This window comes from Polaromonas sp. P1_F2, assembly GCF_056405735.1.
On the sequence record NZ_JBFUBN010000017.1, the window covers coordinates 1 to 57671 of the forward strand.

A 57671-nucleotide genomic window follows, 5' to 3' on the forward strand; every position below is an offset into this window, starting at 1 on the left:
AGACGGGGTCTCGCTAAACTCGCCTTCGGCTCAAACAACGCGATCCCTGATCCGTCTGGCCCTGCGCTCCTCGGCGCATCCACAAGGGGTGGGAGCGGGGAGAAGAAATCCAAATACTGAATACCTGAAGAAACAAGGACTCGCCGTGGCGAGTCCTTGTTTGTCTTGGTTTGTTCTTTGGTATTTGTCTTCTGTCCCCGTTCCCGATTGCCCCGTCCTGGCTGGGCCGAGGAGCGCAGAGACAAGCGGATCAGGGCTGGCGTTGTTTGAGCGAAGCGCAGCGTAGCGAGTTTAGCCAGACCCCGCTTGGCTCGAGCACCGCAGGTTGCCCGCAGCGAAGCGTAGGGACCCAGACTGCGGGTCGCCTTTTCTTTGGTGACTTTCTTTTGGCGAAGCAAAAGAAAGTTACTTGCTGCCGGCAACCCCGGCCAGCAGAACCAAGAGAAGACCATCCCGTCGGAAACCCCTCAAGCCAATCCCAAGGACATCCCTCGCCGATGCCCCTGAGTAAACGCCTCCTCAAAAACCGAATACCCAGATAAATCACCATGCGCAAAATGCAGCCGCCGCCAAGGCAAAGGCAAAGCAGCTTGCAAGGCCCGCAGTGCCGAACTGCCGCGCACACCCGGCACGGGCGTACTCATCGCATGCCCGTACCGCATAACCTCCATGCGCGTGACCTTGCCGGGCAGGTCGGGATGCGGCACCGAGAGTTCGGCCAGCACGCTATCGCGCCAGTGCGTCCAGGGTTGCTCATACAGGGCCTTGCGACCAGCCGCCCCAATGCCGAAGGCGCGGTAGTAAGTCAGCACCGTCGCGCCGGGTACGGCCTGCAGGCTCTGATGCGTGGCGTCGACGTACCCCAGGCCGGGGTTGTCGCCGTAGACCACGTTGTCCCAGCTGGGCGCGGCGCCGGGCCGGTCGTGCAGGGCTGAATCAATGTGCAGGTTGGCGACCAGCCAGGGGGCGTAACGCAGCTGGCCGGCGGCTTCGCGCAGCGCGGGCGGGGGGCTTTCCACGACGCGGGCGGCGATGAACAAGGGCAGGGCGACGATGCAGTGCTCGGCCTGCCAGCGTTCCACGGCCTGTGTGGCCGCGTTGAAGGCATCGATCTCCACGCCGTGCCGGCCCGCGGCGACGCGGACGACCACACGGCCGGTATGCAGGCGCTCGCCCAGCGGCGCGGCCAGTTGCCGCGTGAGCCAGCCGTTGCCTTCGGGCCAGGTCAGCACGCCGGCGTCGCGCTCGGCCGAAGGCGGCTCGCCGGGCGCCTGGAAGCCGTGGCGGCTCGCGAAATAATGGATGCCTGCCCAGGCCGAGACCGTGTCCAGGCCGGCGCCGTAGTCGTCGCGGCAGCAGTAGTCGAGGTACCAGCGCAGCGGCGCGCGCGTGAGCTGCTGCTGGTCCAGCCAGGCTTCAAAGCTCAGGCTGTCCAGCACACGATGCGGCGGCGGTGCGACGCCGGAAAGCGGAATCGAAAAGGGCGCGGCTTCCGCGGCCTGCCGCACCAGCCGCGCAAAGCGCTGGTAGTCGGCCAGCAGCGCGGCGTCCATGTCCTGCTGGGGCAGCAGGCCCTCCTGCCACTGGCCGTTCATGAAGAGGCGCTCCTGCGGGCTGTGGCACAGGTGGCGCTCGTCATATTCCCAGCGGCCGGCCACGCGCCGGCGCAGCGACAGCTCTTCGAGAAAATCCTGCACCTCGCGTGCACCGTCGCCGGGTACCGGCAGGTAGTGCGCGCCCAGCGGACAAGGCAGGCCGCCGACCACGCCGCCGCGGCTGTTGCCGCCGGCGCTGTCCTCAAGTTCCAGCATCGCGAAATCATTCATGCCGCGCAGACGCAGCGCGCGCGCCGCCGCCAGGCCGGCGACACCGCCGCCGGCAATCAACACGCGGGTGCGACGGGTGACGGACGGGGCGGGCCATGAGCGCGTTTCGCCGGCGGCGGACGGGCGCAGCGTGTGGCCGCGTTCGTGGTTCACGCCGATAAAGCCGCCGTCGATGTGCCGAGCCTCTTTGCAGCCGGCCAGCGCCAATGGCAACGCGGACGCTGCCAAAAAATCACGCCGCTTCATGCTCTTGCTCCTTCCCCCGCTGGGGGAAGGTTGGGATGGGGGCCTGCGGCGATGGTGACGCCGTCGGCCCTGTCTTGCAGACCGCAGCCCCGGCTGAGCCTGGGCCTCTTCGCGCTGTCCAGATGCGCGCAGGCGCATCTGGAGCCGCAGCGCTCAGCCCCTGCCCTCTCCCAGGGGGAGAGGGAGTTAAACCCGAAACACCGCGCCGTTCCTCCGGCTCCTTCCCCCGCTGGGGGAAGGCTGGGATGGGGGCTGCGTGCACCAACACGGCCGCCAGCCCCCACCCCTGCCCTCCCCCAGAGGGGGAGGGAGTGAAACCCAGAATACGGATTCACCGCAGCACCTTGCCCCATTCCTGCTCGTAGCTGTGCACCAGCTCCTGGTTGGAGAGCCGGTTGACGGGCGCCGGCACGCGCGCCATGTCGACCGGGAAATCGAACAGCAGCGGCAGGGTTTGAGGATCCAGAAAACGCAGGCCGGAGGGCAGGGCGCCGGCTTGTGTCGCGGGGCTGAAAGGCCGGCGGCTGGCGACCACAAAACCCCATTCGCCGAAGCTGGGCACATTGGCATGGTAAGGCGCGGTCTTCAGGCCCACGGCTTCCAGCGTGCTCACCACCGTCCAGAAGCTGCGGCGCGCCACCAGCGGCGAGGTGGTCTGGATCACCGCATAGCCGCTGGCCGAAAGGTGGCTGTCGAGCAGCGCGTAGAACGAGTTGGTGTAAAGCTTGCCGATCGAAAAATTGGTGGGGTCGGGGAAGTCGACCACGATGATGTCGAACATATCCGCGCTCTTGTCCAGCCACTGGAAGGCGTCGGCATTCACCACCTTCACCTTGGGCGACAGCAGTGCGTCGCCGTTGAGGCGCTTCAAGGCCGGCTGCTGGCTGAAGAGATCGGTCATGGCCGGGTCCAGCTCGACCAGCGTGATGCTTTCCACGCCGGGGTACTTGAGGATCTCGCGCACCGCCATGCCGTCGCCGCCGCCCAGCACGGCGATTTTTTTGGGGGCGCCGTGCGCGCTCATCACCGGGTGCACCAGCGCTTCGTGGTAACGGTATTCGTCGCGCTCGGCGAACTGCAGGTTGCCGTTGAGGAACAGCCGGTGGCCGCCGCGGCCGTTGGTCACCACGATGCGCTGGTAAGGCGTGGTGGCGGTGAAGACCACGCGGTCCTGGTAAAAATGGTCTTCGGCCAGCGTGGTGATCTGGTTCGCGCCCACAAAGCCGGCGCCCAGTGCGCACAACACCGCCAGGCAGGCCATGGCGTGCGCCCTGACGTGCCGCAGCTCATGGCGGAACAGCCACAGCGCCCACAGTGCGACGGCCGCGTTCATGAGGCCAAACAGCATGCCGGTGCGAATCAGGCCCAGCTGCGGCACCAGCACCAGGGGAAACGCCAGCGACACGGCCAACGCGCCCAGGTAGTCGAAGGTCAGCACCTGCGAGACCAGTTCCTTGAGCGCGACGTTGCGCCGCAGGATGCGCATCACCAGCGGAATCTCCAGCCCCACCAGCGTGCCGACCAGCAGCACCATGGCATACAGCAGAAAGCGGAACGCGCCGGGGACATAAGCATTCGCCAGGAACAGCACGGCCGGCAAGGCCCCACCGACCAGCGCCACCATCAACTCAATGCGCAAAAAATGGGCCGGCAGCTGCCGCTCGAAAAACCGCGACAGCCAGGACCCGATGCCCATGGCGAACAGGTAGCTGCCGATGATGGTGGAAAACTGCAACACCGAATCACCGAGCAGGTAAGAAGCCAGAGCCCCCGCCGCCAGCTCATACACCAGCCCGCACGCAGCCACGACAAAGACGCTGGCCAGCAGCGCGACTTCGAGAGGGCGCGGGGTCGGGATGGTGGAGGATTCAGTGTTCAAAACAGAAATGCCGATGGAGATGACGAGAGAAACGCGATGCGAAGCGAGCTAGCAATACGGCAGCGCCCAGGGCGTAGCGAGCGGGCCGCGGGCAAGGCGGACGGAGCACAGGAACCGGAGCGTACTTCAGGTACGTGAGGATTCCGAGCACCGGACCAACGCCGCCCCCGGTCCGCGCAGTAGCCCCGAAAGAACTAGCCGTGGATGGCGGCGGCTACGATGATGCAAATGCCCAGCGCCATCGCAGCGACGACCAGCGCCAGCGCCACATTCTGCTTCTCGACAATTTCCAGCCACAAGTCGTAAGGCGTGATCTTGTCGATGATGACAAAACTCAGCCAGAAGATGATCACGCCGATCAGCGCGAACAGGATAGAGCCGAGGAAAGCGGCGGGTTTAAGCCATTCAAGTCCCATGATGGTCTCCAGAAAAAGTCTGCCAGGTTGAACAGAAGAAACAAAAAGAGGCGGCGGTCATTTGTGGCCGCCCCCGCCGGAAAAACCGCCGAACGAGCCGCCTGAACTGCGCGAGCTGCTGGAGGAGGAACAATTTTCAATCTTCGGGTCGCAGCTTGAGCAGCGGCCTATCAGAAAGAGGAACAGCAAAATCAGCAGCACCACCACGATGATGGTGCCGCAGCCCATGCCGGCGGCGCCGCTCAGCGGCTTGGCGTCTTCGCGCTTGAACAAATCCTTCTTGCCGTCGAGCTTGAAGGCCTTGGCGACCAGTTCGCCGTCCAGCTTGCTGCCGCTGGACCAGGTGATTTCATGGGGCGCTTCTTCCTGCGACAGCAAGGCGCTGCCGCTGCGGAAGTCCCGGTTATACGTCTTTTGCCCGCGCTGGACCTGCCAGTAGAACTCGCCGGCGACATAGCTGGTTTCGGCCTGGTAGCTGCTTTGCAGCGGGTAGTTCGTCTTGAGGTAAACGGCGCTGTTTTCGCCGGGCTTGAAAATGGGCGCGCCGGTGATCGGCTTGACCAGGCTCCAGCCGTCTTCGGCGTCGACCAGAAACGTAAACCCGCGCTTCTGGTTGTAGAGCAGGTATTCGTCCCAGCCGAAATGCTCGTCCGGGTCGTCGGCCTCGTAGCCCATGCGGTGCTGGAAACCCACGACCTGCCATTGCGCGCCCGACAGCTGGCCGACAGTCCCCAGCGCGATCAGCGGGCTGACGGGTTCGTCCTGGATCGCATGTTTGAGCGCGGCGCCCGTCCCCTGCGTGAGGTCGATGATGCTGTTGCAGGAGCGGCAGGTGATGCTTTTGCTGCCGGCCAGCGTGACCTCGACCGGCGCGCCGCAGTTGGGGCAGCTGAACTGCTTGCCTTTTTCGTCCTTGGCGGATTCGTCTTTCAGGCCGCTGAGCTTGAGCTCGTCCAGCAGCACGGCACGGCCCAGCGACAGCGCGGGCGCCCCGCCGCCGGCCACCGTGCCGTAGTCGATGCTGAGCACATCGCCGTCGGCGCTGCGCAGTTCCACCATGACAAAAGGCGCGCCCAGTGCCGGCAGGCGCGGCAGCTCGCCCTGGGCCGACAGCAGCGACACGCCCTCGTTCGAGGCCACGCTGAAGGGCTTGGCGTTGATGGCGGTGGTGGCGCCGACGCGGAAGCTCTGGGCCGGCGGCACCTCGCGCTTCAGGCTGGTGGGCAGGCTGAAAACGTAAGCGCCGTTGTCTTCGCTCAGGAAGGCCGGCTTGCCGTCGTCCAGCACGGCGTACCACTCGGTCCAGGTGCCTTGCGCGTACCGGTATTGCAGGCGGCCGACCAGCGTGAAGTTACGGCCCTGCCAGACCCCCGAGGCCTGCAATTGCAGCGGGCTGAAGTCATTGAACAGCTCGGCCATCTTGCCGATGCGCGACAGCGTGTCGCCGTCGCGCACGACCGTGCTCTGGCAATAGCCGCAAACCGCGTGCGTGGACTGCGCGCTGCGAAATTCAACGGGCGCGCCGCAGCCGGGACACGGCGCGCGGTAGGCGCGTTGCTGGGGCTCGGATGCCAAGGTGGGCGGTCAGTGAACGATGCGCGGCGGGGCCGGCATCAGACCAGCTTCTTGAGCAGCTCGGCCTTCTTGGCGTCGAACTCTTCCTGCGTGAGGATGCCCTTGGCCTTGAGTTCGCCGAGCTTCTCAAGCGTGGCCATCACGTCGTCGGGCTTGACGGCGGCGGCAGCCGCCGCGGCGGCCTGCGCAGGATTGCCCTGCAGGCCTTGCTGCAGGTTTTGCGCCAGCACCTGGCCCAGCGCCACGCCGGCGCCCAGGCCCATGGCGTCGCCGGCAATGCCGCCGCCACCGCCTACGCCCTCGGCGAACTTTGGAATCGCCTGCGCCGTCTGGTACTGCATGAACTTGCCCATGTCGTTGCCGACCATGCCCATGCCGATTTTCTGGTCCAGGATTTTCTGCAGCTCTTCGGGCAGTGAGACGTTCTGCACCGTCATGCCCTCGAGCTTGAGGCCTATCTTGGCGAACTCGGGGGTGAGCTGCGTGACCAGCGCCTGCGCGAAGGCCAGCTGGTTGGCGGCCAGGTCCAGGAAGGCGATTTCACTGGAGGCGATGGCGTTGGAAATATTCTGCAGCACCAGGCCGCGCAGCTGGCCGTCGAGGTCGGCCGTGCTGTAGCGCTCGCGCGTGCCCGAGATTTCGGTGTGGAAAAGCTTGGGGTCGGCGATGCGGAAGTTGTAGTTACCGAAGGCGCGCAGGCGAACGGCGCCGAAGTCTTTGTCGCGAATGGTGATGGGCTGGGGCGTGCCCCACTTCTGGTCGATCTGCTGGCGCGTGCTGAAGAAGTAAACGTCGCTCTTGAAGGGCGATTCGAACAGCTTGTCCCAGTTCTTGAGGTAGGTCAGGACCGGGATGGTCTGCGTGGTCAGCTTGTGCATGCCGGGGCCGAAGACGTCGGCGACCTTGCCCTCGTTGACGAACACCGCCATCTGCGACTCGCGCACGGTGAGCGAGGCGCCGTACTGGATCTCCATGTCGGCCATCGGGAAACGCCAGGCCAATGTGCCGTCGCCGTCCTCGGTCCACTGGATGATGTCGATGAACTGTTTCTTGATGAAGTCCATTAGTGCCATGGCGCGCTCCCCTATGCTATGAAGTGAGTTGTCGGCCACATGATACCCGGCGAAAACGTCACCAGGTCGGCTAAATGTCGTCCGCAAACACAGACAGGCGGGGGCCGCCGCTTACTGCCCCTGGCCCGCCTGCGGCACGCCAGCCAGGCAATTCACGATGCCGGCCCCGACGGTGCAGTCGCCCTGCGCCGGATTGGCGGCGTCGGGCGTCTCAGGAAAGCCCGCCAGGCGGAAAGGCGGTGCCTCCGTCGTCTCGGCCAGTTCCTGCGTGCTCCGTATGCCGGCCGCACGGCGGAAGGCCTGTTCACGCCGGTCGTCGGCTTCCAGCACCGGCAGCGCGGTGCCGTTGACAACACGCAAATCCCCGGTCCGCTCGGCCATATTGGCCGGCGCCGGCGTGATGTTGGCCGTGGTGGCGGCCGTGGTGTTGAGCAGCACGTAATTGCCGGCGTCCGCACCCGACAGCGTGATGCCGGTGATGCTGACGGGCTTGCCGGTGCCGACGGCGGGTGTGTCGAAGTTGCCGGTCGCGGCGCCCACCGTCAGCGCGTCCGCGCCTATGCGGCCGGTAAAGGCCGCGGCGCCGGTCGCCAGCGTGGCGGCCGTGGTGGCGTCCTGCACCTTGTCGGCGGCGGTGATGCCGCTGACATTGGCGATGGAGGCCGGCGTGATGGTCGCCGTGGTGGTGGTCGTGGTGTTGACGCTGTAATTACCGGCGTCGGTGCCCGTGATGGCGATGCCGCCGACGTTGACCGTCTTGCCGATGCCGGCATTCTTGTCGGTGAAGGCCGCCGACGTGTTGCTGGCGGCGAGCACGTCGCCGGCAACCCGGTTGTCGTTGAGCGTCACCGTCGCGGCCGTGCCGCCGTCGTACACCTTGTTTTGTGCCGCGGCGCCAACGGTGAGGGCGCGCTGCGTGATGTCGGCGGTGGTCGCCGCCGTGGTGTTGGCGCTGTAGTTGCCGGCATCGGTGCCGGTGATGGCGATGCCGGCCACGCTCACAGCCTTGCCGATGCCCACATTCTTGTCGGCGAAGCTGGCAGCGGTATTGCTGGCGCTGAGCACGTCGCCCGCGACGCGGTTGTCCGTCAGGGTCACGCCGGCGGCGGTGCCGCCGTCGTAGACCTTGTTGTTTCCCGTGGCATTGACCGTGAGCGCGCGCTGCGTGATGTTGGCCGTGGTGGCCGCCGTGGTGTTGACGCTGTAGTTGCCGGCGTCGGTGCCGCTGATGCCGATGCCGCTGACGCTGACGGCCTTGCCGGTACCGACGTTCTTGTCGGCGAAGTTCGCGGCCGTGTTGCTGGCGGTGAGCACATCGCCGGCGACCCGGTTGTCCGCCAGGGTCACGCCGGCCGTCGTACCGCCGTCGTAGACCTTGTTGCTTCCCGTGGCACTGACCGTGAGGGCGCGCTGTGTGATGTTGGCGGTGGTGGCCGCCGTGGTGTTCACGCTGTAGTTGCCGGCATCGGTGCCGGTGATGCCGATGCCGCTGACGCTGACGGCCTTGCCGGTACCCACGTTCTTGTCGGCAAAGCTGGCAGCGGTGTTGCTGGCGCTGAGCACATCACCCGCAACACGGTTGTCGGACAAGGTGACGGTGGCAACGGTGCCGCCGTCGTAAACCCGGTTCTGGCCGGCGGCGCTGACCGTGAGGGCGCGCTGCGTGATGTCGGCCGTGGTGGCGGCGGTGGTGTTGACGCTGTAGTTGCCGGCGTCAGTGCCGGTGAGGGCGATGCCGCTGACGCTGACGGCCTTGCCGGTGCCCACGTTCTTGTCGCCAAAGCTGGCCGCCGTGTTGCTGGCCGTCAGCACATCGCCCGCGACGCGGTTGTCGGCCAGGGTCACGCCGGCGGTGGTGCCGCCGTCGTAGACCTTGTTGCTTCCCGTGGCGCTGACCGTGAGGGCGCGCTGGGTAATGTTGGCCGTGGTGGCCGCCGTGCTGTTGACCGAGTAATTGCCGGCGTCAGTGCCGGCAATGCCGATGCCGCTGACGTTTACTGTCTTACCGGTACCAACGTTTTTGTCAGCGAAGCTGGCGGCCGTGTTGCTGGCGGTGAGCACATCACCGGCGACCCGGTTGTCGGCCAGGGTCACGCCGGCCGTCGTACCGCCGTCGTAGACCTTGTTGCTCCCGGCAGCGCTGACCGTGAGGGCGCGCTGTGTGATGTTGGCGGTAGTGGCTGCCGTGCTGTTGACCGTGTAGTTGCCGGCGTCGGTGCCGCTGATACCAATGCCGCTGACGCTGACGGCCTTGCCGGTACCGACGTTCTTGTCGCCAAAGCTGGCCGCCGTGTTGCTGGCGGTGAGCACGTCACCGGCAACCCGGTTATCGAGGAGCGTCACTGTGGCGATGGTGCCGCCGTCATACACCCGGTTCTGGCCGGTGGCGCTGACGGTGAGGGCGCGTTGCGTGATGTCGGCCGTGGTGGCCGCCGTGGTGTTGACCGAGTAATTGCCGGCGTCAGTGCCGGTAATGCCGATGCCGCTGACGTTCACTGTCTTGCCGGTGCCGACGTTTTTGTCGCCAAAGCTGGCCGCCGTGTTGGTGGCCGTCAGCACATCGCCGGCGACGCGGTTGTCCGCCAGGGTCACACCGGCGGTGGTGTTGCCGTCGTAGACCTTGTTGCTTCCCGTGGCGCTGACCGTGAGGGCCCGCTGCGTGATGTCGGCCGTGGTGGCCGCCGTGGTGTTGACCGAGTAATTGCCGGCGTCAGTGCCGGCGACGGCGATGCCGCTGACGTTCACGGTCTTGCCGGTGCCGGCGTTCTTGTCGATGAAGCTGGCGGCCGTGTTGCTGGCGGTCAGCACGTCGCCCGCGACGCGGTTGTCGGCCAAGGTCACGCCGGCGGTGGTGTTGCCGTCGTAAACCTTGTTGGTCCCGGTGGCGCTGACCGTGAGGGCCCGCTGCGTGATGTCGGCCGTGGTGGCCGCCGTGGTGTTGACCGAGTAATTGCCGGCGTCGGTGCCGGCAATGCCGATGCCGCTGACGTTCACTGTCTTGCCGGTGCCGGCATTCTTGTCGATGAAGCTGGCGGCCGTGTTGCTGGCGGTCAGCACGTCGCCCGCGACGCGGTTGTCGGCCAAGGTCACGCCGGCGGTGGTGTTGCCGTCGTAAACTTTGTTGGTCCCGGTGGCGCTGACCGTGAGGGCACGCTGGGTGATGTTGGCCGTGGTGGCCGCCGTGGTGTTGACCGAGTAATTGCCGGCGTCGGTGCCGGTAATGGCGATGCCGCTGACGTTCACCGTCTTGCCCGTGCCGGCGTTCTTGTCGATGAAGCTGGCGGCCGTGTTGCTGGCGGTCAGCACGTCGCCCGCGACGCGGTTGTCTGCCAAGGTCACGCCGGCGGTGGCGTTGCCGTCGTAAACCTTGTTGGTCCCGGCGGCACTGACCGTCAGGCTGCGTGCCGTGACGGTGCCGATGTTGCCGGTGAGGGTACCGCCGCCCGACACCTGGTAGCCGTACACCGTGGTGGCGCCATTGGAAGCGGTGGTGGTAACGCCGGATACGCTGACCGTCTTGCCTGTGCCGGCGTTCTTGTTGTCGTAGCTGCCGGCAGCCGGGTTGTTAAGGGTGATCACGTCGCCGTCGATGGCCCCGGAACTGGTGAAGTTGCCGGCCGCCAGCGTGGCGCTTGCGGTCCCGTCATACACCTTGCTCACCGTTCCGGTGAGTCCGGCGGAAATGGTTGGCGCCACGGAATGGACAAAGCCGTTGCCGGTGCCCAGGAGGGCGCTGCCATACGTTGCGTTGTACTGCTTGAACGCGGCGGTCAGCCCACCTTTGACATCCGAGACGGGACTGGTCGAATAGACCAGCCAGCGCCCGGACGGCGTCGCCAGCGCCCCGGCGCCCACGTTGTTGATGAAGTTGCCGCTCGTCGTCAGCACAATGGCGTCGCCGCTGCCGCTTGTGCTGATGAAGTTGTTGAGCGTGAGATTGCCACCGAGCGCCCGCGCGCTCAGGCTGTCTGCAGACACCTGACCAAGGGCCAGGGCGCCGGCGTTGACGACACTGGCCGCCCCGGCCGTCAGGATGGTAAGGTTGCCGGTAAAGTTGTTCGATGTGTTGCTGGCGGTGATCGCCCCGCCGCCGTTGCTGGCCAGCTTGACGTTGTTTCCGGTCACCTGGCCGGTGTAGATCTGCGCGCCGCTGGTGGTCAGCGTGTTGCCTGTACCAAAGGCGACCAGGCCCGCGCTCGACACCGAGGCGACGGTATCGCTGAAGCTGTTGAAGTCGAGCGTGGCACCGGACAGGACGTTGACGGCCGACGCGGCGCCGATCGCATTGGCAACGCCGAGCCTCAGTGTGCCGGCGTTGACGGCGGTGGCTCCCGTATAGGTGTTCACGCCGGACAGCGTCAGCTGCGAGGTGGCGCTGTTTTGCACCACGCCGGTCACGCCGGTGCCTATCACCTTGCTGATGGTGCTGCCGCCCGTGCCCGTGCCGCTATTGGTCACGGTCCCGACGTTGTTCAATGCCCCGGCGCCCGACAGCGTGATGGTTCCGGCTCCCGTCGTGTTGAGTGCCAGGTTGCCGGCGCCTGCGACGGCACCGCTCAAGGTGAGGTTGCCGGCCACCGGAGCAAGCCTCAGATCATGGTTGTTGAGTGTGACGGCGCCGCTGAAGGTGCTTGCCGCGCTGGCGGTGATGCTGGCCACGCCGGTGTTACCGGCGGCCACGTTGACCGCGTTGGTGTGCGCAGCGCCGCCGCTGAGCGTGGTGTTGGCGCTGCCGCTGATGTCGCCCAGCGTGATCGCGCCCGTGCCGAAGGCGGCCGCCACGGTTCCTGACACCGTGCCGGCCTTGATCGTCGTACCGCCACTGTAGGTGTTGGCGCCCGACAGGGTCAGCTGTGAGGTGGCGCTGTTTTGCACCACGCCAGTGACGTTGCTGCCTATTACCGCACTGATGGCGGTGGCGCCCGTGCCGGTGCCTGTGTTGCTGATCGTGCCAACGTTATTGACGCCGGCGGTCGATAGCGTGACCGCGCCGGTACCGGTTGAATTCAGCGCAAGGTTGCCGGTGCCGGTGATGCCGCCGCTCAGGGTGAGGTTGCTGCCCGCCGGGGCCAGCCGCAAGGCGTGGTTGTTGAGCGTGACCGCGCCACTGAAGGTGCTTGCCGCGCTGGAGGTGATGCTGGCCACGCCGGTGTTGCCGGAGGCCACATTGATCGCGTTGGTGTGCGCAGCGCCGCCGCTGAGCGTGGTGTTGGCGCTGCCGCTGCTGTCGCCGAGCGTGATGGCGCCGGTGCTGAAGGCGGCCGCCACGGTTCCCGACACCGTGCCGGCCTTGATCGCCGTTCCGCCGCTGTAGGTGTTCGCACCGGAAAGCGTCAGCTGCGAGGTGCCGCTGTTCTGCACCACGCCCGTGACGTTGCTGCCTATCACTTTGCTGATGGTACTGCCGCCCGTGCCCGTGCCGCTGTTGGTCAGCGTGCCGGTGTTGTTCAATGTTCCGGCACCCGACAGCGTGATGGCGCCGGCGCCCGTGGTGTTGAGTGCCAGGTTGCCGGTGCCCGTAACCGCACCGGTCAAAGTGAGGGTACTGGCCGCCGGCGCGAGCATCAGGTCATGGTTGTTGAGCGTGACGGCGCCGCTGAAGGTGCTGTTGGCGCTGGAGGTGATGCTGGCCACGCCGGTGTTGCCCGCCGCCACGTTGATCGCGTTGGCGTGCGTCACGGCGCCGCCGCCGTTGAGCGTGGCGTTGGCGCTGCCGCTGCTGTCGCCCAGCGTGATCACACCGGTGCCGAAGGCGGCCGCCACGAGGCCTGATACCGTGCCGGCCTTGATCGTCGTGCCGCCGCTGTAGGTGTTCGCACCGTTCAGGGTCAGCAGCGAAGTGGCGCTGTTCTGCACGACGCCCGTGACGTTGGTGCCAATCACCTTGTTGATGACGGTGCCGCCCGTTCCCGTGCCGCTGTTGGTCACCGTGCCGGTAATGTTCAATGTTCCGGCGCCCGACAGGTTGACGGTTCCGCCCCCCGAGGTGTTCAGGTTGCCGGTGCCCGTAATCGCACCGGTCAAGGTGAGGGGGCTGGCCGCCGGCGCGAGCATCAGGTCATGGTTGTTGAGGGTGATGGCGCCGTTGAAGATGCTGTTGGCGCTGGAGGTGATGCTGGCTATGCCGGTATTGCCGGCCGCCACGTTGATCGCGTTGGTGTGCGTCACGGCGCCGCCGCCGTTGAGCGTCGCGTTGGCGCTTCCGCTGCTGTCGCCCAGCGTGATTGCGCCCGTGCCGAAAGCGGCAGCCACGGTGCCCGATACCGTGCCGGCTTTGATGGTCGTGCCGCTGCTGTAGGTGTTGATGCCCGACAACGTCAGCTGCGAGCTGGCGCTGTTCTGCACCACGCCTGTGACGTTGGTGCCGATGACGTTGCTGATCAGCGTTGCACCGGCGCCGGTTCCGCCGTTGGTAATCGTGCCGGCGTTGTTGGCCGCCGTACCCGACAGCATGATGCCGTTGGCAATCGCGCTGTTGTTGTTGAGCACCAGGTTGCCGGTGCCGTTCACGCCCCCGGAGACCGTGAGCAGCCTGGTACCGCTGGCGTTGCTGTTGGTCAGGGTCGTGCCAGCGCCATTGACGGTAAGTGCGCCGCTGACGGTGAGTGCCGAGGTGGCACTGTTTTCGGTAATGGCCGTGACGTTGGAACCCACCGCCGCGCTGATCGTCGTTGCACCGGCACCCGTTCCGGTGTTGCTGATGGTGCCGCTGTTGTTCACCGCACTGGCGCCCGAGAGCGTGATTGTCCCGGCTCCGGTTGTGCTGAGTGCCAGGTTGCCCGTACCCGTGACGCCGCCGCTCAGGGTGAGGGTGCTGGTTGCCGACGCGAGCTGCAGGTCGTGGTTGTTGAGCGTGACCGCGCCGCTGAAGACGCTGTTCGCGCTGGAGGTGATGCTGGCCACGCCGGTGTTGCCCGCCGCCACGTTGACCGCGTTGCTGTGCGTCACGGCACCGCCGCCGTTGAGCATCGCGTTGGCGCTGCCCGCGCTGTCGCCCAGCGTGATTGCGCCCGTGCCGAAGGCTGCCGCCACGGTGCCCGATGTCGTGCCGGCCTTGATCACCGTGCCGCTGGTGTAGGTATTCGCGCCGGAAAGCGTCAGCTGTGAAGTGGCGCTGTTTTGCACTACGCCGGTCACGCCGGTGCTGATGACCTTGCTGATGACGGTCGTGCCGGTGCCGATTCCGGTGTTGCTGACCGTGCCCGTGTTGTTCAATATCGCGGCGCCCGACAGCGTGATGCCGTTGGCAATCGCGCTGTTGTTGTTGAGCACCAGGTTGCCGGTGCCGCCCACCGCGCCTGTGACGGCGAGCACCGAGGTGCCGCTGGCGTTGCTGTTGGTCAGCGTTGTGCCCGCGCCGTTGACGGTAAGTGCGCCGCTGACGGTGAGTGCCGAGGTGGCACTGTTTTCGGTAATGGCCGTGACGTTGGAACCCACCGCCGCGCTGATCGTCGTTGCACCGGCGCCCGTTCCGCTGTTGGTCACGGTACCGGTGTTGTTCAGCGCCCCGGCGCTCGACAGCGTGATGGTTCCGGCTCCCGTCGTGTTGAGTGCCAGGTTGCCGGTGCCTGTGACCGCACCGGTCAAGATGAGGTTGCTGGCGGCCGGCGCGAGCCTCAGGTCATGGTTGTTGAGCGTGACGGCGCCGTTGAAGGTGCTGTTGCCGCTGCTGGCGCTGGAGGTGACGCTGGCCACGCCGGTATTGCCGGCCGCCACGTTGATGGCGTTGGAGTACGCAACGGCAGCGCCGACGTTAAGCGTGGCGTCGGCGCTGCCGGTGCTGTCGCCCAGCGTGATCGCGCCGGTGCCGAACGAGGCCCCCGTGACGGCGGTGGCCGTGCCCGCCTTGATGCTTGTACCGCTGCTGTAGGTGTTTGAGCCCGCGAGCGTGAGCTGCGAGGTGGCGCTGTTCTGCACGACGCCGGTCACGTTGGTGCCGATCGCCCTGCTGATGCTCGTTGCGCCTGCACCCGTGCCGGCATTGGTGACCGTGCCGGTGTTGTTCAAGGTTCCGCCGGCTGACAGCGTAATGCCGTTGGCGATCGCGCTGTTGTTGTTGAGCACCAGGTTGCCGGTTCCGCTCACCGCGCCCCCGACCGTGAGCAGCGCGCTACCGCTGGCATTGTTGTTCGTGAATGTCGTGCCCGCGCCATTGACGGTGACCGCGCCGTTGACGAACAAGGCCGAAGTGGCGCTGTTTTCGGTGATGGCCGTGACGTTGGCGCCCACCGCCGCACTGATAAAGACAGTGCCTGTACCTGTGCCGCTATTGGTGATCGTGCCGCTGTTGTTGACGGCGGCGCTCGACAACATGATGGCGCCGCCTGTGCTGTTGTTGTTAAGCACCAGGTCGCCTGCACCACTTACGCCGCCCGAAACCGTGAGCGCCGGGCCGCCTGTATTGCTGTTGGTCAGGGTCGTGCCGCCGCTATTGACGGTGAGTGCGCCGCTGACGGTGAGTGCCGAAGTGGCGCTGGCCTCTGTAATGGCTGTGACGTTGGCGCCCACGGCTGCGCTGATGGCCGCCGCACCGCTGCCGGTGCCGGTGTTGCTGATCGTGCCAATGTTGTTCACCCCACTGGCACCCGACAGCGTGATCGTTCCGCTTCCCGTGGTATTGAGTGCCAGGTTGCCGGTACCCGTGACACCTCCGCTCAAGGTGAGGGTATTACCGCCGGCCGGGGCCAGCCTGAGGTCGTGGCTGCTGAGTGTGACCGCGCCGCTGAAGGTGCTGTTGGCGCTGGAGGTGATGCTGGCCGTGCCGGTGTTACCCGCCGCCACGTTGATCGCATTGGTATGCGTGCCGGCAAAGCCGCCATTGAGCGTGGTGTTGGCGCTGCCGCTGCTGTCGCCCAGCGTGATCGCGCCCGTGCCGAAGGCGGACGCCACGGTGCCGGACACTGTTCCCGCCTTGACCGTCGTACCGCTGCTGTAGGTGTTCGCACCCGATAGGGTCAATTGCGAGGTGGCGCTGTTCTGCACGATGCCTGTGACATTGGTGCCGATGACCCTGTTGATGATGCCGCCGCCCGCACCCGTGCCGCTGTTGGTCACAGTGCCGGTGTTGTTCAATGTTCCCGCGCCTGCCAGCCCGACGGCTCCGGCTCCCGTGGTGTTGAGTGCCAGGTTGCCCGTGCCCGTGACCGAACCGAGCAAGGTGAGGTTGCTGGCCGCCGACGCGAGCCGCAAGTCGTGGCTGTTGAGTGTGACCACGCCGCTAAAGGTACTGACGGCGCTGGAGGTGATGCTGGCCACACCGGTGTTGCCGGCCGCCACGCTGATCGCGTTGCTGTGCGTGCCGGCAAAGCCGCCGTTGAGTGTTGTATTGGCGCTGCCGCTGCTGTCGCCCAGCGTGATCGCGCCGGTGCCGAAGGCGGTGGCGCTGGTCGTGCCCGACAGGGTTCCCGCCTTGACCGTCGTGCCGCCGCTGTAGGTGTTCGCGCCCGACAGGGTCAAGGTGCCCGCGCCATTTTTCACGACCGCTGTTGTCCCCTGGACAAGCCCCGATTGTGTGACGTTGCCGGCGGCGTTGTAATTCAGCGTGCCCCCATTGAGGCTGAAATTTGCTGGCGAAGTGATCGCGCCGGCCGCGTTGAGCGTGACGCCAAGGGCGCCAACGGTGGAGGTGACATTCGCACCCACGCCGAAGGTGATGTTGTTGGAGGCATTGAGGGTCAAGGTCGCTGCACCGCCGGCCGTCTTGGCGATGGCATTGTTGACGCTGATGTCACCGGCCTGGCCGTTGGTGCCGGCGCTTGCGGTCGTGACGTTGACGGAGGTCCCGCCGTTCAAGGCCGTCTGGATGCTCGCCGTGGTCACGATGGCGGCGTCGTTCGTGCTGGTGAAATTGGGCGTTGCCGAGACGTTGGTGTTGGGCCCCGTGGTTTGAATCGTGATGTTGTTCGGATCGAGCAGCCATTGCCCCGCCGCCCCGTTCTGCGCCGAGGCGTCGACGCTGCCCAGCGCCTGCAGAACCGCCTTGCCGCTGGTTTCAACAAAGCCGCCGTCACCGCCTTGCGCTCCGCCCCTGGCCGTGATGCTGCCGTGGAACTGTGTGACGTCATCCGCCCAGACGATGACCTTGCCGCCGTTGCCGCTGCCGAGGGCATCGGCCTTGATGCTGGCGTCGGCGCCTATGTAGCTGCGGTTGGCGTTCTGCACGGCCGCATTGAGGCCCTGGTAGTCACCGCCAATCAGCGCCGTGCCTCCGCCGGCTTCACCGGAAACGTCGATCAACGCGCCGCCGGTCAGCGCGACCTTGTCGCCCAGCACCTTGACCGTGCCGCCCGTCTGCCCCGCCGCGGTGCCGGCCGCGCTCAACTCCCCGCTGACGTTCACGATGCCCGTGGCGCCACCGCTCAGCACGATGGTGCCGTTGCGCTCCACCGCCGAGTTGGCGCGGATGATGCCCGACTGGTTGATGACGGTCGCCATCGCGTCGCCCATGGCGCTGGCCAGCACGGCGACCTGGCCGCCCGAAGCCGTGATGCTGCCGCTGTTGTCGATCGCTGCCTGCGCGGCCGCGGCGTCCACCGAGAAACTCACCAGGCCCACACCCGAGGTGTCGACCGACACACGCGAGCCCGCGAGCAGGCCGACCGAGCCGGCTTCGGCGCTGATGGCGCCGGTGTTGCTGACCTGGGGCGCGGCCAGCAGCACGTAGCCGCCCCGCGCGACGGTGATGCTGCCGTGGTTGCTGACGGCGCCCGTGCCGCTGCCGCTGAAGTTGTAGCGGCCGGCCATGAAGTCGCCGTTGCTGATGTCCAGGCTGGAGGCGACCAGGCCGCCCACATTGACCTGGGCGCCGGGCGCGAACATCACGCCCGAGGGATTGACCAGGAAGACCTGGCCGTTGGCGCTCAGCGAGCCGAAGATGGACGAGGCACCGTTGCCGATGACGCGGTTCAGCGCGACGGAGGCGGCGCCGGGCTGCACGAACTGCATGGACTGGCCGGCGCCGATGTTGAAGCTTTGCCAGTTGAGCACGGCCTTGTCGCTGGCCTGGTTGACCACCATGGCATTGGCCGAGGGTGTGCTGACGCTGGCCTGGCCGGCCACCACCTGCGCGCCTTCGGGCAGGGCGGTGGCCCAGGGCGACACCGCCGCCAGCAGCGTCGCAAGCAACTGCGAAAGGCGGCGGCCGCTGCGGATGCGGTAGGTGGCCGAGAGCTTGCGCGAGAGGCGGACCACCACCGTGCGCACGGACCAGGGGCGGTAAGCGGCGTGGGAATTGGAGGTGGTGGTCATGGTGGGCATTCGGAGCTAAGGGCTAACTAGAACCAGGTCTGGGCCGACAGCCAGGCGCGCGGCGCGCGGTCGGGGTCACCGGTGGAGGGCTGTGCCGGCGTGGTGCGCCAGGCCAGGTAGGTTTTGATGAGGAACTTGCCGGGCCGGCCCAGCGTGGCGCCCACGCCGAAGGAGCCCAGGCTCAAGGTGTTGCTATTGCCGGGCACGGTGGCGCCGTTCTGGTTGAAGCGCACGCGGCCGAAGTCGTAAAAGGCCAGCAAGGTCAGCGGCTCGCCCCAGGGCGCCTGCGGGAACTGGTAACGCGACTCCAGGTTCAGCAGGAAACCGGCGTCGCCCACGCCTTCGCCCACCGGATAGCCGCGCACGCCGTTGGGCCCGCCGAGCACCATTTTTTCGGCCGAACTGAGGTTTTTGGATGCAAGCTGGGCCTGCGCCGCGAGGTGAAAGCTGTAGGGCGCGTCAAAGAGCTGGGAGCGCTGGAATTCCAGGTTCAGCTTGCTGAAGCCGCCGGCGGTGCGCAGGCCGCCCAGGCCGTCGTCGAACGCCAGGTCGGCCGCGGAGAGCGCCAGGCGGCCGAAGGTGAGGTTGACGGCGTAGCTGTTCAGGCCGCTGCCGCCCGCCGCATCGTCAATGAAGTTGCCGGCCAGACCGAGCCTGAGCGCGCTGATGTCGCGCTTGCTGGCGAGCGCCGGCGTGCGGGTCTCGTCGACCAGCTTTTTTTGCTCTGCGCTGACGAAGCCGTAGAGGTTGGTGCCGCGCCCGCGCAGCAGGGGCTGGGAAACGCTGATGCCGGCGATGTCCGCCCGGCCGCTGGCGCCCAGCGCCTGGAACTGCTTGCCCAGCGCGTAATCCAGCCGCGCCAGGCTCAGGCCCAGCCGCGTGCCCTGCGCGCCCACCGGCACGGTGTAGCCGATGCGGTACAGGGCCGAGCCGGCCTGGTCGTTTTGCTGCGCGCTCAGGGCGAGCACGTCGCCGCGTCCCAGCAGGTTGTTGACATTGGCGTTGAGTGCGGCGCGTACGGCGCCGGCGGCGCGCGCGCCGTGGTTGTCGACGCTCACGGAGCCATCGAAGCGCGGGCCCTTGGCCTGCACGGTGACCAGCACGTCGGCCTGGCCCGGGTTCGCGCCGGGCTGGACGGTCGCGGCGGCATCGTAGCCGGCCAGGTCGCGCAGCAGCAGCACGGGCTTGTCGAGCGCGTAATCGGTGACGGCATCGCCCGGCTTCAGCTGGCCGGCCACCAGGGCTTCGGCAAAGGACTGTGAAATGCCCGTGCCGTCGACCCGCACCGTGACACGGCCTACCCGCGCTTCCAGCACGGCGATGGTGACGGTGCCGCCCTCAACGGGGAAAGCCTGCTCGGGCAGGTAGGCCTGTGTGAGCAGGTAGCCTTTTTGCCGATAGTAGGCGCTGATGGTGTTGGCCGCGTCGGTCAGGCCGGCGAGGTTGGTGGGTTGCTGCAGGCGGGACGCGAGCAGCGCTGCCAGCAGTTCGCCGGAAAACACCGTGTTGCCGGTAAAGCTGAAGGCGGCCGGTGTGATGCGGGCGGTGCCGGCAGCGGGCGCCGCCGGCTGGGGTTGGCGCAGTTCCACCGGCGGGCCGCCGCGGGGCGGCAGCAGGGGCAGCGGGCCTGGCGACTCCAGCAAGGTGCCGGCATCCGGCCGCACCTGGGCGAACGCAGGCGCGCTCCCGGCGGCGACGGCAGCCAGTACAGCCCAGGCCAGAGGCCGGAGCACCAGAACAGGAGGACGGAGCAAGGACAGACCTTTCAAGCCAGAATGCAACAAAGTGTTGCAATCCGGTTGTAGCCTTTTGCATTCATTCTGTCCAACGCTTTCCCCGTTCGGGACGCAGGTTTAGCTCGTATCTGTTTGTTTTTTCACACTTTTTTGATGCCAAGCGCTACAAGCGTAAGAGGCCTCCCTTAAATGTTGCAATTTGTAAAAAAGCGGCCGTGTGCGCTATTTACGGCTCGCGGCCCTATGGATCGCTTAGGCCGAATCAATTGGCCTGAAGCTTAGGCAATCCCTACCATTGGATAGGAATCAATCGCTTTTAGCTATTTGAAGGAGAAGCTGATGAGCAAATTGGTACGCGCCAACCTGCCCACCTTGAAGAAAACCGCCAGCTATTACGTGGTGCACGTGACGGTGGCGGCGCTGGTGGCCTATGCGGTGACCGGCAACTTCCTGCTGGCGATCACGCTGAGCCTGCTCGAGCCGACCGTGCAGGCTTTTGCCTTTTTCTTCCACGAAAAAGCCTGGCAGCGCTGGGGCGGCCAGCGCGCGGCCACGCCTGCGAAGGCGCAGGCGGGCTTGTCCACGGCCCGCGCCTAGCGCCTAAGAGCTGAGCCGCTCACAAAGCCCAGCGAAGCGATCCTGGCTAGGCGCGACGCCGCAGACAGTGCTAAGGGCCTGTGAGCCCTGTGTTTGCAAGATGCGTTGCGAGTCAAAAAGGCCTTGAGCAAGGCGCAAAACGCAGGCGGGGTAGACCCCGTCAAGGCTTTGCAACGCCGCGCAAGGCCTTTTTGATCGCAACCCGGAGGGAATGGGGTGAAAACGACGCCACTCAGCGTTGCGCTCCTCACCCAGACTCCCGGTCTGGGATTCGTCGCGCGCCTTGATTGGCGCCGTTTTCACCCCATTCGCATTTGCAAACACAGGGCTCACAGGCCCTGGCACGGCAAGGCGGCGCAACAACGCCAGGAGGGGTTTGTGGGCGGCTCAGGAGCCCCAGACTTCGCGGGCGGTCTCTACCACCAGGCGCAGCTTGTTGCGCTGCGCTTCGACGGCAATGTTGTTGCCGTGCACCGTGCTGCTGAAGCCGCACTGCGGTGACAGCGCGAGCTGCTCCAGCGGCGCGTATTTCGCGGCATCTTCGATGCGGCGCTTCAGGTCGTCCTTGCTTTCCATCTCGCCGAACTTGGTGGTGACCAGGCCCAGCACCACGGTCTTGCCCTTGGGCAGGTAGCGCAGCGGTTTGAAGTCACCGCTGCGGCTGTCGTCGTATTCGAGGAAGTAGGCGTCCAGGTCCATTTCCTTGAGCAGCGCCTCGGCCACCGGCTCGTAATTGCCGGCCGCGGCGTGGGTGCTCTTGAAGTTGCCGCGGCACAGGTGCATGGCCAGGGTCATGCCGGCGGGCTTTTGCGCCACCACCTTGTTGATGAACTTGGCGTAGCGGTGCGGCAGCTCGTTGGGGTCGTCGCCGCGCTGGCGCGCCGCTTCGCGCATTTTTTCGTCGCAGAGGTAGGCCAGGTTGGTGTCGTCCATCTGCACATAGGTGCAGCCGGCCGCGGCCAGGCTGCGCAACTCGTCGCCGTAAGCCTTGGCCACGTCGTCGTAAAAGGCCGGGTCGAGCTCGGGATAGGCCTCCTTGCTGATGCCGGCGCGGCCGCCGCGAAAGTGCAGCATGGTGGGCGAGGGGATCGTGACCTTGGGCGTGTTGCCGGCACTGACCTGGCTTTTGAGGTACTGGAAGTCGGCGAGCTGGATGTCCTTGACGTGGCGCACCTTGTCGATGACGCGCATCACGGGTGGCGCCAGTTCCATGCTGCCGTCGGGCCGCTGGATGGTGACCGGGATGTCGGTCTTCACGCCGCCGATCTGTTCGAGGAAATCGATGTGGAAATAAGTGCGGCGGAATTCGCCGTCGGTGATGCTTTTAAGGCCCACGTCTTCCTGGAACTTCACGATCTCGGTGATGGCCTGGTCTTCGACCTTGCGCAGTTGTTCAGGCGTGATCTGGCCCTTGGCTTTTTGCTCGCGGGCCTCGAGCAGGTACTGGGGACGCAGAAAGCTGCCGACGTGGTCGTAGCGGGCGGGTAGTTTGGCGCTCATGGGAAAGTCTCCATAGTTTGCAGATACAGGGCCTCATGGTATTCCAGCTAAAAAGCCCCTCATTGAATACAATGATTCGGTATTTACCCTGAATTTCCCTATTTTTCTTGGATTTTTGGCGGTTTATGTATACATTGCGTATCCATGGAAGCCAAAAAACCCACTTTTCCGCTCAACGCCTGGTATGCCGCCGCCTATGACGTCGAGCTCGGCCGCAAGCTGCTGGCGCGCACGGTGTGCAAGCAGAAGCTGGTAATGTTCCGCCGCACCGACGGCCAGGTCGCCGTGCTGGAGGACGCCTGCTGGCACCGGCTGCTGCCGCTGTCCATGGGCACGCTGGACGGCGACGAAGTGACCTGCGGCTACCACGGCCTGGTCTACAACGCGCAGGGCCGCTGCACCCATATGCCCAGCCAGGAAACGTTGAATCCCTCGGCCTGCGTGCGCGCCTTCCCGGTGGTCGAAAAGCACCGCTTCATCTGGGTCTGGCCCGGCGACCCGGCCAAGGCGGACCCGGCGCTGGTGCCCGACATGCACTGGAACGACGACGCCGAATGGGCCGGCGACGGCAAGCTGATCACCGTGAAGTGCGACTACCGCCTCGTGGTGGACAACCTGATGGACCTGACCCACGAGACCTTTGTGCACGGCTCAAGCATAGGCCAGCGCGCCGTGGCCGAGGCGCCCTTTGTGGCAACGCATGGCGACCGCACGGCCACCGTGACGCGCTGGATGGAAAACATAGACGCACCGCCTTTCTGGGCCGGGCAGATCGAACATGCGCGCGGCTACACCGGCAAGGTGGACCGCTGGCAGATCATCAAATTCGAAGCACCCTGCACCGTGAACATCGACGTCGGCGTGGCCGAGGCCGGATCGGGCGCGCCGCCCAACGACGGCGCACCGGGCGACCGCAGCAAGGGCGTCAACGGTTTTGTGCTGAACACGGTGACACCCGAGACCGACGGCAGCTGCCACTACTTCTGGGCCTTTGCGCGCAACTATTGCCTGGGTGAGCAGCGCCTGACGCATCAACTGCGCGAGGGCGTGGCCGGCATCTTCCGCGAAGACGAACTTGTGCTCGAGGCCCAGCAAATCGCCATCGATGAACATCCGGACCACCAGTTCTACAACCTCAACATCGACGCCGGCTCCATGTGGGCGCGGCGCCTGATAGACCGGCTGATCGCGCAGGAAGCGCCGACTGCGACCGTAATTCCGATACGCCTCGCAGCCTGAACCCCCATGACAAAAATTATCCCCATGGCCACGACAAACCCTTCAGCCGCCCCCAACAGCCTGGAGAGCGCGCAGGTGAGGGCGCAGCTGCAGCTGCGCGAAATGATCCTGGCCGGCGAGCTGCCCGGCGGCGCGCGCATCGCCGAGCTGTCCATCGTTGAAAAGCTGGGCGTCTCGCGCACGCCGATACGCGCGGCGCTGATGCGGCTGGAGCAGGAGGGCCTGCTCGAATCGCTACCCAACGGCGGCTTCGCGGTGCGCACGTTTTCGGAGCGCGACGTGTCCGAGGCGATCGAGCTGCGCGGCACCATTGAAGGACTGTCGGCGCGGCTGGCGGCCGAGCGCGGCGCGCCCACCGTGGTACTCGGCGAAGCGCGCGAATGCCTGAACCGCATCGACGAAGTGCTGAGCCAGCCGGCCCTCAACGACGAGGCGTTCTCAAGCTATGTGGCGCTCAACGAGCGCTTTCACGCGCTGCTCAGCGAAATGGCGGGCAGCGAGGTGATCGCCAAAGAGCTGGACCGCGTGTCCAGCCTGCCCTTTGCCTCGGCCTCGGGATTCGTGGTGGTGCAGGCCAACTCGCCGCGCGCGCGCGACATGCTGATCGTGGCGCAGGACCAGCACCGCCAGGTGCTGGACGCCATCGAGCAGCGCGAGGGCTCACGCGCCGAGGCCATCATGCGCGAGCATTCGCGCCTGGCCCAGCGCAACCTGCGCGCCGCCGTGGCCAGCCACAACCTGGACCAGATGCCGGGCGTGCGTTTAATACGGAAAAAATAATGAAAGCCAATGCCAGCTGGACCGATGCGGTCATTGAATCTTTTGAGGACCTCACGCCCACCGTGCGCGAGTTCCGCATCCGGCCCGCGGGTGACGCGGTCGCTGTGCAGCGCCACGAACCCGGCAGCCACCTGCAGGTGCAGTTGCTGGTGGACGGCAAGCCGGAACTGCGCTCCTATTCGCTGGTCGGCGAACCTGACGGGCAAGCATGGCGCATCGCTGTGAAACGGCTGGACGATGGCCGCGGCGGTTCGCGCGCGATGTGGCGGCTGGCCGCCGGCGATCGCCTGCAGGTCAGCGGGCCGCGCAACCATTTCCCGCTGGACTTCAACGCGCCGGCCTACCTGCTGGTGGCCGGCGGCATAGGCATCACGCCGCTGCTGGGCATGGCCCAGGCGCTGGCCGGCCGCTGTGCGCAGTCGGGCCGGTCGCTGCGCATGCTGTATGGCGTGCGCAGCGAATCTGAACTGGCTTACGGCGAAACGCTGCAGGCCTGCCTGGGCGGGCGGTTGCGGGCAGCCGTCGACGCGCGCATCGACTTCGCCGCCGAGATCGCGGCGCTGCCGCCGGGCGCGCAAATGTATGTCTGCGGCCCGGTGCCCATGCTGGACGCCGCGCGCCACGCCTGGGAGGCCTCGGGCCGGCCGGCGACCGACCTGCGTTACGAGACCTTCGGCAACAGCGGGCGCTTTTCGCCGCAGGCCTTCAGGGTGCTGATTCCGCGCCACGCGCTGGACATCACCGTGCCGCCCGGCTGCAGCCTGCTGGACGCACTGGAGCAGGCGGGCGTGGAAGCGGTGTCCGATTGCAAGCGCGGTGAATGCGGCTTGTGCACGCTGGACGTGCTCGCGCTGGACGGCGAGATCGACCACCGCGACGTCTTTCTGAGCGAGCACGAGAAGCAGCAGAACACGCGGCTGTGCGCCTGTGTCTCACGCGTGGTCGGCTCGGTGACGCTGGACTCGTCCTACCGGCCCGACCGTTGAGCACCCCCGCACCGCGGGTGCATAGACCCCAAAAGTTCGCATACAGAACATTGGTGCTTATCACGAACGCTCAGTAAACTAGCGCCAACACCCCGCCTCATAAATTCAAAATCGACCACTGGAGACAACCCATGAAAAGACGCCTCTTTACCGCCGCAGCCCTTGCCGTCGCCACGTTGGCCTCAGCCGCCTCCGCACTGGCCCAGGACAACACCTTCAAGATAGGCCTGATCCTGCCGATGACGGGCCAGCAGGCCACCACCGGTCGGCAGATCGAGGCGGCCGCGCGGCTTTACATGGCGCAGAACGGCGACACCGTGGCGGGCAAGAAGATCCAGCTGATCGTGAAGGACGACACCTCGCTGCCGGACACCACGCGCCGCCTGGCGCAGGAGCTGGTGGTCAACGACAAGGTCAACGTGCTGGCGGGCTTCGGCATCACGCCCTCGGCCCTGGCCACCGCGCCCATAGCGACGCAGTCCAAGACACCCATGGTGGTGATGGCGGCGGCGACCTCCAGCATCACGCAGTCCTCGCCCTACATCGTGCGCACCAGCTTCACCTTGCCGCAGGTCTCGGTCGCGCTGGCCGACTGGGCGCCCAAGAACGGGATCAAGACGGTGGTCACGCTGGTGTCCGACTACGGCCCCGGCATCGACGCCGAAAAATTCTTCAAGGACCGCCTGACCTTCAACGGCGGCCAGGTGACCGACGCGCTGCGCGTGCCGCTGCGCAACCCCGACTTCGCGCCATTCCTGCAGAAGGTGCGGGACAACAAGCCCGACGCGCTGTTCGTCTTTGTGCCTTCCGGCGCGGGCGCCGCGGTGATGAAGCAGTTCCTCGAGCGCGGCCTGGACAAGGCCGGCATACGGCTGATCGCCACCGGCGACGTGACGGACGACGACCAGCTCAACGACATGGGCGACGGCGCACTGGGCGTGGTGACCTCGCACCACTACTCGGCGGCGCATCCCTCGGCCATGAACAAAAAGTTCGTGGAAGCTTTTTCCAAGGCCAACAAGGGCCTGCGACCCAACTTCATGGCCGTGGGCGGCTATGACGGCATGCGGGTGATTTACGAAGCGCTCAAAACCAGCAAGGGCCAGGGCGGCGGCGACGCGCTGCTCGCGGCCATGAAGGGCCAGCTGTTTGAAAGCCCGCGCGGCAAGATCTTCATCGACGCGCAGACGCGCGACATCGTGCAGGACGTCTACCTGCGCAAGGTCGAGAAGAAGGACGGCCAGCTTTACAACGTGGAATTTGACGTGATCAAGGACGTCAAAGACCCAGGCAAAGCCAAGTAAGCGGCACGCTCCTTCGCGAGGGGAAGCCAGGATGCAAGCGCCGTCCAGCCCCCACCCCAACCCTCCCCCAGCGGGGGAGGTAGCAAACACCCAAACCAATCCATGCTGACCCTTCTTTTTGACGGTATCGCTTACGGCATGCTGCTGTTCATCCTGGCGGTGGGCTTGGCGGTGACCATGGGCTTGATGAATTTCATCAACCTCGCGCACGGCGCCTTCGCGATGGCCGGCGGCTACATCACCGTGCTGCTGATGCAGCATTTCGGCGTGCCCTTTTTGCTGTGCCTGCCGCTGGCCTTCATCGGCTCGGCGCTGCTGGGCGCGGTGCTGGAGCGCACGCTGTACCGGCCGCTCTACAACAAGCCGCACCTGGACCAGGTGCTGTTTTCCATCGGCCTGGTGTTCATGGCGGTGGCCAGTGTGGATTATTTCGTGGGCTCGACGCAGCAGATCGTGCAGCTGCCCGCGTGGCTCAAAGGCCGCACCGAAATCGGCAGCGGCGCCTGGATGCTGGGCATGGGCCACTACCGGCTGTTCATCATCGCGGTGTGCGCTGGACTGACGGTAGGCCTGCAGTACCTGCTGGCGCGCACGCGCTTCGGCAGCCGGCTGCGCGCGTCGGTGGACGACCAGCGCGTGGCGGCCGGCCTGGGCATCAACGTCAACCTGGTGTTCCTCTCGACCTTCGCCGTGGGCTCGGGCCTGGCCGGCCTGGGCGGCGCGCTGGGCGCCGAGGTGCTGGGCCTGGACCCGAGCTTTCCGCTCAAGTTCATGATTTATTTCCTGATCGTGGTGGCCGTGGGCGGCACCACGTCGATTACCGGGCCGCTGCTGGCCGCCCTGCTGCTGGGCATCGCCGACGTGGCGGGCAAGTACTACATCCCCAAGCTGGGCGCCTTCATCGTCTACAGCCTGATGATCGTGATCCTGATCTGGCGGCCGCAGGGCCTCTTTGTGCGCAAGGGAGGCAAATAGATGAACACCCAGACATCGCTGCTCAAAAGCAGCCGCTGGAGGCCCTGGGAGCCGGTGCTCTGGCTCCTCGCCTTCGCCGCGCCGGTGCTGATGCCCAGCCATGCGTCCCTCATCAACGAGATCGCCATCGTCGCGCTGTTCGCGGTGTCGCTGGACCTGGTGCTGGGCTACACCGGCATTGTCTCGCTGGGCCATGCGGCTTTCTTCGGCATAGGCGGCTACGCGGCGGCGCTGTTCGCCAAGCTGGTCATGCCCGACCCGCTGGTGGGCCTGGCCGTGGGCATCACCACCGCGACACTGCTGGGCGCCCTATGCTCGCTCACCATCCAGCGCGGCAGCGACCTGACGCGGCTGATGGTGACGCTGGGTGTGGCGCTGATCCTGCTGGAGCTGGCCAACAAACTCGACTGGCTGACCGGCGGCGCCGACGGCCTGCAGGGCGTGGTCATGGGGCCGCTGCTGGGCAGCTTCGAGTTCGACCTCGCGGGCCGCACCGCCGCCTGGTATTCGCTGGCGGTGCTGCTGGTGCTGTTCGTGCTGATGCGCCGCCTGGTGCATTCGCCGCTGGGTGCGACGCTCAAAGCAATACGCGACAACCGCCTGCGCGCCATGGCCATCGGCATTCCGGTGGCGTCACGGCTGGCGGTTGTCTATACGGTGGCGGCCGGTGTGGCCGGCGCGGCTGGCGCGCTGCTGACGCAGACCACCGGTTTCGCTTCGCTGGATCTGTTCGAGTTCCACCGCTCGGCCGACGTGCTGCTGATCCTGGTGGTGGGCGGAGTGGGCTGGCTCTACGGCGGCGTGGCCGGGGCAATTGTGTTCAAGCTGATGCAGGATGCGCTCTCGTCCATCACGCCGCAGTACTGGACCTTCTGGATAGGCCTCTTCCTGGTGGTGCTGGTGCTGGTGGGCCGCGAACGGCTGGTCCGGCCCTGGACCTGGCTGCCGCAGCGCCGGCACGGAGGTCGGCCATGAGCGCGGCGCCGCAGGGCGACGCGGTGCTGTCCGCGCAAGGCCTGGTGATGCGCTTCGGCGGCATCACCGCCACCAACAACGTGAGCCTGAACCTGCGGCGCGGCGCGCGCCATGCCTTGATCGGGCCTAACGGCGCGGGCAAGACCACGCTGGTCAACCTGCTGACGGGCGTGCTGCAGCCGACCGAGGGCCGCATCCTGCTCGAAGGCGAGGACATCACACGGCTGGCGCCGCACCAGCGCGTCAAGCGCGGCATGGTGCGCACCTTCCAGATCAACCAGCTGTTCGACTCGCTCACGCCGCTGCAGACGCTGGCGCTGACCGTGTCGCAGCAAACAGGCCTGGGCGCGAAATGGTGGCAGCCGCTGGGCCGCAACCGGGCCGTGGCCGAACGCTGCGAACAATTGCTGGAACAGTTTCACCTCACCGAAGTGATGGACCAGCCGACCCGCGTGCTGGCCTATGGCAAGCGCCGCCTGCTGGAGATCGCCGTGGCGCTGGCCTGCGAGCCGCGCGTGCTGCTGCTGGACGAACCCGTGGCCGGCGTGCCGGCCGGCGAGCGCGAGGAACTGCTGCAAACCGTGGCCGCGCTGCCGGCCGACGTGTCGGTGCTGCTGATCGAGCACGACATGGACCTGGTGTTCAGCTTCGCCACCACCATGACGGTGCTGGTCAACGGCACGCTGCTGACGGAAGGCACGCCTGAACAGATCGCGGCCGACCCGCAGGTCAAGGCGGTCTACCTGGGCCATGGCGAGGAACATGGGGAGCAACATGGGGAGGAGGTGGCCCATGGCTGAGCTGCTCAAGGTTGACAAACTGCGCGCCGGCTACGGCGAGGCCGTGGTGCTGCACGAGGTGTCGTTCACGCTCGGTGAAGGCCAGACGCTCGCGCTGCTGGGCCGCAACGGCACCGGCAAGACCACGCTGATCAACACGCTGGCGGGCGCGACGCGGCAGCACGGGGGCGCCATTTCCTTCGGCGCGGGCGCGGCCACGGTCGCGCTGCACCAGCTGCCCTCACACGAGCGCGCGGCGGCCGGCATAGGCTGGGTGCCGCAGGAGCGCAACATCTTCAAGTCGCTGACGGTGCACGAGAACCTGAGCGCGGTGGCGCGCCCCGGCAAATGGAACCCGGACGGCGTGTATGCGATGTTCCCGCGCCTGGCCGAGCGCAAGGGCAACCTCGGCACGCAGCTGTCGGGCGGCGAGCAGCAGATGCTGGCCGTGGGCCGGGCGCTGGTGCTCAATCCCAAGCTGCTGCTGCTGGATGAGCCGCTGGAAGGCCTGGCGCCCATCATCGTGGAGGAGCTGCTGCGCGCCATACGCCGCATCACGCGCGAAGAGGGCCTGAGCGCCATCATCGTGGAGCAGCACCCGCAGGCCATCCTGGCGATTTCCGACAGCGCCGTGGTGCTGGACCGCGGCACGGTGGTGCACACGGGAACAGCCCAGGCACTGCGCGAGCAGCCCGAGCGCCTGGACCATTTGCTGGGCGTGGCGCGCTGAGCGGCCGGGCCGCCGGCCCTGCCACCCGTTCTGTATTTCGCGCTTAAAGCGCGCAAAAAACGGCTACGCGCCGCTATCGTGAACAAGCTTCGCGGCAAAGCGGCTTTCCATGCCGAAAAGTCAAAAGCGATCCACCTTTTTGCGTAGATTCACTTACTAGGGTTTTCCCGTCCAACGGCCTACAATCGCAGACCTTACAAGAAATTGACGGTCAACCGACCGTTCCCGCTGGAGACCTTGCAGATGCCGACACCACCCGCCGCGACGCCCACTGACCGCGAAGAAAAACGCGCCGAACTGCGCCGCGCCGCACTTGAGTACCACGAGTTTCCGACCCCCGGCAAGGTGGCCATCGCAGCAACCAAGCAGCTGACCAACCAGCGCGACCTGGCCCTGGCCTATTCCCCCGGCGTCGCGGCGCCCTGCGAAGAGATCGTCAAGGACCCCAACAACGCCTTCAAGTACACCAGCCGCGGCAACCTGGTGGCCGTGATCACCAACGGCACCGCCGTGCTGGGCCTGGGCGACATCGGCCCGCTGGCTTCCAAGCCGGTCATGGAAGGCAAGGGCGTGCTGTTCAAGAAGTTCGCCGGCGTCGACGTGTTCGACATCGAGATCGACGAAAAAGACCCGGCCAAGCTGGTCGACATCATTGCCTCGCTGGAACCGACCTTCGGCGCCATCAACCTCGAAGACATCAAGGCGCCCGATTGCTTCTACGTCGAGCGCGAGCTGCGCAAGCGCATGAAGATCCCGGTGTTCCACGACGACCAGCACGGCACGGCCATCACCGTGGGTGCGGCGGTGCTGAACGCGCTCAAGGTGGTCGGCAAAGGCCCCGGCCAGGTCAAGCTGGTGACCTCGGGTGCAGGCGCTGCGGCCCTGGCCTGCCTGAACCTGCTGCTCAAGCTGGGCATCCAGCGCGAAAACGTGTTCGTGACCGACCTCGCCGGCGTGGTCTATGAAGGCCGCACCGAGCTGATGGACGAGGACAAGATCCAGTTCGCGCAGAAGACCGACGCGCGCACCCTCAGCGACGTGATCGCCGGCGCGGACATCTTCCTGGGCCTGTCGGCCGGCGGTGTGCTCAAGAAGGACATGGTCGCCAAGATGGCCGCCAAGCCCATCATCCTGGCGCTGGCCAACCCGAACCCAGAGATCACGCCCGAGGACGTCAAGTCCGTGCGCGACGACGCCATCATGGCGACCGGCCGCACCGACTACCCCAACCAGGTCAACAACGTCCTGTGCTTTCCCTACATCTTCCGCGGTGCGCTGGATGCCGGCGCCTCCACCATCACCATCGAGATGGAAATCGCGGCCGTGCATGCGATCGCCGAACTGGCGCAGGCCGAACAAAGTGAAGTCGTGGCGGCCGCCTATGTGGGCGAGAAGCTCGCCTTCGGTCCCGAGTACCTGATTCCCAAGCCCTTTGATCCGCGCCTCATGATGAAGATCGCGCCCGCGGTGGCGCAGGCGGCGGCCGACAGCGGCGTGGCCTTGCGGCCCATCCAGGACATGAACGCCTACCGCGACAAGCTGCAGAGCTTCGTCTACGCCTCGGGCACGGTCATGAAGCCGATTTTCGCGGCCGCCAAGGCCGCAAGCCGCAAGCGCGTGGCTTACGCCGAGGGCGAGGAAGAACGCGTGCTGCGCGCCTGCCAGATCGTGGTGGACGAAGGCCTGGCACGGCCGACCCTGATCGGCCGACCCGCCATCATTGCCCAGCGCATCGAAAAATTCGGCCTGCGCCTGAAAGAAGAGCTCGACTACGACGTGGTCAACGTCGAGCAGGACCACCGCTACCGCGACTTCTGGCAGACCTACCACCGCATGATGGAGCGCCGCGGCGTCACGGTGCAGATCGCCAAGATCGAGATGCGCCGCCGCCTCACGCTGATCGCCGGCATGCTGCTGCACAAGGGCGACGTCGACGGCCTGATCTGCGGCACCTGGGGCACGACCGCCCACCATCTGGACTACCTGGACCAGGTCATCGGCAAGCGCGAAGGCGTCAACACCTATGCCTGCATGAACGGCCTGCTGCTGCCGAACCGCCAGGTGTTCCTGCTCGACACGCACGTCAACTGCGACCCGACGGCCGACCAGCTCGCCGAGATCACCACCATGGCGGCCGAGGAAATGATGCGCTTCGGCATCAAGCCCAAGGCGGCCCTGCTGTCGCATTCGAACTTCGGCTCGTCAAACCTGCCCAGCGCGCTGAAGATGCGCCGCACGCTGGAACTGCTGCGCGAAAAGGCGCCCTGGCTGGAAGTCGACGGTGAAATGCACGGCGACATGGCGCTGGACGCCGACGCGCGCGCACTGATCATGCCCAATAGCACGCTAACGGGCGAGGCCAACCTGCTGGTGCTGCCCAATATTGATGCGGCCAATATTTCGTACAACCTGCTCAAGACGGCGGCCGGCGGCAACATCGCCATCGGCCCCGTGCTGCTGGGTGCGAACAAACCCATGCACATCCTGACCGCCACCGCCACGGTGCGCCGCATCGTCAACATGACAGCCCTGACGGTCGCGGATGCAAACGCCGGCCGATAAGCCGAAATTAGATAGCCAGCACTAACTTATTTAGACAATACACCCAGTCTTTACTGCCTAAATTTTCAGCAGCCACTTGCGTTTTTTGGCCATATGCGGCAAACTACCTCTCTTGAAATTTAAGGGTTAACCCGAAATCGGCGGGCTGGCCTTAGGTTCCAGGAAAGGCTTCTTTTTCATGTTGCGCAATGGGTGGGGACGTTGGCAGGCGGCCAGAATGGTCAGCCTGCTGGTCTTGACAACCAGCCTGAGCGGGCTGATCCCCAGCGTGGTGCAGGCCAAGGGTGCGGATACACCGGCAGCGGCCGGTACCATCGCAACGGCCCAATTGCCTCCGCAAGGGCGCGACATGATGACGCTGATTTACCAGGGTGGGCCGTTCAGGCATGACAAGGACGGCGTGGTGTTTGGCAACCGGGAGCGACTTCTTCCGGCCAACCGTCGCGGTTACTACCGCGAATACACCGTCAGGACGCCCAATGAACGCAGCCGGGGAGCCCGGCGCATTGTTTGTGGCGGCTTGAAACCCACCGCTCCGGATGCCTGTTATTACACCGACGACCACTATGCGAGTTTTCGCAGAATCGTTCAGTAAATGAACTGTGGTTGTTATTTCAAGTTTTTGACTTCAGAGAAAGAGTAGCGGAGATGGATACACCACTTCGTCGGGACAACGAGACGCCGGTGCGCAAGGACGGCGAAACGCCCTTGCGCGGCGTGCGGCCCAATATCGTTCAATCCATACGTGCCTTCCGGGTGCAGGATCTGCAGGACGCAGCGACACAGCTGAACCAGCATTTCCTGTACGCCAACCTGGGCAATGCCCAGAGCAAGCAGGACGTGCTGGACATGATTGCGGCGCAATACACCTTCCCGGCCCACTTCGGCAAGAATTTCGACGCGCTGTACGACTGCATGACGGACCTGGTCCACAAATCAGGCCCGCAGCCCGGCTTCATCGTCGTGCTCGAGCAGATTCCGGCCAACGCCAAATTCGACAAGGAAGCGCGCGAGCAGCTGCTCGACATCTTCCGGGATGCCTCGGACTACTGGGCGGATCGCAAGATACCGTTCAGATGTTTCTATTCTTTTCTGTAGCCCGCTCCCCAGACATCGGCCAAGGGGATCGGGCGAATGAGGCCCAGCAAGCAGTTGCAGAAGGTGAAGAAGTCATGCCTACCGACAAACTGGTAGACGTGTCACCTCTGGCGTTGCGCATGAGCAGCCCGTTTAACGCGGGTTACTGGCTCGCCGCTGCTTAAAGCAAAAACGACATCGTGGGCGCCGCAGGCGCCCGCAAAAAAGCCCGTCTCTGACGGGCTTTTTTTATGCCGGGACACTGCCGGTCGGCTTAAAGCGCCTGCACCAGCGCGACGTACTCAGCCACCGGCACTTCCTCCGCACGGCGCTGCACGTCAAAAATCCCGCCAAAGCCCCGCGCGGTGAGCCATTGCCCCAGCGTGTGGCGCAGCAGCTTGCGGCGCTGGCTGAAGGCCACTTGCACCAGTTCGCTGAGCAGCTTGACGTCCAGCGCCGCCGGCGCGGCATGCGGCACCATGCGCACCACCGCGCTGTCCACGCGCGGCGGCGGGTCAAAGCTGTGCGGCGGCACGAACAGCACGTTTTCCATGGCGTAGCGCCACTGCAGCATCACGCTGAGCCGGCCGTAGTCGCTGGTGGCCGGTGCGGCCACCATGCGGTCTATGACCTCCTTTTGCAACATGAAGTGCTGGTCTTCAATCACGTCGACCGCATCCAGCAGGTGAAACAGGATGGGCGTGGAGATGTTGTACGGCAGGTTGCCGACGACCCGAAGCTTTTGCCCCTGCGTGCAGGCGGTGCGCGCCAGCTCACGGATGTCCACCTTGAGGATGTCGGATTCGACCACGCTGAGCTGGGGATGGGCCCGCAGCTGCCGGGCCAGATCGCGGTCCAGCTCGATGACAGTCAGGTTCCCAAGGCGCTCGACGAGCGGCTGTGTCAGCGCGGCCAGGCCGGGGCCGATCTCCACCACAGCCTGGCCAGGCCGCGGCGCGATCGCCTGGACGATGCCTTCGATGATGCCCTGGTCAGTCAGAAAATGCTGGCCGAAGCGCTTGCGCGGGATGTGCTTCACGATATCGCAGCCTTAAACCAGCACGGGCCGCGGAACCGGGCCGCAGGCCGAGTAAACGACCGAGGGCATTTTTCTTTACAAGCAGGGGCTGCGGGACTGGCTTCGCCAGACCGCAGGCGCAGCAGCCCCCTCGGGGGGCAGGGAGCTACACGAAGTGAGCGACCGTGGGGGCCACATTCACTGCGGCGGATCACGGTACTCCACATACGCGCGGCCGCGGACCTCCTGGGCCCAGAGTGCGTAGGCTTCGTTTTGTTTCTTCTCGCGCAGCACGTTGCGCGCAATCTCGCGCTGGTCGCGCTGCGAGAGCTGCGTGTCGCGGCGCTCCAGCACCTGGATGATGTGCACGCCGTATCGGGACACCAGCGGATCGGAGACCTGGTTGGGTGCCAGGCTGTTCATGGCCTTCTCAAACTCAGGCACAAACATGCCGGGGCTAGCCCAACCCAGGTCGCCGCCTTCCTTGGCGGAGCCGTCCTCGCTGTTTTCGCGGGCGAGGTCGGCAAAATCGGCTTGCCCAGCCTGGACACGTTTCTTGAGCTCGGCGAGTTTTTCCGTCGCGGTGGCTTCCGTCTGTTTGGGGTTCAAGCGCAGCAGGATGTGCCGGGCATGGGTCTGCGTCACGGTGGCGCCGGGCATGCCGCCCTGGCGCTTTTCGATCACCTTGAGAATGTGAAAGCCCGCGCCGCTTCGCACCGGGCCGGCCAGTCCGCCGGTCTGCAGGTTTTTGGTTGCTTCGACAAAGAGGGGGGGATAGCGGTCCGCCGTGCGTATGCCCATCTGCCCGCCGGTGGCGCGTGTGGCGGATGCGGAGAACTCCGCGGCCAGCGCCGCGAAATCGCCGCCGGCCTTGGCACGGTCAACCACCTGCTGAGCCCTGGCCTGCAGCGCCGCGACCTGGTCGGGCGTGGCGTTCTCCGGCACCGCCACCAGAATCTCGCCCAGGTTGAGGGCCAAAGCGGAAGGCTCGGCGCCGCCGCCTTCCTGGTCGCGCAGGAACTGGTCTATCTCCTGCTCGGTGATGGTGACGCGCGACTCCAGCTCGCGTTGGCGCAAGCGGCCCACCAGAAGCTCATCGCGCACTTCGGAGCGGAACTGGGTGTAGTCGATGCCGTCCCCCTTCAGGCGGCTGCGCAGCTGGTCCACCGAGATCTGGTTCTGGCTAGCCACGGTCTGGACCGCGTTTTCGATGGTGTTTTCATCGATCCGGATACCCGAGGTGCGTGCCAGCTGCAGCTGCGCCTTGTCGCTGATCATGCGCTCCAGGATCTGCGGCACCAGTTCACTGCGCGGCGGCAAGGCCGTGCCCTGCTGGAGGATCTGCTGCTCGGTGCGTATCAGTTTGAGGCGAACCTCGCTGTTGGTGATCGGTTCGGAATTCACCACCGCGACGATGAAATCGGCCTGGCGTTGCCCGCCGCCACCCTGAGCCGGGGTCCGCGCGGCGGCGGCCGGGTCGGACAGGCGCAGGGGATTGGACGGCTTGAGCCCCTGGGCCTGCACCTGAACCGCCAGCAAGGCCGAAAGCGCCAGCGTGAGGGCGGCGGCGCGCGGCAGGCTTGGGGAGAGTTCAGGAAAAAAACGGATATTAGTCATAAGTGGTAAAGCGGCTTGGAGCCTCGATTTTCTCACGCAGGTACTGGTAGCGCGGGACATTTGACTTGAGGGTTTCCAGGGGGTTCCCGCCAATGCGGGAAAAGCCCACCAGCTCCAGCTGGAACATGATCCGGGTGTCGGAAGTGCCCGTACTGGTCTGCGAGCGCTGCAGCACGACGCGGCTGATCCAGCAGCAGCCGTCGTATTCGACGCCGATGATGGAATCGACCAAGCGCTTGTCCAGCACGCTGTAGTTCAGCCGGCCGACCGCGTAATAGCGCCCCGGCCCCTGGCCCTGCCCGGCGCCCAGGTCCTTGCCTTTGTCGCCCCACAGGTCGTTGATCGGCCACTGCCAGCCCACATCGATCTGCTCGCTGACATTGCGCTGGCGCCGGAATGCGGCGCTGATGACGCGGTAATTGCCCGGGTTGTAACGCACGCCGAAAGAGGCGCGCTCGGACTGCCGGGTCTTGGGGTTGTACTGCACCGTGCTGTCGAAAGACCACTGTGGCACCCAGTTGACGGACGCGCCGACCAGTATGTCGCTGATGCGGTCGGTAACCGGCAGTGCGCCGGGCAGGGTCACCCGCTGGTCTTCAAAGCGCAGGCGCTGTGCGATACCGACGCGCACGGCTTCGGCGCCGGTCGCGGGATCCAGCAAGCGGGAGGTCACGCCCAGTGTCAGCAGGTTCGCGTCGGAAATGCGGTCATTGCCGACAAAAGCGTTCTCGGTAAAGACGGTCGCGAAGTTGAAGTCGTTGATACCGGAGTCATAGTTGGGCAACAGGCTCTGGTCGCGGTAGGGCGTGCGGACATAAAAAGCCCGCGGCTCCAGCGTCTGGGTGAAATTGCGGCCCAGGAAGCTGGCCTCGCGCTCGAACTGCAGGCCGCTGTCCAGGCTGAAGGTCGGAACCACACGCGAGGCCGTCTTCGCCCCGCCCACCAGCGGCGCGTCGAACTGGTAGCTGGTGGCGTGCAGCTGCACCTTGGGCGTGATGAAACCAGCCGACGACAGCCAGGGACGGCTGATCTGCAGCTTGGTGAAGGCCCGGTTGCTGTTGGGCTGGTTCGTCAGCGTGCGGTCCGCGGAGAAGCGGGTGTAATCGCCCTCGATCGACCAGTCGAAGCCGTTGCCCAGCCCTCCCAGGGGGGCGTCCACCCGGGTGTACGCGGCCGTGAGCTGCGGAAGCCGGTCATAGGGAGGGACGATGGGCGAGGTCACGTCCTGCAAAGTCTGCCACTTCAGGGTTCGCAGGCTGCTGGAAAAGAATCCCCGGCCCCAGGTCAGGGTGGCGTCCTGGGACAGCAGGCGCTGGGTGGTGTAACCGGAGCGTGCCGGGAAATCCTTCCAGTAATCGTTGTCGCTGACACGATTCAGGTTGAGGTTGAGGCCGAGATTGCCAACCGAAGCCAGGCCGGTGGCAATGGTGCCGGTGTGCTGGTAGCCGTAGGACCAGCGGTCCCGGTCGCGCAGCTTGTCGCTGGGCAGGTAATTGGCACGCAGCTCGCCCCGGTAACTGGGTTCCAGGTAACGGAACTCGCCGGCGAGGTCGACGCCGCGCTTGCTCAGGATCGCCGGTGAAAAGGTGGCGTCCCGGTTGGGTGCGATGTCGAAGTAATAAGGCTGGCGAAACTCAAACCCGTTTGTCGAGCCCATGCTGATGGTGGGCGGCAACAGGCCGGACTTGCGCTTGTCGCTCAGCGGAAAGCTCACCTTGGGAAAAGCCAGGATGGGCACGCTCTTGAAGCGGACGACGGCATTGTGGGCCACGCCGACCTCGGTCTCCAGGTCGAACTCGAAGCGGCTGGCGCGCAGCACCCAGGCGGGCTGCCAGCTCGCCTCGTCATCGCGCTCGCAGGTGGTGTAGGTGGCGCGCTCGGCCGTCAGGTGGTTCTCGTCGAGGAAATCGACCCGCTGCGCCCGGCCGTTGCCGCCGTTGCTCAGGAAACGGTAATCAGGCGTGGTGAAAAAACCCTCGAACCGGTCCAGCTTGAGCTCCAGCTCGGGGCCTTCAAAGCGGTTGCCGGCGCGGTTGATGCGAACATTGCCGCGGCTTTTGAGCTGGTCGTCGGGCTGGTAATACTCGATGCGATCGGCGCGTATGGAGGTGGCCCCGCGGCGCAGTTCCGCATTGCCGTCGATCACGGTTTCCAGGTCCGGGCGTCCCGACACACGGTCGCCGAAGACAAACGTCGGCCCCCGGTCCTGCGGGTCGCTGGAGACTTCCTCGGCCAGCATGGGGGTGGGCTTGAGCTTCAGGGCGCCCTCGGACTCCGCCATCTCCGCCGGCGTGGGAGCTGACGCGCCACGCGCCGCTGCCGGCGCCGCGGGCACCGCCTGGGCGTGGGCCGTCCCTGCAACAGTCATCCCCAGCGTGGCGCAAAACACGACCAGCCTGGAGACAGCAAGAGCCACCGGAGAGAGAATAAAAGGCGAGGGGGATGCGCGGCGCATCGTTTATGTGAGATAAACCCGTTTGTAAAATCAGGCCCGATTATCCATGACCCTCCAGCCCATCCCCAGAATAAAGAAGCCGAGCCCGGCGAAGGCCGCGCAAGCATGACCGCGCCATCCATCGCCTGGGCCGACCCGGCACGCGCCGCCGCCTTCGACAACTGGCTGGCCGACCTGGCCCGCCAGCATCGTTTGCAGACCGGCACGCTGAGGCCGGCATCGGCCGACGCCAGCTTTCGCCGCTATTTCAGGGTCGACGCCGCATCGGGCGAGGGCAGCTGCATCATCATGGATGCGCCGCCCGCGCAGGAAGACTGCAAACCCTTCGTCAAGGTCGCCGGCCTGATGGCGGAGGCGGGCCTCAACGCGCCGCGCGTGCTGGCATGGGACGAGCCTTTGGGCTTCATGCTGCTGAGCGACCTGGGCGCGCAAACCATGATGGAGGTGATCGCCCCTCCCGCCGCGGTTGACGCGATTGCCAGCCCCACCTCCGCCCACTACGAGCTGTATACCCATGCGGTGGACGCCCTGGTGCGCTGGCAGCTCGCCTCGAAACCAGGCGTGCTGCCCCCCTATGACGAGGCGCTGTTGTCGCGCGAACTCTCGCTGTTCCCCGACTGGTATGTCGCCAGACACCGCAAGCTGCCGCTGGACACGGGCCTGCAGGAAAAACTGAACGTTCTCTTTGAACAGATCAAGGCCAGCAACCTGAATTCGCTGGACGGCGCGCGCGTATTCGTGCATCGCGACTTCATGGCGCGCAATCTGATGATCCCAAGCGGCTCACCAGCGGCCCTCACAGACGCGCCACCGCTGGGGGTTCTTGATTTCCAGGATGCGGTCTACGGCCCCATCAGCTATGACATCGCCAGCCTGATGCGCGATGCGTTTCTGAGCTGGGAAGAGGATTTTGTGCTCGACATCACCGTGCGCTACTGGCAGAAGGCCCGCAAGGCGGGCCTGCCGGTCGGCGACGATTTCGGCGAGTTCTACCGGGCCGTCGAATGGATGGGCCTGCAGCGCCACCTCAAGATTCTGGGTATTTTTGCGCGCCTCACGCTGCGCGACGGCAAGCCCAAATACCTGGCCGACACGCCGCGCTTCATCCGCTACGCCCGCAACACCGCCGCGCGCTACCGCCAGCTGGGCCCGCTGATGGTCTTGCTCGACGAGATCGAAGGCAACGAAACCCGTGTGGGCTACACGTTCTGAACGCATGAAGCACTTCCTCCACCGCCCTCCCGCCGCCAGGGCCGTGCCGTGAGCGCGCGTTTCTATGCCGACATGGCGCTGGTGCCGGGCACGACGGTCCAGTTGCCGCCGGCCGCCGCCCGCCACGTCCAGGTCCTGCGGCTGCAGCCCGGGGACGCGCTTTCGCTGTTCAACGGCAGGGGCGACGGCCAGCCCGGCAGCGAAGGGGAATTCGACGCCACGGTTGCGCGCATGGGCCGCAGCGAGGTCGAGGTGATCGTCGGCGCCTACGCCCCCACGGCGCGCGAGGCCGGCCGCGCCATCCACCTGGCGGTCGGCATGCCCGCCAACGAGCGCATGGACTGGCTGGTCGAGAAAGCCGCCGAACTGGGCGCGGCCAGCATCCAGCCCCTGATGAGCGAGCGCAGCGTGCTGCGCATCAAGGGCGAACGCGCCGACAAAAAAATCTCGCACTGGCACGGCGTGGCCGTCGCCGCTTGTGAGCAGTGCGGCCGCAGCCGCGTGCCGCTGATCCACGACGTCGCCAGCCTGGCCGACTGGCTCAAAGGCCTGGAAGATGCGGCCGCCGACGGAAGCCGGCTTCTGCTGTCGCTGCGCGAAGGCAGCCGGCCGCTGGCCCAGGCGGTTCCGGGCAGCGGTGCGCTGACATTTTTAAGCGGCCCCGAGGGCGGCCTCAGCCCCGCCGAAGAAGCCGCCGCCATTGCCCGCGGCTTCAGCGCCGTCACGCTGGGCCCGCGCGTGCTGCGAGCCGAAACCGCGCCGCTGGCCTGCCTGTCCCTGCTGACGCTGGGCGGTGCCGCATGAACCGCAACCTCTGGCTGCTGGCCGTTTGCCAAGGCCTGTTCCTGACCAACAACGTCACCTTCATCGCCATCAACGGCCTGGTCGGGCTGAACCTGGCGCCGCTGGGCTGGATGGCGACCCTGCCCGTCATGGGCTATGTGGTGGGCGGAGCGCTGTCGACCTCGGTGGTGGCGCGCACGCAGGCGCGCTTCGGGCGCAAGGCCTCCTTCCAGCTCGGCCTGCTGGTGGCCGTGGCCTCGGCCCTGCTGTGCTGTTACGCGGCCTACGGCAGGAATTTCTGGCTGCTGGTGGCGGCCACGGTGGTGGCCGGTTACTACAACGCCAACGCGCAGCTCTACCGCTTCGCCGCGGCCGAACTGGCCCTGCCGGCCTTTCGTGAAAAGGCCATTTCGCTGGTCATGGCCGGCGGCCTGCTGGGCGCCGTCGCCGGGCCCAATCTCGCGGCCCACACGCGGGAACTGACCGACGTGCCTTTTGCCGGCGCCTACCTGGCGCTGGCCGGCGTGGCGCTGCTGTCCATGGCGCTGCTGGCCTTCATCCAGTTTCCGCCGCCGCCCGAGGCGCACGCGGCGCGCGGCGGAAGGCCGCTCGGCGAAATCATGCGGCAGCCGGTCTTCATCGTGGCCGCGGCCGCCGGCGCCCTGGGTTTTGGCGTGATGAACCTCCTGATGGCCGCCACGCCGATCGCCATGCAGGTCTGCGGCCTGCCGTTTTCCAGCGTCGCGCTGGTGCTGGAGTGGCATGTGATCGGCATGTTCGCGCCCGGTTTTTTCACCGGCCACCTGATACGCCGCTTCGGCGCCCTGCCCATCATGGCGGTGGGCGTGGCGTTGAACGTGCTGTGTGTGCTGATCGCGCTTTCGGGCGTGGACCTGAAGCAGTTCCTGGCGGCGCTGTTTTTGCTGGGGCTGGGCTGGAATTTCCTGTTCACAGGTGCCACCACGCTGGCCTTGACGGCCTACCGTCCCGAGGAAAAGGACAAGGCGCAGGGCGCGCTCAATTTCTGCATTTTTGCCGTGCTGGCGATTTCCTCGCTGGCGTCGGGCGTGCTCGTCACCACGCAGGGCTGGGCCCTGCTGAACCTCGGTTCGCTGCTGCCGCTGGGCCTGACCGGCGCGGCGCTGGCCTGGCTTGCACTGGGCCGTCGCAAGGCACAGAATGCCTGAGAGCCTTTCGGCTCGCGTCCTTCATCACTTGGGGAGTTCGTCATGGGTTTACTCGATTCCGTCCTGGGCAGCGTCCTCAACAATAGCAACGGCCGGCAGGATTCGGCGGGCGCGGCCGGCGGCCTGGGCGGCCTCATCGGCATGCTGGCCAGCAATCCCCAGCTGATCCAGATCGTCACGGGCATGCTGGCCAACAACGGCGGGCAAGGCGGCTTGGGCGGCCTGGTCAGCAAGTTTGAAGAGGCCGGCCTGGGCGACGCCATCCAGTCATGGATAGGCGGCGGGCCCAACCAGCCCGTTTCGGGCGACCAGGTCACCAGCGCGCTGGGCGCCGGCACCGTGTCCGACATCGCCGCCAGACTGGGCGTGGATCCCGGTGACGCCGCCAGCCAGCTTTCCCAGATGCTGCCGGGCCTCATCAACCACCTGACGCCCGAAGGCCAGGCACCCGCGCAAGGCTTGGGCAACGGCGAAGACCTGATGGGCATGCTGGGCGGCCTGCTGCAGCAGGCTCGCTGATTTTTTTGGGGCCGGAGCCGACCTCATATTCAGGACTAGAAGCGCGCGTCCAGCCAGGATTTGAGCCTATCGAATACCGGCGCCGAGTCGGTTTCGTTGAAGATCTCGTGGTAGAGGCCCTCAAAACAGCGCGTGGTCACCGTGCCGGGCATGACGTCCCGTGAATTCGCGGCGCTTTCCGCAAAGGCACGGCTGCCCGCCGGGTCGACGAGGCGGTCCGCACCCGCATACATCAGCAGCGTCGGCGTGCGCCAGCGGGCGGCGGCGGCTATCGTCGCCGGGCCGGCCGTCGCGATGAACTTGCCCAGCCGGGGCGAAATCCTGTTGTGCACCAGCCTGTCGGCGACGTATTTCCTGACCACCTCCGGGTCGTGCGAGAGGTAGTTCGGGTCCAGGCCGTTGCCCACGCACAGGTTGGGCGCCAGTTTCGGCATGAAGGCCAGCAGCAGCTTCTGCAGCGGGCCGAGGCCGGCATCCAGTGCCGGCGAGGACATCACCAGGCCGTCGACGGGACGTATGCCCAGCGAGACAAAACGGCTGGCCACCAGGCCGCCCAGGCTGTGGCCCAGCAGCACGATCGGTAGCTGGGCGGATTCCGGCGCCGCGGATTCCCGCAGCATGCGCATGCAGCGCAGCCGCGTGTCATCGACCACTTCGGCCAGGTCGTCGAGCAAGGTGCTGTCTTGCGGCAGCACGCCGCGCGCGCCGCCGGACTCGCCGTGGCCGCGCTGGTCGTAAGCGCGCACGGCGAAACCCCATTCCATCAATTGGCGCGCGACATGGTCGTAGCGCAGGGCGTGTTCTCCCAGTCCGTGCACCAGCAGCACGACGGCGCGCGGCGGCGGCGCGTGCGGGCCCATTTCGTCGGCCCAGGCGTCCAGCGGCCACTCGTACAGGGCCAGGTTCTCGCCGTCGCGGGCGGTGAAGGGGGCTAGGATGGTCGAATGCATGCGGCGGCTTAAGCCTGGCCTGGGGCAAGCGCGCGCGGAAGGCCGCGATGCGGGGAAGAAGGGGGGAGCACCCGAGTCAACCGGGAACGCGGGCCATCACATGCGCGACCGCGGCGGTCAGCTTCTTGGCATAGGGCACGTTCAGGAACTCGTTGGGTCCGTGGGCATTGCTCTTCGGGCCCAGCACGCCGCAGACCATCATCTGCGCCTTGGGAAAGCCCTTGCTCAGCATGCTCATCAGCGGAATGGTGCCGCCCTGGCCTATGGTGCCGCAAGGCGCGCCGAAAAAGCTCTGCGACGCGTCGTTGAGCGCGTTCTCAAACCAGGGCACGGTGCCGGGCGCATTCCAGCCGGTCGCGCCGCCGTTGCTTTCGAATGTCACTTTGGCCTGGTAGGGCGCGTTGTCTTCCAGCAGCGTCTTGAGTTCCTGCACCGCCGCGCCGGCGTCGATCAGCGGCGGGAAACGCAGCGACAGCTTGAAGGCGGTGTAAGGCCGCAGCACGTTGCCGGCGTCCTTGAGCGCCGGAAAGCCCTCGGCGCCGGTCACGCTCAGCGTGGGGCGCCAGGTGCGGTTGAGCAGGGCTTCGACCGGGTCGGTGGTGGTGGGCAAGGCGAAGCTGCTGGAGCCTTCGCAGTCGTAATGAGCCCATGGAAAGCGCTTGTAGATTTCTTCGCCGAGGATTTTGGCGGTGGCCTGCGCCTGGGCCAGGCGGTCGGCCGGGATTTCGCAATGAAAGCTCTGCGGCAGCAAGCGCCCGGTCTTGCTGTCCTCAAGGCGGTCCAGCACCTGGCGCATGATGCGAAAGCTCGAGGGCACCAGGCCGCTGGCGTCGCCGGAGTGCACGCCTTCGGTGAGGATTTCGACCTTGAGCACGCCGGCCGCGTTGCCGCGCAGGCTGGTGGTCAGCCACAGCTGGTCGTAATTGCCTGCGCCGGAGTCCAGGCAGACCACCAGCGCGACCTCGCCGAGACGCTCGCGCAGCGCATTGACATAGGGCAGCAGATCATAGGAGCCGCTTTCCTCGCAGGTCTCGATCAGGCCGACGATGCGCGGGTGAGGCACGTTCTGGGCTTTGAGCGCCTGCACTGCGGCGATGCTGGCGTAGACGGCGTAGCCGTCGTCGGCGGCGCCGCGGCCGTAGAGCTTGCCGTCCTCGTACTTCGCCGCCCAGGGGCTCAGGTCATTGCGCCAGCCGGTGAATTCGGGCTGCTTGTCGAGGTGGCCGTACATCAGCACGGTTTGCGTCGAGTCGGCGCGCGTGGCCGGGATCTCAAAAAACAGCACCGGGGTGCGGCCTTCGAGGCGCACGACTTCCAGTGTGAGGCCTTCGACCTTTTGCGCCTCGACCCAGGCCGCCGCATTGCGCATGACGGTGTCGATGAAACCGTGCTGCGCCCAGTCGCTGTCGAAGGTGGGGGACTTGGCGGGAATGGAGATGTAATCGGTGATCTGTTTGACGATGTCGCCGTCCCACTGGGCGGTCACCTGGGAGAGGGCCTGGGCGGCGTTGAGGATGCTGGCGGGGATTTCGCGGTGCAGGGGGGCGTTCATGGAAGGGCTCCGAGGGAAATTGTCGGCTTTTCAGGGCAGCTTTTGGCTGCGGCAGATGCTACTGTACGCTTCCGACACAGACCGCGCCACCGGCCAAGGGAAGACCCGCAATTGGAGAATTCAACCTACAGCGCCCGCGGCCGGCGGGGGCAAAGATAACTTCTGCATTTCTCCCCCCATCTGGACGAGATCTGGACGAGATTGGACGGGAGAACAAACCAGTGACCAGCACGCCACGGAGCCGCCATGACACCAGCCAGCCGCACCCCAGCAAGCCCTTCCGCGCCGGCCCATTCCCGCATCCGCGCGGGCGTGGGCGGCTGGACTTTTGAGCCCTGGCGCGGCAACTTCTTCCCGCCAGGCCTGCCACACAGCCGCGAGCTCGAATACGCGAGCCGTCAGCTGAGCGCCATCGAGGTCAACGGCACTTATTACGGCACGCTCAAGCCGGCCAGTTTCAAAAAGTGGCATGACGAGACCCCCGACGGCTTCGTGTTCTCCCTCAAGGCCTCGCGCTACGCGACCAACCGCCGCGTGCTGGCCGAGGCCGGCGAGTCCATCCAGCGGTTCATCGAAAGCGGCATCAGCGAACTGGGCGACAAGCTGGGCCCCATCGTCTGGCAATTCATGCCCGGCAAGGTGTTTGAGGCCGGGGATTTCGAGGCTTTCCTGGCGCTGCTGCCCAAGCAGGTGGACGGCCGGGCCCTGCGCCATGTGGTCGACGTGCGCCACGAAAGCTTTATGTCGCCCGACTACCTGGCGTTGGCGCGCCGTTACAGGGTCGCCACGGTATTTACCGACGCTGACAAATTCCCGTCCTTCGCCGACCTCACGGGCGACTTCGCCTATGCCCGCCTGATGATGAGCGAAGCAGGGCTGGAGACCGGCTATGAGGAAGGTGCACTGGATGCCTGGGCCGAGCGCGCGCGCCAATGGGCTACAGGCGATGCGCCTGCCGACCTGCCAATGCTGGAGGACGCGCCATCGCAAGGCAAACCGCGCGACGTGTTTGTGTATTTCATCAACGGCGCCAAGGAGAGGGCGCCGGCCGCGGCCATGGCGTTTTTAAGCCGCCTGGGCTTTACGCCCTCTGCCTAGTTGTAGACAGCCATGGCCTCGCCGAGCCGCACCTCGCGGCCGGGCGTCCACTCCGGGTTGAAGCGCAGCGGCCCCTTGGGAAACAGCATGACGACGGTGGAGCCCAGCAGGAAGCGGCCCATTTCTTCGCCCTGCTTCAGGCGGATCGCGGAAGTCGGCTCATCAGGATAGTCCCATTGCCGCACCACCTTGCCGCGCGGCGGGTTGACCACGCCGTGCCACACCGTGGCCATGCTGCCGACAATCGTCGCGCCGACCAGCACCAGCACAAAAGGCCCGCGCGCCGATTCGAAGACGCAGACCACGCGCTCGTTGCGCGCGAACAGCCCGGGCACGCCGCGCGCGGTGACCGGATTGACGGAAAACAGCTCGCCCGGCACATACACCATGCGCGCCAGCCGGCCGTCACAAGGCATGTGAATGCGATGGTAGTCGCGCGGGCTCAGGTACAAGGTGGCGAAGTGGCCGTCCTGGTAGTGCGCAGCCAGCGCCGCGTCACCGCCCACCAGCGCGGTGGTTGAATAGCTGTGGCCCTTGGCCTGGAAGATCTGGTCCTTCTCGATCACGCCGAACTGGCTGATCGCGCCGTCCACCGGCGATACCAGCTCGGCCGCGGCGAGCGGCCGCGCGCCGGGCTTGAGCGCGCGCGTGAAGAAGTCGTTGAAGGTGAGGTAGCTGGCGATGTCCGAATTGAGCGCCTCGTCCATGTTGACCTGGTACTTGGCGACAAAGCGGCGGATGATTTCCGTGGTGACCCAGCCGCGCTCGCGCGAAGCCACGAAACCGGCAAAGGAAGTCAGCGCCTGCTTGGGAAACAGGTATTGGGGAAGGACGGCGAATCGGTCGGACACTAGGCGGCTTGAAGGATGGAGGAAGGGCCATTCTATCGAGGCCCAAACGCCACCGCCGTCGTCCCCAAGGTGACTTACTGTGCGGGATAACCCGCCTCGGCGAGCGCCGCCGCCACGGCCGGCCGGTCTTGCGAGGACTGCACCACGACTTTTTTGGCCGCCAGGTCCACGCGGACCTGCGCGGCCGGGTCCAGCGACTTGACGGCCTGGGTGATGGCCCCGGCGCAGTGGCCGCAGCTCATGGCGGGGATGGTGAATTCCATCGAGGATTCCTTGGGTTGTGAAATAAAGGGTTTGAACAGCAGTCTGAACCTTCCCATGGGGGCAGGGTCAAGCCAGTCCGGCCAAATCCGCCCCGCGCCCGTGGCTATTGTCCTGCGGGCTTGACCCTCCCATGGTGGTAAGGTTCAGACTGCCCCCATGAACACAAGCGCCTCCTTCAAAACACCTTCCGCCGCAGCCGCGCTGGCCGAGTGGCAGTTTCCCGTCCAGGGCATGAGCTGCGCCTCCTGCGTGGCGCGTGTGGAACGCTCGCTGGCCGATGTCCCCGGCGTCCAGGACGTCAGCGTCAATTTCGCGACCGAACAGGCCAGCGTGAAGGCGCGCGCCGATGTCGGCATGGACACGCTGAAGGCCGCCGTCGCCAAAGCCGGCTACAGCGTGGCTGAGCAATCCCTGCAACTCAGGATAGACGGCATGACCTGCGCTTCCTGCGTCTCGCGCGTGGAAAAAGCGCTCAGGCAGGTGCCGGGCGTGCTCTCGGCCAGCGTCAACCTGGCGACTGAAACCGCCGAAGTCGGCGTGGCCGGCAGCGCCGCCATGCTGCCCACGTTGATAGCGGCGGTGGCCAGGGCTGGATACCAGGCGCGGGAAATCCCGGCCGTCGGTGAAGGCGCCGTGAACAAACCCGCCGCCCCCTGGTGGCCCATCGCGCTGGCGGCCGTCCTGTCGGCGCCGCTGGCCTTGCCCATGGTGGGCACGCTCTTCGCCAAGGACTGGATGCTCGACGGCTGGCTGCAGTGGCTGCTGGCCACGCCGGTGCAGTTCTGGCTGGGCGCGCGCTTTTACCGCGCCGGCTGGAAGGCCTTACGCGCCCGCACCGGCAATATGGACCTGCTGGTGGCCCTGGGCACCTCGGCGGCCTACGGCCTGAGCGTCTACCAGTTGCTGCGCCATGGCGACCACGGCATGGCCCACCTGTACTTCGAGGCCTCGGCCGTCGTCATCACGCTGGTGCTGCTGGGCAAGTGGATGGAAACACGCGCCAAGCGCCAGACCACTGCCGCGATACGCGCGCTGCAGGCGCTGCGACCCGACACCGCGCGCCGACGCCGTGACGGGAAAGATGAAGACGTCGCCCTGCAGGAGATACAGCTCGGCGACCTGGTCGTGGTGCGCCCCGGTGAGCACATTGCGGTGGACGGCGAGGTCGTCGAAGGCGCCACCCAGGTCGACGAATCGCTGATCACCGGCGAAAGCCTGCCTGTGGCCAAGCACGCGGGTGACCGCGTGACCGGCGGGGCGGTCAATGCCGAAGGTTTGGTCGTGGTCCGCACCACCGCCATCGGCGCGGAATCCACGCTGGCCCGCATCGTGCGCATGGTGGAATCCGCGCAAGCCAAAAAAGCGCCGATCCAGCGGCTGGTCGACCAGGTCAGTGCCGTCTTCGTGCCGGTGGTCATAGGCATTGCCCTGGTGACCCTGCTGGGCTGGGGCCTGGCGACCCAGGACTGGGAAGCCGCCATCCTGAACGCCGTCGCGGTGCTGGTGATCGCCTGCCCTTGCGCGTTGGGCCTGGCCACACCGACCGCCATCATGGTGGGCACCGGCGCCGCCGCCCGCCAGGGCATCCTGATCAAGGATGCCGAGGCGCTGGAAGTGGCGCACAGCGTCAAGGTCGTGGCCTTCGACAAGACCGGCACGCTGACCGAAGGCAAGCCCGAACTGGTGGCACTTGAGTCCCACGGCATATCAGACCAGGAACTGCTGGCCTGGGCCGCAGCGATCCAGTCAGGCAGCGAACATCCGCTGGCCCGCGCGGTGACGCGGCGCGCGATGGAACAACAGCTTGAAATCCCCGCGGCCGCGCAGCTGCGGGCTGTCGCCGGGCGCGGCATGGCTGCCGTGGTGGCCGGCCGCGAACTGCGGCTAGGCAGTCCGCGCTTCATGCAGGAGCTGGGACTGGACCTCAATACTTTTGCGGCGCTGAACGCGCGCGCCAAAGAGCTTGAAGCCCAGGGCCGCACGGTCTCGTGGCTGGCCGAAGCCGGCAAAACACCCCGCTTGCTGGGATTGATGGCCTTCGGGGACACGCTCAAAACCAGCGCAGGGCCTGCTATTGCCCGCCTGCACGCGCTGGGCATACAGACCGCCCTGGTGACCGGCGACAACCGCGGCAGCGCCGAAACCGTGGCGCGGCAACTCGGCATCGACATCGTGCACAGCCAGGTGTTGCCGGAAAACAAGGCCGCCATCATCGGGCAGCTCAAGGCCGGCATCCAGTCAAAGGGTGGGCGCGTGGCCATGGTCGGCGACGGCATCAACGACGCGCCGGCGCTGGCGGCTGCCGACGTCGGCATCGCGATGTCCACCGGCACCGACGTGGCCATGCACGCGGCCGGCATCACGTTGATGCGCGGCGACCCTTCCCTGGTGGCCGACGCCATTGATATTTCACGCCGCACTTACGCCAAGATTCGCCAGAATCTGTTCTGGGCTTTTGTTTACAACGTGGTCGGCATCCCGCTGGCCGCGCTGGGGTTTTTGAGCCCCGTCATCGCCGGCGCCGCCATGGCGCTGAGTAGCGCCAGCGTGGTGATGAACGCCTTGCTGCTCCGCCGCTGGAAAGGAAACACCCATGACTGAAGCCACCGACACCCTTGACGCCATTAACATCGGCCCGCTCAACATCGGCCAAGCCGCCGCGCGGTCGGGCGTGTCGGCCAAGATGGTCCGCCACTACGAGTCGCTGGGGCTGTTGCCCACGGTGCACCGCACCGAGGCGGGCTACCGCCAGTACGGCGAGAAAGAGGTGCACACGCTGCGCTTCATACGCCGCGCCCGCGCGCTGGGCTTCAGCATGGCCGAGATCACCGAACTGCTCAAGCTGTGGCAGAACAAGCGCCGCGCCAGCGCGGACGTCAAGCGCATCGCCTTGGCCCATGTGGCCGACCTGGAGCGCCGCATCGCCGAGATGCAGGCCATGAAGCAGACCCTGGGCCATCTGGCCCACTGCTGCCAGGGCAACAGCCGGCCCGACTGCCCCATCTTGACTGAGTTGGCGGCCTGAATGAAATGTCCGATTCCGGCGAGCGCAAGCGAGCCGCCGAATTTATCCTGAGGGTGTTGATGGCACCCCATCGCCCCACGGACTGCTGCATGCCACCCCTTTCCAGAACACTTTCTCTCTTGCCAGCCGACACGGACGACTGGGCGGCCACCACCGCCGCACTGGACCTCCGCGGCAACGCCGTGCTCCCGCAACTGTTGAGTGCGTGGGAATGCAAAACCGTGGCGGGGCTGTATGCCGATGCGCGCCATTTCCGCAGCCGCGTGGTGATGCAGCGCCACGGCTTCGGCCAGGGCGAATACCAGTACTTCAGCTACCCGTTGCCGGACATCGTCGCGCGGCTGCGCGCCACGCTTTACCCACGCCTGGTCGGTATAGCCAACACGTGGAACGAAGCCATGGGAATAGATGTGCGCTATCCGGCCGACCATGCCGATTTCCTGGCACGCTGCCATGAAGCCGGCCAGCAGCGGCCCACGCCGCTGCTCTTGCAATACGGGCCCGGCGACTACAACTGCCTGCACCAGGACCTGTACGGCGAGCATGTGTTTCCCCTCCAGATCGCGGTGCTGCTGTCGCGCCCGGGCGAAGACTTCAGCGGCGGCGAGTTTGTGCTGACCGAGCAGCGCCCGCGCATGCAGTCGCGGCCCGAGGTGGTGCCCTTGAAGCAGGGCGATGCCGTGGTGTTTGCCGTACACCATCGGCCGGTGCAGGGCAGCCGGGGTTTTTACCGGGTCAACATGCGGCATGGTGTGAGCACCGTGCGCAGCGGGCATCGGCACACGCTGGGGATTATTTTTCATGACGCGCAGTGAGCTTGCCGCGCGCGCCGCAAAGGAGATGGTTTGACCCTGGGGCTTTTTGATGACGTGCTGCCGCCCTACGCCGCACCCGAGGCGATCGCGCCGGGCGCGGTGTTGCTGCGCGGTTTTGTCCTTGATGTAGATGAAGCCTTGCTGCAAGCCGTGGAGGATGTGATCGCGGTCGCCCCGCTGCGCCACCTGGTCACACCGGGCGGCTACACCATGTCGGTCGCGATGAGCAATTGCGGCGCGCTGGGCTGGGTGTCCGACCGCAGCGGCTACCGTTATGACGCGAAGGACCCGCTCTCCGGGAAGCCTTGGCCAGCCATGCCCACTTGCTTTGCCGAACTGGCGTTGCGCGCCGCGGAGGAGGCTGGCTTTGAAAATTTCCATCCCGACGCCTGCCTGATCAACCGCTATGAACCCGGTGCGCGGCTTTCGCTGCACCAGGACAAGGACGAGGGCACGATGGACGCGCCCATCGTTTCCGTGTCACTGGGCCTGCCGGCCGTGTTTCTGTTCGGCGGCTTGAACCGGGGCGACAGGCCCGCGCGCTACCGCCTGCAGCATGGCGACGTGGCCGTGTGGGGCGGCCCGTCGCGGCTGGCCTATCACGGCGTGGCGCCACTGGCCGACGGCGAACATGCGCGCCTGTGCCGGCAGCGCATCAATCTGACGTTTCGCCGCGCGCGCTGAATCTGCCGAACGCGCTCAGGCGCGTTCGCGAAATTTTTTCAGCCAGCCCAGCCCGTCCGGTGTAGCGCCGGCCTCGGCGCCGCGCAGCGGCCGGTATTCGCAACCGACCCAGCCACTGTAGCCAAGCTCGTCGATCAGCGCCAGCAGATAGGGATAGTTGATTTCGCCGACGTCCGGCTCATTGCGGCCGGGCGCACCCGCGATCTGCAGGTGGCCGACCTGGCCCGTGGGCAGGTATTTACGCAGCTTCATGGCCAGGTCACCCTCCACCACCTGGCAGTGGTAAAGGTCCATTTGCACCTTGACGTTGGCCGCGCCCACTTCGCGGATGATTTCGTGCGCGTGGTCTTGCCGGTTCAAAAAGAAGCGCGGAATGTCGCGTGTGTTGATGGGTTCTATCAGCAGGTCCACACCCACCCTGGCGGCCAGCACGGCCGCCTCGCGCAGGTTGTTCACATAGGTGGACTGCACAGCCTCGCGTTCCAGGCCCGCGGGCAACACGCCGGCCATCACGTGGATGCGCGGGCAGCCCAGAGCCCGTGCATAGTCCAGTGCGATGGCAATGCCGGCGCGAAACTCGGCCTCATGGCCGGGCAGGCAGGCCGTGCCTTTTTGCGCGGAGGCCCAGGCCTTCTCGATGCTGGCCACATCCACGCCGCCCGGCGGCGCGTTGAACAGCACCAGCTGCTGGCCGTGCCGCTGCAAGATGGCCTTGAGCTCCTGCGGCGCCCAGGCGTAGGGCGAGAGGATTTCCACGGCCGTGAAGCCGTCGCGCGCGGCCGCGGCAAAACGCTGCGCCACGGGAAGCTCGGTGTACATCCAGCTGAGGTTGGCGGCGAATTGGGGCATGGGATTTCAGGCGGCGGGTGTGTCGGGGCTCGGCGCGGTTTTGCATTCCCAGAATATCCGCGCCGTGCAGCGCCGGCAAATTTCCGGGTCCAGCTTGTTGAAGATGGTGGCGATCGCGGTGAACTTGTCGGGGAACTGGTGTTCAGGCCCGAGCACGCTGGTGAAACCGGTTTTGCGCCACATGCGGATGACTTCGGGCCGCGGCCGGTGAAAGTACAGGTCGCCGCCCATGGCGCGGCGCGCGGCGAGTTCGGCCTCCCACAGCTCGGCGCCGGCCAGGTCGATGAAGTTCATGCTCTTGCCCATGACCAACAGGTGTTTTTGCGGCTGCGGCTGGGTGCGCAACGCGTGCAGGATGTCGGCCACGTGCTGCGTTGCGCCAAAGTAAACCTCGCCTTCCATGCGCAAGAGCTTCAGTTGTGGGCATTCCGGCAGCACCTGGCGTGGCGCTTCTTCGGGCCCGTCAGGGCCCGTATTTTTTTTGGCTTCCAGCCCCGCGTCGGGCGAGTTGTCTATCACCACGAACTGGCGATCCAGCCCCCGGCTGTCAAAGCCCATGCTGCGCATCGCGGGCCTGGACGTGCGATAGAGGAAAGACATCAGCGACAAAATCATGCCCAGCAGGATCGCGATTTCCAGCCGTATGGTGACCGTGGCCGCCACGGTGGCCAGCGCCACACCGAAGTCGCTGCGGCTCAAGGTGAACAGCTGGCGCCAGCGCGCGGCGTCGAGCAGCGCGAAGGCCACCAGCACCAGCAACGCCGCCAAAGCGGCCATCGGGATCTCTGCCAGCAGCGGCGCGCTGACCGCCACCAGCGCCAGCAGCAGCAGGGCCGAAAATACCGAGGCCAGCGGCGTGCGCGCGCCGGCTTCCAGGTTGGGCATGGAGCGGTTCATGGAGCCGCAGGAGACATAGCTCGAGAAGAAACCACCGACGATGTTGGACAGTCCCTGGCCGCGGAATTCGCGGTTGGCGTCTATGCGCTGGCCCGAACGCAGCGCCACCGTCTTGGCGATCGAAATCGCCTGGCCCAACGCCACGATGGTCAGCGCGAAGGCCAGGCCGGCAAGGTCGGCCGCCTGCGCCCAGCTGATGCGCGGCACTTCAAAGCGCGGCCAGGGCACGGGAATCTGCCCCACAGTGCGCAGCGAGGCCGACGGCGTGGCCTCCGGGTGCAGGAAACGGCTCCAAACCCAGGCCAGCGCGGTGGCCACCACCAGGCCGATCAGCATGTAAGGCCAGTTGCGGCGCAGGCGGCGCAGCAACAGCGCCACGGCCAGCGTGATGGCGGCAACGCCCAGCGCCAGCGGCTGGGCGGCGCCGAGGTGCGTGAGCACATGCCCCAGCACAGCCGCCGCACTGTGCTCGGGCGCGGGCGCCAGGCCCAGCAGGTCGGGCAGCGCGTGCACGGCGATCAGCAGCGCGGCGCCGGACGTAAAACCGAAAAGCACGGCCGGAGAAATGAAGTTGGCCAGCACGCCCAGGCGCAGCGCGCCTATCAGCCACTGCATGACGCCGACCATCACAGTGACGGCCAGCGCGAGCTGGATGTAGAGCGGGCTGAAGGCCATGGCCAGCGGCGAGAGCATGGCGAACAGGGCCAGTGAGTTGGCGTTGGTGGGGCCCGACATGACGTGCCGGCTGGAGCCGAACAGCGCGGCGATGATGCAGGGAATCACGGCGGTGTAAAGGCCGTAGGCCGGCGGCAGGCCGGCCAGCGTCGCGAAGGCGATGCCTTGCGGCAGCACCAGCACCGCGCCCAACAGGCCGGCCATCGCGTCTGCACGCACGGTGGCGGGCGAGACCTCGCGCACCCAGTCGCCGAAAAGGCGTTCCAGGAGTGGAATCGATGACCGGGGTGCGTGGGCGGCTGAGGGTTCCATCACGAAGGCTTGAGCATACCGCGCCCAGGCCCCGGTCATCCACCGGCGAAGCGATCAAATCTGCTCCAGACGACGTTGCACAGCCAACACCAGTGGCTGGATTGCGGAGTCCGGGAACGGCGCTACGCTGCTGACGTTAATCTCGCAAAGCACATAGCGCTCAGAGCCATCGACCAGGGGCTCACCGAACATGAAGTCGCAATCCCAGAGGAAGGGAAGCTGCTCGCGCGAAAGACCGACTCTTGCGCGGAGCAAGTCGACCCACTCGGTCTCAAGCCGTTCCTTCAAGAACTGGAACTGCGGCAAATCGGCGGCATGGTACAGCCTCGGGCCGGATGGCGGTGCCGGCTCCCCAGGCTTGGCCGGGTAGAGCGCGTTCACGGCCTGGTGCCCGAAGCCCTCGACGCGATCCTCCACCAGGTAGGCGCGCACCATGCCTTCCACCAAGCGCGCTTGCCATGCCTGGTCGATCATGTGCCCGCCATTCACCGGCTCGAAGTACGGAGCCAGCCTTGCCAGGAGCGCCGGAAGCTCCATCAGCTCTTCGTCGCTGCCACGCTGGGCGTGGCGCACACGCAGGCACGCGGGCGTGCCAATGGGGCCCGCCAGTTCCACTCGCCAGATACCGATCCCGCTATGCCCCCGGTATTGCTTGAGCACCCGTGGGCCCTGGCGGAGTCGTTCCGGTAATTCCTCCTCGAGCTGTTTGAGGCTTTCGATTCGGCAAACGTCGCTGCCGAACGGGAGATCGCGCGTGTGGAACAAAACGTCCTTGGTTCCCAGCTTCAGGATGGTCTCCGGGTGTGCGCTGACCACAACCCCCGCGTCGGCAATCCGCCGCAGCATGGCGTCCAGGACGTCCCGTCTTCGTCCGCCTTCGATGGGGTTGCACCAGGTCAGCACAAGGCGGCAGTCGCGCAACTGCGCCTCCACTTCCTCGGCAAAAGCATCGTTGTACACAGCCGGGACGGCGGTTACGCCAGCGCTTGCAAACGCGTCGAACAAGGCGGCAAAGCGGCTTTCCGCCGGATCCGCGCGATCCCGCATGGCGCGATCGCCTGGGTAGAGCAATGCGACGGAAGGTCTGGGCATGATCAGCTCCTTAAAGGCTTAGGCGTGCAGCAGGCGCCGCGCATTCCCGTTGGCGATCAGCTCCCGGTCGGCTTCGCCCAGGCCGCACTGGTCGAACAGGCTGGTGAGCCGGGCCGGCAGATCCGTTTCAGTGACCACGGGCCAATCCGTGCCGGTGACGACATGGTCCGCCCCTACGAGGTCGATGGCCGCACGCAGCATGACCGGGTGCGTGCCTGTCGTGTCGATGTAGACATTGCGCCGCGGCGACGCGTGTTTGCCGATCCGCGCGCCATCCGCCAGGCATTCCCCGACCATCAAGCCACCCAGCGCAAGCGCGGTGACGACCACGTTCAGATGGGGCATCTCCTCGAACATGCCGGCGTGCACCATGGCCAGCAGGGCGGCGCTGTTGATCGCGCTACGCGAAAGACGCTCGCTAAACTTTCCTGTGCGCCTGAACTTCTGGCGCAGAGCCACGTCCGGCACCGGATGCAGGAACACAGGGACGTTCAGCTCCGATGCGGCAAGAAAGGTCGCCCTGGCTTCTGGTGCATCGGGCAGCAGATCCCCCTTTGCACTCTCGATAAACACACCTTTCAGGCCCAGCTCCTTGACTGCTCGCGTCAATTCGCGGCCTGACGCTTCGCCACGGTAGGCGTCCACGGTGGCAAGCCCGTGCAACACACCACTGTGGCGGTGTGTGACTTCTGCCATCGAATCATTGATTCTGCGGATGGTGTCGAGGTCCGCCTCCTCACCTGGGGCCAAGACGAACTCAAGGGAGGTGTTGATGACGCGGCTCGTCACGCCTGCCGTCTGCAGCGACGCCAGCAATGCCGCCTCTTGCGTCAGCCGCCGGCTGACGCCGTCCCAGAATTCCTTCTGGGCTGGTGGGTTGCCTCTGGACGCGTCGACCGGAATGCCCTTTCCGGCGAAGTGGCAGTGAAAGTCGATCACGTCCATGAAGCACGCCTCAGGTTTGCTTTGTCGCGAGCGGCCGGCCTGCCGCTTTCCAGCCGTCAATGCCGCCGCTCAGGAACTTTGCATTGACCCCTGCCGCACGCAGGCGCATGGTGGTGGATCGCCCGACTTCGTGCCCGTAAACGCAATAGACCATCACGGGCTTGTCCTTGGGCAACTGCGCTGACCAGTCGTTCACCTGGGCAGGGTCTCGCCACTGCGCGCCGGGGATGAGCGAGTCCGCCTGGTCGAAGACCCCTGCCCGCCGGACATCGAGAACATGGGCGCCGGCGAGGTCGTCGGCAGTGGCGGCGAACGGCTCGCTTGAAGCCTCCACCGCGGCCTGGTAGCGCTCGTACACGCGCGCCCAGTTGATGTTCTCCATGAAGGCGTCGACATACTGGCCGGCGGCCGCGCCGAAATCCAGGTGGTAGGCGTGCTCGTACATGTCGAGCGCCAGGATGGGGATGCCACCCGCCACCGCGTGCGTGTGGTCCGCGGCCCACTGGTTCACAAGGGTTCCCTCGCGCGGCTGGAATACCAGCAGCACCCAGCCGGAGCCGCCGGCCAGGGCCTTGCCCATGGCGACGAACTCCTCACGCCATCGTTCAACGCTGCCGAAATTCGATTGCAGCGCAAGCACCGCCGCGGGTGTCAGCGGCTCGCCGGTGGCACCCAGGCAGTCGAAGTACAGCTCGTGCAACAGCATCGAGTTGGTGGCGATCAGTTCTTCCCGCTTGAGCCCATTCAGGTCGAAGCCGGCCGCAGTCGCGAAAGGCATCTCCCGCAACCGGCCGCGGATGGCATTTAGCCGTTTGACGGCGCCGCTGTAGTTGTTCTGGTGATGGCTGCGCAGCAATTTCTCCGAAAGGCCGTTCATGCCGGCAGGATCGAAGGAGAGGTCGTGAATTCGAGCGTCCATGGGTGCACCTTTAAATAATGTTGCTGAGCCGCAGCGCCAGGCCGACGATGCCGGAGACCAGCACGACGGGAATGACACCAACCTTGAAGCGAAACAGCGCTACGGCGGCCGCTACTCCGATGACGGCTGAAGCCCACTCGAACCGGCCCGCGAGGCCTTGCGGCCAGAGCACGTGGTAGGCAAAGAACACCGCGAGATTCAAGATCACGCCCACCACGGCGGCTGTGATGCCAGTCAGCGGGGCCGTGAACTTCAGGTTGCCATGCGTGGACTCGATGAAAGGCCCGCCGAGCAGGATGAAGAAGAACGACGGCAAAAAGGTGAAGAAGGTGACCACCGTCGCCGCGGCGGCACCGGCCAGGAACAGCGACTCAGGGCCGAAAATGGCCTTGGTCCAGCCACCGACGAAGCCGACAAACGCGACGACCATGATCAGCGGACCGGGCGTGG

At 66.1% G+C, this 57671-nt stretch carries 42 protein-coding genes and 1 other RNA gene (1 of these 43 running past the window's edge); 21 read left to right on the plus strand and 22 right to left on the minus strand.

The window, feature by feature from the left end; translation table 11 throughout:
• Positions 1-467 precede the first annotated feature (467 nt).
• From AC1D0O_RS23570 to AC1D0O_RS23605, 8 genes are all read right to left on the minus strand, one after another.
• Positions 468-2072, minus strand: a complete 1605-nt coding sequence (locus tag AC1D0O_RS23570; protein WP_477655913.1) for an NAD(P)-binding protein — start codon at positions 2070-2072, stop codon at positions 468-470.
• 331 nt (positions 2073-2403) lie between these two features.
• Positions 2404-3951: a polyamine aminopropyltransferase gene (locus AC1D0O_RS23575; protein WP_477655914.1), complete on the minus strand. Its 1548-nt coding sequence runs from the start codon at positions 3949-3951 to the stop codon at positions 2404-2406.
• 61 nt (positions 3952-4012) lie between these two features.
• A non-coding RNA gene (locus AC1D0O_RS23580) (sX9 sRNA) lies at positions 4013-4087 on the minus strand.
• Between the two features lie 58 nt (positions 4088-4145).
• A complete protein-coding gene (locus AC1D0O_RS23585) occupies positions 4146-4367 on the minus strand; it encodes a DUF350 domain-containing protein (protein WP_477655915.1) in 222 nt (73 codons plus the stop codon).
• 57 nt (positions 4368-4424) lie between these two features.
• Positions 4425-5942 (minus strand): DUF4178 domain-containing protein, encoded by a 1518-nt coding sequence (locus AC1D0O_RS23590; protein ID WP_477655916.1) that lies wholly within the window; start codon positions 5940-5942, stop codon positions 4425-4427.
• A gap of 38 nt (positions 5943-5980) precedes the next feature.
• Entirely contained in the window at positions 5981-7015 is a 1035-nt protein-coding gene (locus tag AC1D0O_RS23595) for an SPFH domain-containing protein (RefSeq protein ID WP_477655917.1), read from the minus strand.
• A gap of 111 nt (positions 7016-7126) precedes the next feature.
• On the minus strand, positions 7127-18262 hold the full coding sequence (locus AC1D0O_RS23600; protein WP_477655918.1) for a YDG domain-containing protein: 11136 nt from the start codon (positions 18260-18262) through the stop codon (positions 7127-7129).
• A gap of 26 nt (positions 18263-18288) precedes the next feature.
• Positions 18289-20016 (minus strand): ShlB/FhaC/HecB family hemolysin secretion/activation protein, encoded by a 1728-nt coding sequence (locus tag AC1D0O_RS23605; protein ID WP_477655919.1) that lies wholly within the window; start codon positions 20014-20016, stop codon positions 18289-18291.
• A gap of 321 nt (positions 20017-20337) precedes the next feature.
• Between AC1D0O_RS23605 and AC1D0O_RS23610 the strand changes: the two genes are divergently transcribed.
• Entirely contained in the window at positions 20338-20595 is a 258-nt protein-coding gene (locus AC1D0O_RS23610; protein WP_477655920.1) for a DUF2061 domain-containing protein, read from the plus strand.
• 387 nt (positions 20596-20982) lie between these two features.
• Here the strand turns inward: AC1D0O_RS23610 and AC1D0O_RS23615 are convergent, their stop codons facing one another.
• Complete coding sequence (locus AC1D0O_RS23615) at positions 20983-22095, minus strand: 5-methyltetrahydropteroyltriglutamate--homocysteine S-methyltransferase (protein ID WP_477655921.1); 1113 nt, start codon at positions 22093-22095, stop codon at positions 20983-20985.
• Positions 22096-22239: 144 nt separating this feature from the next.
• On the opposite strand from AC1D0O_RS23615, the gene AC1D0O_RS23620 reads away from it, so the two are divergent.
• From AC1D0O_RS23620 to AC1D0O_RS23670, 11 genes are all read left to right on the plus strand, one after another.
• Positions 22240-23334 carry an aromatic ring-hydroxylating dioxygenase subunit alpha gene (locus AC1D0O_RS23620; protein WP_477655922.1) on the plus strand — a complete coding sequence of 365 codons (1095 nt, stop codon included), beginning with the start codon at positions 22240-22242 and terminating at the stop codon, positions 23332-23334.
• Between the two features lie 24 nt (positions 23335-23358).
• Entirely contained in the window at positions 23359-24114 is a 756-nt protein-coding gene (locus AC1D0O_RS23625) for a GntR family transcriptional regulator (protein WP_477655983.1), read from the plus strand.
• Complete coding sequence (locus AC1D0O_RS23630; protein ID WP_477655923.1) at positions 24114-25100, plus strand: PDR/VanB family oxidoreductase; 987 nt, start codon at positions 24114-24116, stop codon at positions 25098-25100. Before AC1D0O_RS23625 ends, AC1D0O_RS23630 begins: the two co-directional genes overlap by 1 nt.
• Positions 25101-25231: 131 nt before the next feature.
• Entirely contained in the window at positions 25232-26404 is a 1173-nt protein-coding gene (locus AC1D0O_RS23635; RefSeq protein WP_477655924.1) for an ABC transporter substrate-binding protein, read from the plus strand.
• 102 nt (positions 26405-26506) lie between these two features.
• Positions 26507-27379 carry a branched-chain amino acid ABC transporter permease gene (locus AC1D0O_RS23640; protein WP_477655925.1) on the plus strand — a complete coding sequence of 291 codons (873 nt, stop codon included), beginning with the start codon at positions 26507-26509 and terminating at the stop codon, positions 27377-27379.
• Complete coding sequence (locus AC1D0O_RS23645) at positions 27380-28354, plus strand: branched-chain amino acid ABC transporter permease (RefSeq protein ID WP_477655926.1); 975 nt, start codon at positions 27380-27382, stop codon at positions 28352-28354.
• Entirely contained in the window at positions 28351-29154 is an 804-nt protein-coding gene (locus AC1D0O_RS23650) for an ABC transporter ATP-binding protein (RefSeq protein WP_477655927.1), read from the plus strand. Before AC1D0O_RS23645 ends, AC1D0O_RS23650 begins: the two co-directional genes overlap by 4 nt.
• Complete coding sequence (locus AC1D0O_RS23655) at positions 29147-29863, plus strand: ABC transporter ATP-binding protein (RefSeq protein WP_477655928.1); 717 nt, start codon at positions 29147-29149, stop codon at positions 29861-29863. The genes AC1D0O_RS23650 and AC1D0O_RS23655 overlap by 8 nt, the downstream gene beginning before the upstream one ends.
• A 243-nt stretch (positions 29864-30106) precedes the next feature.
• Positions 30107-32425, plus strand: coding sequence for an NADP-dependent malic enzyme (locus AC1D0O_RS23660; protein WP_477655929.1), 2319 nt, complete (start codon positions 30107-30109; stop codon positions 32423-32425).
• A gap of 217 nt (positions 32426-32642) precedes the next feature.
• Positions 32643-33020 carry a guanyl-specific ribonuclease gene (locus AC1D0O_RS23665; RefSeq protein WP_477655930.1) on the plus strand — a complete coding sequence of 126 codons (378 nt, stop codon included), beginning with the start codon at positions 32643-32645 and terminating at the stop codon, positions 33018-33020.
• A 53-nt stretch (positions 33021-33073) separates the two neighbouring features.
• Positions 33074-33523, plus strand: a complete 450-nt coding sequence (locus tag AC1D0O_RS23670) for a barstar family protein (protein WP_007869336.1) — start codon at positions 33074-33076, stop codon at positions 33521-33523.
• A 253-nt stretch (positions 33524-33776) separates the two neighbouring features.
• On the opposite strand, the gene rsmA is transcribed toward AC1D0O_RS23670, so the two are convergent.
• The 3 genes from rsmA to AC1D0O_RS23685 all read right to left on the minus strand — a co-directional run bounded on the left by rsmA (position 33777) and on the right by AC1D0O_RS23685 (position 38592).
• Positions 33777-34541, minus strand: a complete 765-nt coding sequence (rsmA, locus tag AC1D0O_RS23675; protein ID WP_477655931.1) for a 16S rRNA (adenine(1518)-N(6)/adenine(1519)-N(6))-dimethyltransferase RsmA — start codon at positions 34539-34541, stop codon at positions 33777-33779.
• A 177-nt stretch (positions 34542-34718) separates the two neighbouring features.
• The gene (locus tag AC1D0O_RS23680; protein WP_477655932.1) at positions 34719-36137 is read right to left on the minus strand and encodes a peptidylprolyl isomerase; all 1419 of its coding nucleotides are present in this window, start codon (positions 36135-36137) and stop codon (positions 34719-34721) included.
• Positions 36130-38592, minus strand: coding sequence for an LPS-assembly protein LptD (locus tag AC1D0O_RS23685; RefSeq protein WP_477655933.1), 2463 nt, complete (start codon positions 38590-38592; stop codon positions 36130-36132). Before AC1D0O_RS23685 ends, AC1D0O_RS23680 begins: the two co-directional genes overlap by 8 nt.
• 105 nt (positions 38593-38697) lie before the next feature.
• On the opposite strand from AC1D0O_RS23685, the gene AC1D0O_RS23690 reads away from it, so the two are divergent.
• The 4 genes from AC1D0O_RS23690 to AC1D0O_RS23705 are packed head-to-tail and all read left to right on the plus strand — an operon-like array spanning position 38698 to position 42293.
• Positions 38698-39804: an aminoglycoside phosphotransferase family protein gene (locus AC1D0O_RS23690; protein WP_477655934.1), complete on the plus strand. Its 1107-nt coding sequence runs from the start codon at positions 38698-38700 to the stop codon at positions 39802-39804.
• Between the two features lie 48 nt (positions 39805-39852).
• On the plus strand, positions 39853-40608 hold the full coding sequence (locus AC1D0O_RS23695) for a 16S rRNA (uracil(1498)-N(3))-methyltransferase (protein WP_477655935.1): 756 nt from the start codon (positions 39853-39855) through the stop codon (positions 40606-40608).
• Complete coding sequence (locus tag AC1D0O_RS23700) at positions 40605-41774, plus strand: MFS transporter (RefSeq protein WP_477655936.1); 1170 nt, start codon at positions 40605-40607, stop codon at positions 41772-41774. The genes AC1D0O_RS23695 and AC1D0O_RS23700 overlap by 4 nt, the downstream gene beginning before the upstream one ends.
• A gap of 42 nt (positions 41775-41816) precedes the next feature.
• Entirely contained in the window at positions 41817-42293 is a 477-nt protein-coding gene (locus tag AC1D0O_RS23705; RefSeq protein WP_477655937.1) for a YidB family protein, read from the plus strand.
• A gap of 35 nt (positions 42294-42328) precedes the next feature.
• Here AC1D0O_RS23705 and AC1D0O_RS23710 read toward each other — a convergent pair whose 3' ends face one another.
• Entirely contained in the window at positions 42329-43243 is a 915-nt protein-coding gene (locus AC1D0O_RS23710; protein WP_477655938.1) for a lysophospholipase, read from the minus strand.
• 76 nt (positions 43244-43319) lie between these two features.
• The gene (locus tag AC1D0O_RS23715; protein ID WP_477655939.1) at positions 43320-44795 is read right to left on the minus strand and encodes a M20 family metallopeptidase; all 1476 of its coding nucleotides are present in this window, start codon (positions 44793-44795) and stop codon (positions 43320-43322) included.
• A 246-nt stretch (positions 44796-45041) separates the two neighbouring features.
• On the opposite strand from AC1D0O_RS23715, the gene AC1D0O_RS23720 reads away from it, so the two are divergent.
• On the plus strand, positions 45042-45893 hold the full coding sequence (locus tag AC1D0O_RS23720) for a DUF72 domain-containing protein (protein WP_477655940.1): 852 nt from the start codon (positions 45042-45044) through the stop codon (positions 45891-45893).
• Here the strand turns inward: AC1D0O_RS23720 and asd are convergent.
• Complete coding sequence (gene asd / locus AC1D0O_RS23725) at positions 45890-46744, minus strand: archaetidylserine decarboxylase (protein WP_477655941.1); 855 nt, start codon at positions 46742-46744, stop codon at positions 45890-45892. The genes AC1D0O_RS23720 and asd overlap by 4 nt on opposite strands.
• A 74-nt stretch (positions 46745-46818) precedes the next feature.
• Complete coding sequence (locus tag AC1D0O_RS23730) at positions 46819-47064, minus strand: heavy-metal-associated domain-containing protein (RefSeq protein ID WP_477655942.1); 246 nt, start codon at positions 47062-47064, stop codon at positions 46819-46821.
• 100 nt (positions 47065-47164) lie between these two features.
• On the opposite strand from AC1D0O_RS23730, the gene AC1D0O_RS23735 reads away from it, so the two are divergent.
• From AC1D0O_RS23735 to alkB, 4 genes are all read left to right on the plus strand, one after another.
• Positions 47165-49609 (plus strand): heavy metal translocating P-type ATPase, encoded by a 2445-nt coding sequence (locus AC1D0O_RS23735; protein WP_477655943.1) that lies wholly within the window; start codon positions 47165-47167, stop codon positions 49607-49609.
• Positions 49602-50033 carry a Cu(I)-responsive transcriptional regulator gene (gene cueR / locus AC1D0O_RS23740; RefSeq protein WP_477655944.1) on the plus strand — a complete coding sequence of 144 codons (432 nt, stop codon included), beginning with the start codon at positions 49602-49604 and terminating at the stop codon, positions 50031-50033. Before AC1D0O_RS23735 ends, cueR begins: the two co-directional genes overlap by 8 nt.
• An 89-nt stretch (positions 50034-50122) precedes the next feature.
• A complete protein-coding gene (locus AC1D0O_RS23745; RefSeq protein WP_477655945.1) occupies positions 50123-50848 on the plus strand; it encodes a 2OG-Fe(II) oxygenase in 726 nt (241 codons plus the stop codon).
• 30 nt (positions 50849-50878) lie between these two features.
• Positions 50879-51532, plus strand: a complete 654-nt coding sequence (gene alkB, locus AC1D0O_RS23750; protein ID WP_477655946.1) for a DNA oxidative demethylase AlkB — start codon at positions 50879-50881, stop codon at positions 51530-51532.
• A gap of 15 nt (positions 51533-51547) precedes the next feature.
• Here alkB and otnI read toward each other — a convergent pair whose 3' ends face one another.
• The 6 genes in view from otnI to chrA are tightly spaced (at most 54 nt apart) and all read right to left on the minus strand, a layout consistent with a single transcriptional unit that may run on beyond the window.
• On the minus strand, positions 51548-52381 hold the full coding sequence (otnI, locus tag AC1D0O_RS23755) for a 2-oxo-tetronate isomerase (RefSeq protein ID WP_477655947.1): 834 nt from the start codon (positions 52379-52381) through the stop codon (positions 51548-51550).
• 6 nt (positions 52382-52387) lie between these two features.
• On the minus strand, positions 52388-54265 hold the full coding sequence (locus AC1D0O_RS23760; protein ID WP_477655948.1) for a SulP family inorganic anion transporter: 1878 nt from the start codon (positions 54263-54265) through the stop codon (positions 52388-52390).
• Between the two features lie 54 nt (positions 54266-54319).
• Positions 54320-55357, minus strand: a complete 1038-nt coding sequence (locus tag AC1D0O_RS23765) for a Cj0069 family protein (RefSeq protein ID WP_477655949.1) — start codon at positions 55355-55357, stop codon at positions 54320-54322.
• 18 nt (positions 55358-55375) lie between these two features.
• Positions 55376-56302 (minus strand): amidohydrolase family protein, encoded by a 927-nt coding sequence (locus tag AC1D0O_RS23770; protein WP_477655950.1) that lies wholly within the window; start codon positions 56300-56302, stop codon positions 55376-55378.
• A gap of 10 nt (positions 56303-56312) precedes the next feature.
• Positions 56313-57221 carry a Fe-Mn family superoxide dismutase gene (locus AC1D0O_RS23775; protein WP_477655951.1) on the minus strand — a complete coding sequence of 303 codons (909 nt, stop codon included), beginning with the start codon at positions 57219-57221 and terminating at the stop codon, positions 56313-56315.
• 10 nt (positions 57222-57231) lie between these two features.
• Positions 57232-57671 carry the final stretch of a chromate efflux transporter gene (chrA, locus tag AC1D0O_RS23780; RefSeq protein ID WP_477655952.1) on the minus strand. 910 nt of this gene lie beyond the right edge of the window, so 440 of the gene's 1350 nt are visible here — the last part of the coding sequence; the start codon falls outside the window, past its right edge; its stop codon occupies positions 57232-57234.

Bases quoted from the DNA above. Each gene is read 5' to 3' on its own strand.
- AC1D0O_RS23570 (WP_477655913.1), bottom strand. From the start codon at position 2,072: ATGAAGCGGCGTGATTTTTTGGCAGCGTCCGCGTTGCCATTGGCGCTG.
- AC1D0O_RS23585 (WP_477655915.1), bottom strand. From the start codon at position 4,367: ATGGGACTTGAATGGCTTAAACCCGCCGCTTTCCTCGGCTCTATCCTG.
- AC1D0O_RS23595 (WP_477655917.1), bottom strand. From the start codon at position 7,015: ATGGCACTAATGGACTTCATCAAGAAACAGTTCATCGACATCATCCAG.
- AC1D0O_RS23600 (WP_477655918.1), bottom strand. From the start codon at position 18,262: ATGACCACCACCTCCAATTCCCACGCCGCTTACCGCCCCTGGTCCGTG.
- AC1D0O_RS23610 (WP_477655920.1), top strand. From the start codon at position 20,338: ATGAGCAAATTGGTACGCGCCAACCTGCCCACCTTGAAGAAAACCGCC.
- AC1D0O_RS23615 (WP_477655921.1), bottom strand. From the start codon at position 22,095: ATGAGCGCCAAACTACCCGCCCGCTACGACCACGTCGGCAGCTTTCTG.
- AC1D0O_RS23620 (WP_477655922.1), top strand. From the start codon at position 22,240: ATGGAAGCCAAAAAACCCACTTTTCCGCTCAACGCCTGGTATGCCGCC.
- AC1D0O_RS23625 (WP_477655983.1), top strand. From the start codon at position 23,359: ATGGCCACGACAAACCCTTCAGCCGCCCCCAACAGCCTGGAGAGCGCG.
- AC1D0O_RS23630 (WP_477655923.1), top strand. From the start codon at position 24,114: ATGAAAGCCAATGCCAGCTGGACCGATGCGGTCATTGAATCTTTTGAG.
- AC1D0O_RS23635 (WP_477655924.1), top strand. From the start codon at position 25,232: ATGAAAAGACGCCTCTTTACCGCCGCAGCCCTTGCCGTCGCCACGTTG.
- AC1D0O_RS23640 (WP_477655925.1), top strand. From the start codon at position 26,507: ATGCTGACCCTTCTTTTTGACGGTATCGCTTACGGCATGCTGCTGTTC.
- AC1D0O_RS23645 (WP_477655926.1), top strand. From the start codon at position 27,380: ATGAACACCCAGACATCGCTGCTCAAAAGCAGCCGCTGGAGGCCCTGG.
- AC1D0O_RS23650 (WP_477655927.1), top strand. From the start codon at position 28,351: ATGAGCGCGGCGCCGCAGGGCGACGCGGTGCTGTCCGCGCAAGGCCTG.
- AC1D0O_RS23655 (WP_477655928.1), top strand. From the start codon at position 29,147: ATGGCTGAGCTGCTCAAGGTTGACAAACTGCGCGCCGGCTACGGCGAG.
- AC1D0O_RS23660 (WP_477655929.1), top strand. From the start codon at position 30,107: ATGCCGACACCACCCGCCGCGACGCCCACTGACCGCGAAGAAAAACGC.
- AC1D0O_RS23665 (WP_477655930.1), top strand. From the start codon at position 32,643: ATGGTCAGCCTGCTGGTCTTGACAACCAGCCTGAGCGGGCTGATCCCC.
- AC1D0O_RS23670 (WP_007869336.1), top strand. From the start codon at position 33,074: ATGGATACACCACTTCGTCGGGACAACGAGACGCCGGTGCGCAAGGAC.
- AC1D0O_RS23680 (WP_477655932.1), bottom strand. From the start codon at position 36,137: ATGACTAATATCCGTTTTTTTCCTGAACTCTCCCCAAGCCTGCCGCGC.
- AC1D0O_RS23685 (WP_477655933.1), bottom strand. From the start codon at position 38,592: ATGCGCCGCGCATCCCCCTCGCCTTTTATTCTCTCTCCGGTGGCTCTT.
- AC1D0O_RS23690 (WP_477655934.1), top strand. From the start codon at position 38,698: ATGACCGCGCCATCCATCGCCTGGGCCGACCCGGCACGCGCCGCCGCC.
- AC1D0O_RS23700 (WP_477655936.1), top strand. From the start codon at position 40,605: ATGAACCGCAACCTCTGGCTGCTGGCCGTTTGCCAAGGCCTGTTCCTG.
- AC1D0O_RS23705 (WP_477655937.1), top strand. From the start codon at position 41,817: ATGGGTTTACTCGATTCCGTCCTGGGCAGCGTCCTCAACAATAGCAAC.
- AC1D0O_RS23710 (WP_477655938.1), bottom strand. From the start codon at position 43,243: ATGCATTCGACCATCCTAGCCCCCTTCACCGCCCGCGACGGCGAGAAC.
- AC1D0O_RS23715 (WP_477655939.1), bottom strand. From the start codon at position 44,795: ATGAACGCCCCCCTGCACCGCGAAATCCCCGCCAGCATCCTCAACGCC.
- AC1D0O_RS23720 (WP_477655940.1), top strand. From the start codon at position 45,042: ATGACACCAGCCAGCCGCACCCCAGCAAGCCCTTCCGCGCCGGCCCAT.
- AC1D0O_RS23730 (WP_477655942.1), bottom strand. From the start codon at position 47,064: ATGGGAAGGTTCAGACTGCTGTTCAAACCCTTTATTTCACAACCCAAG.
- AC1D0O_RS23735 (WP_477655943.1), top strand. From the start codon at position 47,165: ATGAACACAAGCGCCTCCTTCAAAACACCTTCCGCCGCAGCCGCGCTG.
- cueR (WP_477655944.1), top strand. From the start codon at position 49,602: ATGACTGAAGCCACCGACACCCTTGACGCCATTAACATCGGCCCGCTC.
- AC1D0O_RS23745 (WP_477655945.1), top strand. From the start codon at position 50,123: ATGCCACCCCTTTCCAGAACACTTTCTCTCTTGCCAGCCGACACGGAC.
- otnI (WP_477655947.1), bottom strand. From the start codon at position 52,381: ATGCCCCAATTCGCCGCCAACCTCAGCTGGATGTACACCGAGCTTCCC.
- AC1D0O_RS23760 (WP_477655948.1), bottom strand. From the start codon at position 54,265: ATGGAACCCTCAGCCGCCCACGCACCCCGGTCATCGATTCCACTCCTG.
- AC1D0O_RS23765 (WP_477655949.1), bottom strand. From the start codon at position 55,357: ATGCCCAGACCTTCCGTCGCATTGCTCTACCCAGGCGATCGCGCCATG.
- AC1D0O_RS23770 (WP_477655950.1), bottom strand. From the start codon at position 56,302: ATGGACGTGATCGACTTTCACTGCCACTTCGCCGGAAAGGGCATTCCG.
- AC1D0O_RS23775 (WP_477655951.1), bottom strand. From the start codon at position 57,221: ATGGACGCTCGAATTCACGACCTCTCCTTCGATCCTGCCGGCATGAAC.